A 57,671-nucleotide genomic window follows, 5' to 3' on the forward strand; every position below is an offset into this window, starting at 1 on the left:
TAACCATATATCCAAAGGGCACAGGTCTAAGAGACCCGTGGAAATGATGGAATTGTTAGGATTAAAGCACAGACCGTTATTTAGGGATAATTATTTATTTCTGGTACTGGAATATATTGAAATGAAAACACCTGATAATCCAAATAGTAGTAGGCAAAATAATTGCAGATATCAAAATTTGAAATTAAAGATAATATTGCTACCCCTATATTAGTCAGCAAAAGCCTGGTCAAAAGAACTCAACTTTGTTAGTTGGAATGATAAGGAACCAAAATGTGATTTTTAAGAAGTGCTTATGACAAAATTTACGGACGTCCCTGGGATGTTTTGATATTTTCTGTAAATAATAAAAAATTGCTACAATAACAGGTTTAAAAATAAACGGGAGAGATAATATGGGATTGAGAATGAGAAAAAGTTTTTCTGTTGGCAAAGGTTAGAGTCAATATAGGAATACCTGGTACAGGCATCTCTTACGTGGACGCATCTACGGGAAAATGTGAATTCAGTAGCGCCTAATGAAATCTACTGCAGATAAAAAAACATCAACAGCAGTTCCAACATTCTCGATAAATTTAACAAAAATAGCTGATTATGATTTAATACAGGCTTATGTTTGTAGCGGGTCTAATAGAGAAATAATCAAAGGCCAAAATTAAACACTTGTGCAAAATGATTATATGGTGTATAATAAGAATATAGTTTGTAATTTCAAGATATTCAGAAATATATTTAATTTTCGGATTCACGTCATATTAGAGATTATAAGCACACACTACGTGTAATCTGTAATATCATGTGAATTTTTTTCATGAAATAACAGAAACAGAATAAAAGGAGGTACCTCAATATGAATGGTACAGTAAAATGGTTTAACGCAGAAAAAGGTTTTGGATTTATTACAACAGAAAATGGTGAAGATGTTTTTGCTCACTTTTCACAGATTCAGTCTGATGGATACAAGTCATTAGACGAAGGTGATAGAGTAAGCTTTAATGTTGCAAAAGGCCCTCGTGGCGATCAAGCTGAAAATATAGTAAAGCTGTAATAATATATAGTAAAGCTATAACCAATCTAAATATTGTAATTTAAAAAATAAAACATTTTTAAAAATGTTTTATTTTTTTTTTAAAAAAAGGAGGAAACAATTATGAATATTTTTATAAATTTGACAATTATACTGTTATTAAATATATTAGGGTCTTGTTTAAAAAATCTAAAGACAGTTTTTCTGTCGCAAAATGCAATCAAACCTGTTTATATAACAACTTTTATAGATTCATTCAATTGTATTTTTTTATGCTTTTAAAATCACTACCACTTCATCTGGAATTGCTTTTGTTTCGGTGTTTGCACTTGGTAAGTTGATAGGTGTGTTTTTAGGGAATAAAATAGAAAACAAATTAGCTTATGGGCTTCTTGAAGTCGATGTGTATAAACATAAAGAACAAGGAAAGGCACTGGCTGATGAGCTACGTAATCAGGGATACTCAGTAACAACAACAGTTGGTTATGGGGTTAATGGTCTCGAAAGATTGATGCTTAAAATAATATTGCCTCGTAATTGTTTTTCTGATTTACATGAAATATTGAAAACAGATGGTAATGTGAATATGTCAATTAAAACTATTTCACAAATATACGGAAAAGTTGGTATAATAAACTAAAATCAGCCTTAAGGTACTAGTAGTTCGCCATGAACTGGCTAACGCATTAAACATGGAGAGAATTATGGATTATCAGTTAAAGCTGGTGAAATTTTCAGGGAATTTCTCTGACATGATGCTTGCGTACTCCTTTTTAATCTGGGTATATATATAATTGAGAAAGTTTTTTAAAAAAAACAATAATAATTCAAATACTGTAAATAATAAAAGAAGTGCCATTGATGTATTAAATGAAAGATATGCAAAAGGCGAAATAGATGAGGACGAATATAAGAGAAGAAAACAGATACTCAAAGATTAATGCCTAAGGAGGGACTATGAATAGATATTGGGGTGGCGGTTTAAACGATATGATGAATTTTGGGAGTCATGCTGCTGGATGGTTTATTGCATTTGAAATGATAAAATTATTAATAATAGTTGCATTAGTAATTTTTATAGCTAAAATGTTTATAAAAAATTCCAAAAATAATGTTGATTCAACTCCAAATACAAGCAGAGCAATTGAAATATTAAAGGAAAGATACGCTTCTGGGGAAATAACAGAAGAGGAATATAAAATCAAATTGAATAAACTGAGGGAGTGAAATATAATCACTACCCTCCCTTTATCATAAGCCTTATATAATTTTTCGATGCCTTGATTGCACCTGTTGCAATTCTAAACACATTGCTAGGTCCGTATTTTTTGAGCATATCGGTATTGCTGTTTATAAACAGATTAACATAAAGATAAGTTATCATCAGCTGATAGTAGTAGCTTCTGATGCTTATTTTTGATGGCCTTATTATCATCTGCCCAAAGCTCCATTTTTCGTAGTCATCGGCTTTATAAAGGAGTCTGTCTTTATACTCTTCATACAAAGGTAATCCGGGAAATGGGGTAAGGGGGTTTATGGTTGTTATCTGAGGCTTTAGTTTTTTGATATATTTTCTGAAATTGACAAAGTCTTCTTTGTCCCAATCTGGGTGCGCCATAAAGGAAGCCCACACATCTATATTGAGGCTTTTCAACAGTTTGGATGCCTTCAGATTGGAGAGGGTACTTATATTTTTATTATAGATTTCAAGTTCTTCGTCTTTAAAGGTTTCGTAGCCTATAAGTATGGCTTTTAATCCAAGGCTGGCAAATTCGCCGAGCAGGTCCTGATTTTCGAGGACTCCTTTTACTGAGCCATAGATTATATAGTTCTTTTTTAAATCAAGTTCTCTTATTATCTCAAGAAATCCTTCTAATTTTTGCCTGCTTGCCAAAAAATCATTATCTATAAACATAATGGTATCTTCTTCAATGTTTTCAAGGTCGGGGATGGTTATGTCTTTATCTATTTCGACTTCTTTATAGCCCTCGATTCTCCATCTGAGGCAGAAGCTGCACCTGTTTTCGCATCCCAGTCCATATTCCATTATTGCTGCAGGGCGATATCCAAAATAAGAATAGTAGGATCTGTATTTTTTTGTGCTCTTTCTGTCTGGCAGCAGGTATTGATTTTTGCCTTTTGGAAAAACGTCTTTGAATGCATTTTGTCTTTGATAGACTCCTTCTATGTTTTTTTCCATCTTCAGGAATTTCAAAAGATTATCCTCTGTAGTATAGTTAAATACATAATCTATACATGGATGAAAGAAGCTCTCTGGTGAGAGCAGCGCCTGGGTTCCGCCTGTAAAGGTAATGATTTTTTCGTCACATTTTTTGATTTTTTCGCACAGGTCTATTACCTTCAGCACGTCTATGCAAAGGCTTGTTATTCCAATCATATCTGGCTTAAAATCACTAATTTTATCCTCTATGGACATTTTTTCAATCATCATATCAAATATCTCTACGGTGTGATTTTTCGTAAAAACGCCATAGATCATTTCTAATCCTAGTGGCTCGGAAAACATGAAGTTGCTTACGGTTATTGCCTGTTTTATCCTGGGCGGTCTGACTAATAGTATTTTCATATGCTTCTCCCTAAAATATATTTGGCGTTATTCTTCTTTTTATCTGCTCTCTATAATAGAGGTTTACAAACATATTAAATATATACCTGAATGGGGTCTTTAAAATTTCTCTTCGCAGTATATTCCTTTTCAAGATGGATTTAATGGTGAAGAGGTCTCCATAAAGTTCCCAATATGCTTTTGTCAATTCTTCTGGCGTCATGTTTTTGGGTTTGTAAACGGCGCTTGTTCCGTCATATGAATAGATATCATTATTTACAAGTCTGCCTGATGCTTTTATCTGATCAAAAAACCTGGTTCCTGGAAAGGGCGTCAAAATATAGAAGCGTGGTACTGAAATTTTGTTTTTTTCAATAAAGTCCTTTGTTTTTTTGATTGATTCTAAAGTATCTCCTTCTCCGCCAACTACCATCTCTGTGGAGACATCTATTCCGTGGTTTCTGATATTTTGAATAAGCTTGTCGTATTCATCTGGCCTTGCCCATGCCTTATCCATGGAAAGAAGGCTTTCTCTTGAAGTGCTCTCTAACCCAAAGCTTAGGGTCTGACAGCCACTTTCATAAAGCTTGCGAAGAAGCTGATCGTCTTTTCCGATGGTGATTTCACACTGGCTCATCCAGTTGATTTTGAGCTTTATAAAGGTATCTAAAAGCTTGTTAAGATAGACTCTGTCTGAAAATATATTGTCGTCTAAGAGGAGGATTTTTTTGTAGCCAAGTGATTTGATTTGCTCAATATCTCTGATAACTTCATCGAGTGGCCTTTTAATGTACCTTCCTTTATAAAGGCATGAAACGGAACAGAAGCTGCATGAGTTGGGGCATCCTCTTCCGGCCTGAACTGGAAGGAAATCTCCAATGTTTTTGCCTTTCAGAAGGTCAAATCTTGGCAGAGGCGTCGAAAAATAACCGTTTGGAAGGGGCTTCTCGTAAGTTTTTTTGAGTTCTCCGCTTATAAAGTCAAGCAGAAGATCCTGCCATACGAGCTCTGCATCTCCAACAACAAGGCTGTCGCAGTACTTTACGGCTTCGCTTGGCATGATGCTTGCCATGTACCCTCCCATGATTACGGTTTTTCCTCTTTTTCGAAACTCTTTTGCTATATCTATGGATCTGATTATTCCGTGGCCCATCGTGCTGACTCCGATAAGGTCTGCATCTGTGTCAAATGGCACGTCTTCTATTACCTCATAGATCAGCTCAACTTCCCAGTCATCTGGCGTAAGTGCAGCGAGCAGTGGCAGGGATAATCCGACAAAATAAAGTTTTTTCTTTTTTACTACATTTCCGTCTTTCTGATATGGACTTGGTTGTATAAGCAGTAGTTTTTTCATATTAACCTCTTATTATTTTCTTTAAATATTGAAGACTGACTTTCTGGCTTCCCTTAAGCATTTTGATATTTTCTTTAAGGCCATATTTTTTTAAGAGTCTTATCGAATTTTTGGGCCTCATGACTACTTTGTAATAGCCCTTCAAAATTTCGATGTAAAACTGCCTTACGCTCATATGAGAAGGTTTAAGAATTACGTGAGCCATATCAAACATGGTATATTCCTGTCTTGGAACCAAAAGATGCTTTTCGTAGTCTTTGAATATATCGGTTCCCGGGATAGGGGTCAGGGGCTGAAGATTTACAAAGGTAACCTTCATAGCTGTCAGCCATTTCGCGAGATCTCTAAAATCTTTTTTGGTAAAATCCATGGGAAGAATCATCGTTGCGTATAACTCAATATCTAATTCTCTTAGAATTTGGATGCAGCTTTCGTTTATATCGACGGTGGTTTTTTTGTTGTAGGTTTTGAGATCTTCTTTCCTTATGGATTCTATACCCACGATTACCGCTCTGAGTCCTACTTGTTTAAGTTCGGCGAGGAGCTCTCTGTTTTCAGCAACAAAATCTGCACGACCATATACAAGATAGTTTTTCTCTATTTTCTTTTCCTTTAACAGGGCAATGAATTTTCTCAGTCTGTCTTCTCCAAATAGAAAATCGTCATCCACTATGTAAATTTCTTTCTCTTTTATTTTAGAAATTTCATCTACCACGTCTTCTATATCTCTTGTAAAATATTTGCCACCTGTGATTTCTTTGCAAAAGCAGAAGCTGCAGTCATAAGGACAGCCATAAGACGTCTTTATGAGAGAACAGGGGTTGTGGAACATGTAGTAGTAGTTTTTTCTGTATCTTTCTACCGCCTGCCTGTCAGGGTGATTGTAGTTATATTCAAAAGGCTTTTTTTCGATCAGCGAGATTGCTTCTTTTATTTGATTTTTATCAAGAATTTTTAAAATTCCGTCCAAGGTAGAATTAAAACCGTCTATGCCGTTTTTTCTGTATATAAAATCTATGTTGCTGTCTAAAAAATCATCTCCAACTACCTCTGCGTGAACTCCTCCAACGGCTGTAAAAATGTTTGGGTTAAACGATTTGACTTCTTTTGCCAGGTTTTTTACAGTTTCCACATGAGTAATGTATGCGGTAAATGCAACGAAATCAGGGTTTTCTTCTTTAAGCATATCTTTAAAAGATTTTGTTTCGAGAATGAAATCGTATATTTTTATATCAACATCACTTTTCAAGTTTTCAGGGATATTGGAAACCAGGTATTCAAGTTCCAAGGGTTCGCATATCATTACATGCTGAAGGCCTATAGTCTCTTTGTCTGGCCTTGGTCTTATCAGTAAAACCTTCATTTTTCCACCTTTCATATTTACACTTTTTTCAGAGAGTAAACCGCGATTGTCGGCATGTATGGCTTTATTTTTATTACTTCTCTTTTTTCGATTTGAAACAGGCCATCAATTAGTTTTTTAAAATCCTTGTCACTTGGATAAGAGGCAGGGCCTGTAGTAAGTTTTACAAACAGCAATATTATCTTATCAAACCAGTTGTTTCCACTGGCAAAGGCAAAAACAGCAAGTCCATCTTTTTCCAAAAGTGAGTGAATTTTTTTGATGATATCGCTTTGTGAAGGATAATAGGGAAGGGAGTGGGTGCAGGTTATAATATTGAACTTTCTCTCTATTTTATCCAGTTCTTGAACATCTAAGACATAATGCTTTATATCTTTGTTTTTTTTCTGGGATTCTTCTATCATTCCCTTGGAAAAATCCAGACCTGATCTTTGTAATCCTTTAACGCCTTGAAGCTCATACAGAAGTTCTCCAGTTCCGCAGCCTACGTCAAGCAGGCTCATTGCAGTTGATTCCTCAATGCTCAAGTAGCTTGATATTATGTGTTTTACTTTTGTTCTTGTTGGTCCCAGAGAATATTTTTGAACCCACAATTTACTGTAGTTTTTGGCCCAAAAATCCCAGATTTTTTTCTTCATAGTAATCCTCTTATCATTTTTCGTATTCTTTTAGATTTTAACAGCCTAAGGTGACCGATGTAAAATAAGGTATAAAAATACCATTTTGGAAGCTTTGATGGAATCACCAGATGGAGAAAATCGAATTTTGCAGGGTCTGTTGTTGTGAGGAGCTGTTTTTTGTTTTCATAGTCAAGAGTACCTTTTAGCGGAGTCATTATGGATAGGGTATAAACGCTTATATTAAGGGCTTCTATATATCTAAAAAGCCTCAAAAAATCTCCTGTATTATACTGTGGATCTACTATAAAAAGAGCAGTAAGCTCTATATTTTTTCTTTTTAATATTTCCGCAAGCCGTTTATAGATACTGGAGCTTTGCCCCTTATTATAGTCATTTAAAGTATCTGGATTTGGAGATTCAAATCCAACTATAACTTCATCAAGGCCGCAAGCTTTGAGCTCTGAGATCAGGTCTTCGTTTTCAACCAGGAAATCTGCTCTAAGGTATGCAATAAGGCTCTTTGCGCCGCCGCATTTTATAGGGGTTTTAGCGCCTGTTCCTGGGTCGCTGTATTTTTTGGAAGCTTTAATAAAGGAAAGGGCATCTTCTCTTGTGGTCAAAAAGCAATCGTCAATAAGCCATATGTACTCAGAATCTATATTATACACCTGACTCATCAGCTTGCCATAATCTGGTTTTATGTACTTGCCTTTGTTCAAAAGCCTGCAGTAACAAAAATTGCACTTATAGGGACAACCATGAGCTCCTTTTACAAGGGCCACTGATTTTTTGTCAATATATCTTGTTTTTTCTTTTATCAGATTGAAGAAACCCCTGCACGGAACTATATCCTCGCTGTTTTTAAGAAGGTCGTCTTCTCCTGTGGTCCAGGTTTTTGTATCTTTGTTGTAGATATCCATTCCTTTTGTAACCGTTTCTCCACCTAAAAAAATTTTGAAGGTTTCAAAGCCCTGAGAAAAATAGACAAAGTCAATGCCGCTCACTCTGAATGCTTGGCGGTTAATCTGTGCGTGGACTCCCGAGACCATGATTTTTGCAAGGGGGTATTTTCCTTTATAATCGTTTGCCCTTTTAATTATAAGATTTTCCGCCACATTATAGCCACTCAGGATGATGAGGTCAGGGATAATGCCGCCTGGTTTGTTCATTTTAAAGAGGGGATCTATTATATAGGACTCAATGCCTTCTTGTGACAACACTGTCTGTATGTAAATCAGCTCCAAAGGCTCGGTTATTATGGGGTCCAAAGCGGAAAAAAGCGTTTTTTCTCTTACTTTTTCTAAAAAAACTATCATGAGTTCACCTTGTATACCCTGTGTTTATTCGGATATCCTTTATATGAAAAATATGGAGTCAGTTTTTTGAGTGCCCATCCAAGTAAGGGGTTATTATGGTGAAGATACAAATACTTAGGTTCCTCAATGCATCCTATTTTAGACTTGGTTTCCTCTGATGTCTGTCCAAAATTTATAGTATCTGTGCCTCTTCTTATTCCTTCTTTCAGGATGAACTGCAGCATGTTGTAGTATATGTCATGATTTTTTACATCTTCTTCCTTAAATCCACAAAAAAGGAAAAGAAGCTCGTTTTTTCTTTCTAAAATCTGAACAAAAGCCAAAACCTCGTCCTTATGATCTTTAAATTCATACAAGTCTGCACTAAATTCTTTGAAGAATTCCAGTGGAAGAATCTCGAGTTTGTTTTCTGATCTGTCAAATACGTCTTTATAAAGATTGTAATGATTTGAGCTAAAATCCTTATTTTCAAGCCTTTTAATATTTAAATTCTTTCCCTTTTCCTGAGCGATTTTAATTCTTCTCCTGTAGCTGCTCCTGAGGGAGTTAAGGTATGTATCGTAGTCTGAAAACTGATTTTTGAATACGAAGCTAGAGAGGGTTTTTCCTCCATTGATGAACTTTTTATCACTGTTTAATATCAGGCTCAAACCACTTAAAGATTTTAGGATTTTAAGGGCCGGACTCATGTCTCCAAATATCCCTGGCATTGCTATTGAAACAGGCAGACCGACTATTCTTAAAGGAAGTGAAAATTTCAGCCCCTTTTTGAAATTAAACAGATTCAGGCGGTGAATATAAGTAACGATTACGGTGTCTTCTAATTTGTAATACATCTGTCCGCAGGGATTTATTCTTTCCAGCAGCAGAAGGAGCTTCTTGATGTCATCTTGTATCTGGCAGTTTTCAATATCTGCTATGCTCGAGTATTCCTTCATTTAAGCTCCTTTACATATGCCACATAGTTTTTTTCGACTCCATCTGCCCACTTGTAGCCAAAGTTGCCTGACATAATATTTTCTTTAAGAACCCAGCCGGATTCAAATGACTTGAACCTGCCCTTTGTTACATTGAAACAGTAGTCAAAAAGCGCGAGGATAGCTCCTTTTTTCTGTTCTTCTTTGATTATGCCCATCTCAACTATCTTAAACTTGGTAAGTTTCTTTTTCTTTATAAGAGTATTAATTACCGTTTTTAGACCGATAGTCTCTCGTTGATCCATGATTTGATGAAAGTCTGGATACCATAACATAAATCCAACTTCTTTTCCATCTCTTTCAACAAAGATGAGATTGTCTTTTTTCAAAAGCAGCTTAAAGTCTTTAAAAAGCTCAAGATCTTCTGCTTCCACCCTTTTGTAGTAGAAAGGATGATCTTTAAATGCATCATTGTTAATGCGTGTGTAGACTTTGGCCTCGTGCTCCATATTGTTGAAATCTGCAGGCCTTACCGTATATCTTTTGCTGATTCTTGCCCTGAGTCTTTCATCAAGCAGCGTAAATTCCTTTTCCATATTCTTATAAAAAGTTACCATGGGAATAGGCTGGAAATTGTACTCGTTAAAATAGCGGTGGATAAATTCATCGTTGTGAGCCATCCCAAAACTTTGGGGTTTGTCATATGAATCAGCCAAAAATCCCAGTCCGTAATTAACATGGATGTTTAATGAAGCGCATATCTTTTGGGTATTCCAGAGCTTGGAAATTTCAACCGCCTTACTGTATATTATATCAAATGCTTCTTTATTATATACTCTGGATTCAAAAAAACTTATCTGCAAATAATCTTCCATTCTAAGTGCCTTAGCAAGAATGCAACTCATTATGATTATTCCATCTTTTTTTACCATCAGCGGCAATATCTTTATAGACTGACTCATTACCGATGTTTCAAAGAGAATTCCTTTAAGGAGTCCAGATAATGAATCCCTTCTCAGTGGGTTATCAAGGTATTGTGACTTGTAAAACGTAAGTATTTCTATTTTTTCTTTCCTCGAATTTGCAATTATTAATTCCATAAGTTTACCTTCCTTTAAGTTCATTGAAACATAATGCCAAATAAGATGTCAAGATATTGTTTATTTTACAATGTAAGAACGCAAAGTCCGTTTTATTGGACACCTGATGTGATATGATTGAATTATTAGTTTACAAGAAGGAGGAAGACGATGAGAAATAAAGTTTTGCATGCGGTAATATGAAATTTGGAGTAAGAACACCAAGTCTTAGTAAGAGAGTAAAAGCAAGGACCAGCGTGAAAAGGCAAATTGTTCACAGAGCTGGAATAAAGATGCCAAGAGGATACGGCTGGATTAGAAATCCCGAAAAGTATGCATACAACAAAGTATATAACAAAACTTCAGTAGACATTTTATCACTTCTGAAAAAATTGTTTAAATAGATAGGGATGTGAATTCGGATTTTTCGTTTGAAAGATTAATAGTCCCAAAAAAGCTACCGGAGTTTTTCCAGTAGCTTTTTTTGCGATTATTTTTTAAGAGTTGTTGTATCTATCAGTACATTATTTACATCATATGCATTAACTACCAAGCTACTGTCACTTACAGTAACTGCAACAAACATCTGTGTACCGGGCTGCAAATCTATTAATTGCCAGTAACGTGATTTTGTTGGGTAAAACTTTGCGCCTCCAGAATTGGCAGTAATATAAACGGTTCCTTGTCCATTTTTGACTTTTGTTTTGTTTTTCATCGGATAAGTTCGCACATAATTGTGGTCATGACCCTGTAAAACAAGGTCTATCTTTAATTTATCAAAGACCGGTGTCAATTCATCTCTTATTGTAGAGGATTCGTGAACGGCGCCGTAAGGACCTCTGTGCAGGGCTACGATTTTCCACTGCTTATCTGTTTTAGCCATATCGGAACTCAGCCACTCGCCTTGTTTTTTAAGGTCGTATCGTTCAGATTCTGTATTCAGAACGGCTATATGTGCATTACCATAATCAAATGAATATACGGCTACAGGAAGTGATTCCGCGTCGATTTCTTTTGCAATATTAAATCTGTCAGTAAAATTTTTCATGTTTGAATTTGTTCCATTTTTATTCATCGCATCGTGATTTCCCACAGCCGGTACAATTGGAATATTGATAAGCTCAGGCTTTACAGCGTTTGCAAAGAGATCCCATTGCTTTATTTTTTGGCCATCGTCTACCATGTCTCCTGTGTGAACTAAGAATTTTGCATCCGGAAATTTTTCGAATGCTTTTATCAGAGTGTTTTTCCATAGTTTATAATCTTTTTCATCAGAACCCTGAGTGTCTGTTATTTGAATGAACGTAAATGGGTTCAATTTATTTTCTGCCGTTTTAAAGGTTCCTTGAGCGCTGATTATGTCAGGTTTATTAACAACACGATAAATATATGTTGTTCCTGGTTTTAGTTTACTCAAAGCCACTTTATGAATCATTCTGCTGTCTGTGTCAGTTTTTACTTTATAGCTTGTGGTCGTTACTTTGATAATGTTACTACTGTTAAAATTTTTGAATTCATTTTTTGGACAATACTGTATCATGCCTGTTTTATTTGATGGGGAAGTAATCCAAGTGAAATTACGATCGGTTGCAGGATCTTTGCCAAAATTATTGATAACACTAATGTCAGTGATTATCTGGGGTGGAGTTATTGGTGCAATGGCAGAAGCTGCAAATGCACCATCGCCTGTCGAAAAAGTAAATACCAGACAAAGGACCGCTATAAAACTGGTAAATATTTTCAATTGTTTTTTCATAATAGCCTCCTGAATCTATGGGTTAAATGTCTTATTTCATATATACATACTATTATATAATCAGATAATTGTATATGAGCAAAATTTATTAATAATATAAAAGTTTGTAACTACATATATGTAGGGTATATCTATGATATATGAAATTGTTATGAAAAGAGGAGATTGCCATATGAAAATATCAGTTATTGGAAGCATTAATATGGATATGACTGTTACAGCAGAGAGAATTCCATTAAAGGGTGAAACCTTGAGAGGGAGTGCTATTAATTATATACCGGGTGGAAAAGGGGCAAATCAGGCGGTATCTATGGCAAAACTGGGAGCCAGGGTGGAGATGTTTGGTTGCATTGGTGATGATGACTCAGGAATAAAGCTATTAGAGAATCTTAAATCAGTGGGGGTTGGGACGTCTTATATAAAGGTAATAAAAGGGGTTGCAACCGGAATTGCACTTATAACTATTGGTGAGAATGACAACACTATAGTAGTTGTACCAGGTGCCAATGCTATGGTGGACAAAACGTATGTTGATAATATAGCAGAGTCCTTGCTGGAATCAGATATTGTACTTTTGCAGCATGAGATCCCTGTTGAGACTGTTGAATATGTGATTGATTTATGTACAAAACATGGAGTAAAAGTCGTTCTAAATCCTGCTCCGGCATATCCGCTTAAAAAGGAAACTATTGAAAAAGTTACCTATCTGACACCGAATGAACATGAAGCGGTTATTTTATTTGGAAAAGAACTATCCATGGAAGAATTGTTAAAGAAATACCCTGAAAAGCTTATTATAACCTTGGGTTCTAAAGGGGTAACAACCTGTCTTGAAAGTGGAAAAGTATTACTTATTCCAGCTCGAAAAGCTGAAGTGGTAGACACTACTGGAGCTGGAGATACTTTAAATGGGGCATTTACACTACAAATAGCTAAGGGAGCAGATATAAAGTCGGCTTTGGAATATGCCAATGTAGCGGCCAGTCTCTCAACGGAGAAATTTGGGGCTCAAGGCGGCATGCCAACAGATGAGGAAGTAAGAAACGAAATGAAATAAAATAAAACAAAAAAAAGAAGGGTGGGTTACTGATGAAGATATCAGGGATACTGAACAGTGATATTTCAAGAGTATTATCTTATATGGGGCATACGGACACCATATGCATTGCAGATTGCGGTCTTCCGGTGCCAGATGGTGTGGAAAGAATAGATCTGGCTTTAAAGTTTGGGACCCCGACTTTTGTGGAAACATTAACAGAAGTTGCTAAGAACATGAAGGTAGAAAAAATTATATTGGCAGAAGAAATAAAGCTGGCTAATCCGGAAATTATTAAAGATGTAATAACTTTGTTTCCAAATCTTGAAATCAGTTTTGAACCACATGATGATTTAAAGAAACTCACAAAAGAGTGTAAAGCAGTTATTCGTACAGGTGAAAATACTCCATATGCCAATATTATTTTACAATCTGACTGCATTTTTTAGCAGATTTAGAAAGGAAGACTAAGATGCATATAGCTATGAAAGGAATCAATAAATCCTTTGGAGGAGTCCAAGTTCTTAACGATGCTGAATTTGAAATCACTGATGGAGAAGTTCACGCTCTTATGGGAGAAAACGGGGCAGGAAAATCCACTTTGATGAAGATTCTCACAGGAGTATATACAAGAGACTCAGGAACTGTAATTGTAGATGGGCGTGAGGTTAGATACAAAAGTCCTCAGGAGGCTGAAAAAGATGGAATAGTATTTATTTATCAGGAGTTGAATTCCTTAGAAGACTTGACTGTGGAAGCCAATGTGTTTTTAGGAAAAGAAATACGCAATTCATTTGGAGTATGTGACAAGAAAGCTATGGCAGAAAAAACAAGGGAAATACTTAATAAATTAGGTGTTAATATTGAGCCTTCTGAGGTGATGTCTGACTTATCGGTAGGACAGCAGCAGATGATAGAGATTGCCAAGGCTCTCATGGTAGATGCCAAGGTAATAATAATGGATGAACCTACAGCAGCGTTGACCCAGGGGGAGACTGTTATTCTCTTTGATGTAATTAAATCCTTGCGTGAAAAGGGCGTATCGATTGTATATATTTCTCACAGGATGGAAGAGATTTTTCAGTTGTGTGATCGCATTACCATACTTCGAGATGGTAATTATATAGGAACTGAAAAGATAACAGATATTGATATAAACGAAGTTGTAAAGATGATGATTGGCAGAGAAATAGGAGAAAGGTATCCAAAGAGAAATACTCCTATTGGGGAAGAAATATTGAAAGTGGAAGCTTTGACTAAGAAGGGCAAATTTGAGAATATAAGTTTTTCTGTAAGAAAAGGTGAGGTGCTTGGAATTTCTGGACTCATGGGGTCGGGCAGGACAGAAATAATGCAGGCGATTTTTGGAAATCTGCCTTTTGAAAGTGGAAAGATTGAGATTGAGGGAAAGCCGGCAATAATAAGTTCGCCTGAACATGCAATTCGTTATGGTATTGGATTTATAACAGAGGATAGAAAAGAAGAAGGACTCATGCTCGAGGAAAGTATTGAGAAAAATGTATCTCTTACGAATCTTGACAAGATATCTCGAAAAAATGTGGTAATAGAGAAGAAAAAAGAAGATGAACTTGTGGAAAGGGCTATCAAAGACCTTAATATCAAATGTTTTGGACCATCACATGAATGCAATAAATTAAGTGGTGGAAATCAGCAAAAGGTAGTATTTGCAAAATGGATTTATTCTAATCCCAAAATACTACTATTGGATGAACCGACAAGGGGTGTGGATGTAGGAGCAAAAAAAGAAATCTACACAATAATGAATGAACTTGCCAGTAAAGGCCTGGCCATTGTAATGGCATCTTCTGATTTACCCGAGATTTTGGGCATGAGTGATAGAATTATGGTCGTCAGAGAAGGTTTGATTCAAGGGATACTGGAGCAAAAAGAAGCGGATCAGGAAAAAATAATGATATTAGCAACTGGAGGTGTAATCTGATGGAAGAAAAAAACAGAAAAATAGTCAATTATATACAAGACTTTGGAGGTCTTATTGCATTGTTAATTCTGGTAATCGGAATAAGTATAGTAAGTTCGGATTTTCGTACTACAAACAACTTCCTTTCGTTGTTAAGACAATCCTCCATTAATGGCCTGATTGCATTTGGTATGACTGGAGTTATTTTGACAGGGGCCATTGATTTGTCAGTGGGTTCTGTACTGGCACTTACAACCGCGCTTTGTGCCGGGATGATTACACTTGGCATACCTGCAGGGTTGGCTATGATTCTGGCACTTATTTTGGGGACTATATTTGGTGGAGTAAGTGGGGTTTTGGTTGCAAAAGGCAGACTTCAGCCATTTATTGCGACTTTGATAACTATGACGATTTTTCGCGGATTCACCTTAATTTATACTAATGGAAGTCCAATATCTAACCTTGGGAATAGTTTTATCTTAAGGTTTTTTGGAAAAGGTCATATTTTTGGGATTCCAGTCCCGGTGTGGATACTGATTATTGTATTTTGTTTATTCTTTTTTATGTTAAACAAAACCACATTTGGGCGTCGTATATATGCTACAGGGAGCAACCCCAGAGCTGCCAAATTAGCTGGGGTCAATATTCAGAAAACACAAATAGCAGTTTATGCAATTTCAGGACTTATGGCCTCGCTTGCCGGTCTGATACTTTTGTCAAGACTTGGATCAGCTCAGCCAACCCTGGGAGTAGGATATGAATTAGATGCAATTGCCGCAGTTGCCCTTGGTGGTACCAGTATGAGTGGTGGGCGTGGAAGAATTTATGGGACCTTGATCGGTGTTTTAATAATTGCTGTCTTGAATAATGGACTCAACATCCTTGGTGTATCTTCATATTATCAGGATGTAATAAAAGGGCTTGTTATTCTTGCGGCAGTATTATCAGACCGAAAAAGATAAAACATCATTTTTTAATTTGTGGACAAAGGAGAAAAGTTATGAAAATGCAAAGAAAAAGAATTTTAGCGATTATTTTAGCATTAGTGACAGCAGTATCTATGAGTGCATGTAGTACCGAAGAACCAACCGGTGAAGAGGGAATGGAGGCAGGGAGTTCTATTGGATTTTCTGTATCTACTCTAAATAATCCATTTTTTGTAACTCTTGTAGATGGGGCCAAGGCAGCAGCTGCAGAAAACAATGTGGAGATTATAGTTTTAGATGCAGGGGATGATGCAGCAAAGCAAGCGAGTGACGTGGAAGATTTAATTTCTAAGAATATCGGTGTTTTAATCATTAACCCGGTTGACTCTGATGCAGCTGCACCGGCTGTTAACGATGCTATTGCAGCAGGTATCAAAGTGGTTGCAGTTGACCGAATAGTAAATGGGGTAGACGTAGACTCTTCAATTGCATCCGATAATATGGCAGGTGCAAAAATGGCAACTGAATATTTGGTAGAGCTTGTTGGAAAAGGATCGAAAGTAGCAGAGCTTCAAGGTGTTCCAGGGGCTTCAGCAACTATTGACAGAGGTGCAGGATTCCATGAAATCGCAGACGTGGATTTAGACGTTGTAGCAAGTCAGACAGCGAATTTTAACCGCGCTGAAGGCTTGAATGTAATGGAAAATATTTTACAGGCTTCAGGCGACATAAAAGGTGTCTTTGCACACAATGATGAAATGGCACTAGGAGCAGTAGAAGCGGCAAGTGCTTCTAATAAAGATATCAAGATTATAGGCTTTGATGCAACTGATGACGCAATAGCTGCGGTAAAAGAAGGCAAGTTGGCCGCAACAGTAGCTCAGCAACCAGATAAAATGGGTATGACTGCAGTTGAAACAGCTGTAAAGCTTATGGCTGGAGAAATGGTAGAAAAATCAATACCTGTAGAAGTTAAACTTATAAAAGAATAAATAATTTGTAATTCTGATTTCAGGATAAAGTAAAGTGGAGAATCTCGAGCCGAGACCTCCGCTTTATTTTGTTTTACTGTAACCTCAATCAAATGTAAATAAATCTGTTATCAATCCATAATTATTGGTATAATAAGATACGCAAAGATTATTATGAAAGGGTTGATTTAATATGGTAGAAAAAACAAATAAATTGAGAAAGATTTCGGGTACTTTGTCTCTTATCTTTGTAATCATACTCAGTCTACTTATAGCCTTTCCTCCTGACTTTGTTGAGAGGGTTGAAACATATCTTCTTGGAAGCAGTCATATAAATCTAATGGAAATTTCTGACAAAAAAACCGGAAGAGGATGGAGAAGCTTTGATTTGAGCGACATGGAAAAAGATGACTGGAGCAAAAATGTTGTATATGTTGATTTTCCTAATGACGAGGGAATAAGAGTATATCAACCGATAGTGGGAGAGAACCTTCACAAGGAGATAAGAGCATCAAGAAATATCCTAAAGACTTACTACATGCTCTCTGACGATTTTGACCCTGAGAGAAGCCTCTTCATATTTGTAGACAATCCGGGAGAGGACATTGAGATAAATTTTTCTAATTATGATGATTTTTCCAGGATACAGAATCTGGAAATTATTTTTATTGCAGTTATACTCGGGTTCATATGTGCATTTTTTATTATAAATCTCATACTGTACAAGTCTAATGGGGAAACTATCTATGTTTGGCATGCAATCTATGTAGCTATAATAATGGTCACTTTGTATTATTACTCTGGAATGAAGTTTTTTCTTACTGGAATGAGGACAAGTTACACTTTACTGAGCCTAATGAAAATCTTAACAGTGCTTTTTTCTCTTAATTTTACCTATAGATATCTTACATTTGGAAAAAAATCAGAAACGATAGAAAAAATTTATACGTTTGCTTCTTTTTTCTTTGTGATTATTTCTGTAATAATGGTTGTTTCCATGGACAGGAATATATCTATGGAACTAGAAACATTATTTATGGCAGCTTATATTCTAATCATAGTGAGTGCACTTGTTTTTTACTACAAGTATGATCATGTATCGATATATTACCTGGCAGGAACTCTTCTTCTGGAGTTTGGAGCTATATTAAATGGGGCATCTGATTTTAACTGGATTAAAAGCAGCGTCATTATAAGAATGTTCTTTTATCTTTCAATAGGACTGGAAGGGCTTCTTTTTACTATGGGTATAATTGAGAATGCTAAAATGCAAAAGATACTACATCAAGATCTTGAGGATAAGGTAGCAACAGATGCCCTTACTGGATTAAAAAACAGATATTACTGTGATACCCATATTAAGGATGAATTTTTTGGAAAAGATTCTGAAGAAAAGATAATCTCGATGCTAATTATTGATATAGATTATTTCAAGAATGTAAATGACAAATATGGTCATGATGTAGGAGATAGCGTTTTATCTGAAATGTCTGATATATTTGCTTCTTCGGTAAGAAGCAGTGATATTGTAATGAGATGGGGCGGGGAGGAGTTTGTTATCCTTCTTCCGGATGTAAGACTTTCTGATGCAAATTCAATTGCGAATAAGATAAATAAAAGAGTAAGAGCCAATGTTTTTAAGACGGTAAATAAGATTACAGTCAGTATAGGCGTTGCACAAAAACAAAGCAAAGAAAGCTTTGAATCCTTATTTAAGAGATGTGACAGTGCGCTTTATGTTGCAAAGGAAAACGGTAGAAATACGGTTGTAAGTTCGCGTGGGGTTTCGGATAAAGCTATCCCTCTTGCGCTGGAATGGTCGGAATCGCTTGAATGTGGGAATGAACTGATTGATATGCAGCACCGCAAAATGCATTCAATGATGAATGATTTGTTAGAGAACTATTTTGAGTATGGTTTGGATGACAAATTTGAGAAGAAGTTTAATGAGGCTATGAATTTTATTCAGGAGCATTTTAATGATGAAGAAAACCTGCTTCGAGAATGGGGATATCCCAAACTGGCAGAGCATAGTAAAATGCATGCAGAGCTTCTTGATCATACTGTTATTCTCAGAAAAAAAGTCGAGAAAAAAACCATGAGCGAAGGTGAACTCGTGTCATATGTAGTCAATGAAGTGGTTTTTGGACACCTTGTAAATGAGGATAGGGATTTTTACAAGTACGTTAAATAAGTTGACAAAAGGATTAGATGATGAAAAACAAAATTATATCAATATCGGTAGCTACAATAGTTGTTTTTGCCCTTATATGGAACTTTAGCGTCCTCAATGGCGAACAAATAGATTCGCTTTCAAGAAAGAACCGGTTGCTTGCAATGCAGGAACTTACATTTTTCAGTGACAGGATTCAGATGAAACTTAATACTAATATACAGTATGCAGATTTTTTTGCTGTGCTTCTTTCTAGAAATCCAGATCTTTCAAAAGAGGAACTTAAGGAATACGCTGATCTTTTTCTTGAGGAAAACGGTGTAATAAAAAATGTTGCATTTGCTCCAGACGGAATAGTTGAGACTGTATTTCCACTGGAAGGAAATGAGGCTGCTCTTGGACATGATCTATTTAATGACGTCAAAAGGAGCTCTTTTGTTAAGGATGCACTCGAAAACAGGAAATCCGTAACGCAAGGACCTGTTGAGGCTATGCAGGGCGGGCATATGGTTTTCAACAGAAAGGCAGTTTTCATAAATGACAATGGTACAGAGAAATTCTGGGGCCTCACTGTAATTACAATAGACTTTGAAGAGCTCGTAAGTGAAATTGAGATAACAAGCAAGAAAGATGGATATCTAATTGCTCTTAGAGCTCCCAAAACTGATGGTACAAATGATTTTTTATGGGGAAGCACGCAGATTTTTGAAAATAAATATATAAGCAAGATGATAAACCTTCCAGACCAGCAGTGGGAGCTGGCGATATATCCAGAAAAAGGCTGGACTTATGGAGCTGATACTTTGACAAGGGTAAATTGGCTTTTTATTGCACTTATTGTAGGGGCTTTTTACACTGTATACAGGCATGCACAAAATTATCAGGATAATGTGATGACATCTAGGAAAGATCCATTAACGGGAACGCTCAACAAGACTGCTTTTAGAGCATTTGCAAAAAAACAGCTATCTCACAAAGAGAAAAAACATGGGATATGTGTAATGGATTTTAATGGATTTAAAATGATAAATGATACCTACGGCCATCCAGTAGGTGATAAGGTTCTTATAGAAATAGCTCAAAGAATTCAGAGTGTTTTACGAGAAGCTGACAGGGTATCGAGGTTTGGTGGAGACGAATATATCGTTTTCTTGTCTGACATTGAAGGAGAAAATGATATAAAAAGCATATTGGAAAGAATATCTGATGTTATATCAGAACCTTTGGTATATGATGATATTAAAATAAATATAAGCATTGCCTGGGGATATGCACTATCCCCAGATGACTCAAATGCTTATGAGGAGCTTTATGAAACGGCAGACCGTAGAATGTATGAAAACAAATCGCGTTTAAAGGCGCTTTAGTATGGCCAGTCGATTATTCCGCCAAAGTCATAGACTTTAGTATATCCCATACTTATGAGCTCGGCTGCTGCCATCTGGCTGCGGTTTCCGCTTCGGCAGTATACCAGGATTTTCTGGTCTTTGTCTTTGAGGACGTCTTTTGCTTTGTCTCTGATTTCTGTATTAGGAATCAGAACCGCTCCTTCAATATGGCCGGTGTCAAATTCTTCCTGCGTTCTTACGTCAAGGATTATTATATCATCTTCTGTGTCCATAATTTCCTTGGCTTGTTCAGGGGTGAGTTTTATATAAGTTGAGCTTTCTGTTTCCGATGGAGCCTGTTCCTGTGATTCTGGTGATGAATCTGGATCGGATTCATTTGTAGCTTTGCATCCTGAGAGCATGAATACTGAAAGAAGTGCTATCAAAACAGTTATTATTATTTTTCTCATGTGAGTCTCCTTTTCTAAAACAATTAATATTATTTGATTTATACCCAATTTCATACGATTTTATGGGTATAAAATAAATATAAAACTTGAAGGGAGGTTTTGCAAATGTTTGAAAAAATTATAATTGCATCAGAGTTACCCAAAGATATGGAGGTTTTTATCAGATCTTTAGGTGACCTGAAGAGGATTGGTACAAGAGAATGTATTGTTTTACAATGCATCGAATCTGATGATATGATCAGTCAGCTCATACAGATGTTAAAAGAAGCTTACCAGGGAAACCTGGACCGCGAAATTGAAATACTTCAGGAGATGGGATTTGAAGCATCTGGAAGACTCATCGAGGGCGAATTGAAACATGTAGTCAATAGAATTGCAACTGAAGAGAACATGGAGCTGATAGTTGTCGGATCTCGAAATACCAATAAATTTGGTGACGCGATTTGGGGAGGTGCTGCGCATGAGGTAATTCATCGTCCCAGTAAGCCAGTACTGCAAATTAGAATCCATGACAAGAATGAGGTAGATAAAGATGCTCAGGAAAAAGAGGATCTTTTGAGCCACATTTTATTTCCAACAGATTTTTCAGATAATGCTGACATTGCATATGACTTATTGCTCAAGATGGCTAGCTTTGGTCTTAAAAAAATAACGCTTGCTCATGTTTGTGAAAGTGAAGATCAGATGAAAGAGGCAGAAGAAAAACTAATTTCTTTAAAATTAAAGCTGGAGCATGCAGGCGCAAAAGATGTAAGCTACAAATTATTAGAAGGCCATCCAACTAAATCACTCATAAATCTGATGGAGACAGATAAAATATCATTGGTGATCATGGGAAGCCAGGGAAGAGGCCGGATTGAAGGTGTTTTTCTTGGAAGCTTGAGCCACAATATTGCAAGGCATTCGGATGCATCGGTTCTGCTTGTTCCTTCCAGGTAATTGAATAAAATGACTTATATTTTGCTTAACAAATTAAAAGAGTCATATGGGCTCTTTTAATTTGTTTTTAAGAACGAGGTAAAGTATGAAACGCTGTAATTGGTGCAAAGATGATCCGCTTTATGTTAAATATCATGATGAAGAATGGGGTGTACCTGTTCACGATGACAGGACGCTGTTTGAATTTCTCTTGCTTGAAGGTGCTCAGGCCGGACTGAGCTGGATAACTATACTTAGAAAAAGAGAAGGCTACAAAAAGGCTTATGACGACTTTGACTTTCAGAAAGTTGCTGATTATGATGAAGAAAAAATAGACGAGCTTCTTTTGAATCCAGGTATTGTAAGAAATAAACTAAAAGTAAGATCGTCTATTAACAATGCAAGGTTATTTATGGATATACAAAAAGAGTTTGGTAGTTTTGACAGCTATATTTGGGGATTTACGGACAATCTCCAAGTTGAAAACAACTGGGATGATGTGTCTCAAATGCCTGCTACATCGGAGCTATCGGATAAAGTAAGTAAAGACCTCAAAAAGCGGGGCTTCAAGTTTACTGGCTCGACAATAATGTATTCATATCTTCAGGCGGTGGGGATAATAAATGATCACATGGTTTGGTGCGGCTTCAGATAATGGAGTCGTCGAGAATTGTGATGCTGGTTGAATCAAATTCTATAAGGTTTTCGCTGCGCATTCTGGCGAGCTCTCTGCTAAGGGAGGTCCTTTGCACTCCAAAGTTTTCAGCAAGGTCTTTTTTGGACATGCCAAGAAGGATTTTGCCAGTTCCCTGGAGTTTGGCCTGATAACTTAGATAGTCTGTGATTCTCTCACGTACGGTTTTTAGAGATATAGAATCGATTTTGTCTGTGAGTACAAGGGTCTTGTCTGATATAACGCTGAGGAGTTCTGTTATAAAATGGGTATTAAGTTTGCTGAGCTCGAGCACCAGCTCTTTTTTTATGTGCATTACCGTTGCAGGGGTCTCTGCTAAAACGGTCATGGGATAGGTATTCCTGCTTGAGAACATTAGATTTACTCCAAATATGTTTCCTTTGGAAAATACAGCTATTTTGAATGTATTTCCTTCTATATCGATTTTTTGAACTGATACCCTGCCCTCGAGTATTATATCCATGGTCGAACAAGCTTCGCCCTGGAGATTGATTACCTGTCCTTTGGAGTATTTGGTGATTTTATATTTTGGATATGTGAACAGATCTATTATCTGTTCTTTTTTTATTTCTCTAAATAAGTTTATGCTGATAAGCTGGGGTATATATTTTTCTATGTTTATAATAATTCACTCCTTATTAGTTACCCTGGTAACTTTCTAATTTTGATTCTTAGAGTATACTATAAGAAAACAGTAAATGAAAGGGGTTTTAGAAATGGATATTTTCACTAAGGTATTTTGGGCAATTACTCTGTTGTGGTTTGCAGGGTCTATGATTAAGGACAGAAAGAAAACACTGGATTCTGTAAAAATGTCTACAGGGATGATGAAAGGTATGGGGAGCGAAATTGTGGCCATATTGTTTCTTATAGGTCTGATACTCACATTCATACCGCCAGAGACAATTAAGCAATTTATGGGAGGCAGCAATGTTCTTTTGTCCACTGTGGTATTTGCATTTGTGGGGTCCATTACTTTGATACCAGCATTTGTAGCTTTTCCACTTGCTGGATCTTTAATGGATTCAGGAGCAAGCATAGTTCCTGTTGTGGCCTTTATTACTACTCTTACTATGGTAGGGGTGGTTACATTTCCTCTTGAGAAGAAGGAGTTTGGTGTGAAATTCACGATAACAAGAAATCTTCTCAGTTTTGCTTTTGCAATAATTATTGCGCTTGTTATGGGGGTGTTGATATGATAAGGATTAGACGTAAAATAAAAGATAATAAGATGCTGGCCTTTGTTTTTATGGCATATGTGCTGCTTTTCATATTTATGCCAGAAAAAGCTTCTGCATCCTTTGAAAACAGTATGTATTATGTTAAAGAAATGCTTATGATAATGCCTGTTATACTCCTGCTGACCTCTTTGATAAATGCATGGGTTCCAAGAAAGACAATAGAGAACAGTTTTGGGAAACAATCGGGAGCTAAAGGGGCGATACTGTCATTTCTGCTTGGAAGTTTTTCAGCTGGACCTATATATGCAGCTTTTCCTGTGTGCAAGATGCTGCTTGGAAAGGGCGCAAGTATTTCGAATATAGTTATTATTCTTAGTACTTGGGCAGTAGTAAAAATCCCCATGCTTATAAATGAGGCAAAATTTCTCAGCCCAAGGTTCATGGTTTTAAGATGGATACTGACAACTATATCAATATTTATAATTGGCTATTTGACGTCTTTAATTGTAAAAGAAAAGGATTTGCCAGCTTCTGAAAAAAGTGACTCAGAGGCCTTGGCAGAACTTTCAATTGATACTGATTATTGCATTGGTTGTGGCCTTTGCAACAAGATAGCTCCGGAAAATTTTGCCATGGCTGACAAAAAGGCTTATGTTATAGGCGATGAGATAAAAGCTAAGCAAAGAGATGCAGTAAAAAAAGCTTCAGAAAAATGTCCGGCATCGGTCATAAAATATTCAGATTTTTCACAAAATCTTCCAAAAAATCATAAAATGTAGTACAATTATACTATAGGGCGCACAGCGGGGATTTTATTTAGGATTTGTGAAAGAAAGGTATAGAATTTATGATTGCAGAAAACATATCTTTGGTCAACAAACACTCTAAAACAAAGAAAAATATGGATTTTTATGCAAAGTATGTTGAGATTTCCGAGCTTGACAATGTACTGGCACTTCAAGATTATATATATGAAAGAATTCAAAATAAAGAAATATTTGTAAGAGATACTATGGAGGATTTTCTCGAAGCCTTTGAAAATAATGGACGAATATTTGGGATATACACAAATGAAGGGAGACTTATCGCATACAGGTTTATAGCTGTGCCTGGAGAAAGCGAAAAGAACATGGGAAATGATGTATATCTTCCACACCGTGAATTTCATAAGGTGGTGCATTTGGAGACTACAGTAGTTCACCCTGATTTTCGTGGAATGGGCCTTCAGCGGCTGACTCTTGATTATGCTATAAAATGGACTATAGCAAATGGATACAGATATCTTTTTTGTACAGTATCTCCATACAACCCAGTGAGTCTTAGCAACATAATGTCTGGCGGTCTCAAGATAAAAGATCTGAAAATGAAATATGGAGATGATGAGCATCCCGGATATCTGAGGTATGTGCTTTTCAGGGATCTGAGCATTTCGTGTTCGGAGTGCTGGCCAACATTTACAATGCTTCCTGTATTGGACATAGAAGGACAACAGAGACTAATCGAAAAGGGATACACAGGACATCATTATCTAAAGACTTCACAAAGCATTGCTTATGCAAAATGTATCTGCTGAATATAGATTAAAAAGGAATTTGACATGAAAAAATTAATGCATATATTAAAACATGAGCATACACTGGATCAATATCAGTCTTCTGATGATCTGGTGTATGTTTTGAATAAATATAATTTTGATGGCTTTGAAATAATATGCTGTGGAGATGAAAACAGCAATAAAATTCCCGAGGACAAAATTACGGGATATCACATGAGTTTTTATTCATACTGGATAGATATGTGGAATTACAACCCAAAAAGGCTTATCTTGGAGTACGGGGATTTAGAGACCTGCATGGAATTCTATCAAATGGACTACAGCGAATTTGAGTGTGCGGATAATAGGCAAGAATATATAAGACATAAGATGGTAGACAGTTTTAGGAATGACTGTGATCATGCGGATCTTCTTGGAGCTTCGTATGTTGTTTTTCATGTCTCTAATGTAAATTCGAAAGAGACTTTTAACTACGAACTTGAGAATGAGAATAAAGTAATAATTGACGCAGCTGCAGAGATTATAAACCAGATACTTGACGGCCGCAGCTATGATTTTGAGTTTCTGCTGGAGAATCTCTGGTGGAGTGGACTGGATTTTTTAGATCCAGAAGATACTGTGCATCTTTTTGATTTGGTTAATTATGAAAAGAAAGGATTTATGCTTGATATAGGCCACCTACTTAATTCAAATCCTAATCTTGGGGATGAAAAAGAAGCCTTGATTTATATAAATGAGGTTATTGAAAGATATGATGGAAAATTTGACATAAAAAAACATATTCGGGGTATACACCTGCATCAGTCTCTAACGGGAAAGTATGTGCTTGATTTTTTAAAAAATTTTCCGGACGAAATATATGGAATGAGTTATTATGAAAAGTTTGCAAAGTTATATGATCATGTGCTTCAAATAGATACACATTCACCTATGGTTTTTGATGGTACTAGGGATTTTATTAATATGATAGATCCAGAGTATCTTGTTTACGAGATAACAGAAAGTAACAGAAGCCAGCTGATGCAGCTGCTTGATCTTCAAGATTCGATCTTTGTATAAAAAAGTCTATCTTAAATACAATAAACCGTATTTAAGATAGACTTTTATAAATGTGTTCATATTTTATTTAGTAAACATCTGAGTTATATAGAATTTGTATTGAGATGAGGAATTGTTTACATATCCATTACCCATAGTGCCGTGTTTTCCAAGCATGTTGTCTCTGTGTGGCTTGGAGTTTACCCAGTCGTTGAATGCTTCGACGCCGATCATTCTTCCGGCTGAAAGGTTTTCTCCAGAGAAAGAACCATAAGTATTTGTTTTACTTGCAACTTTTCGGTATCTGTCAACTGGTGAAGATCCCTTAGGGCTTATGTGAGAAAAATAGTTATTATTTGCCATGTCAGAACTATGTTTTTTTGCTGCGATTGATGTAAGGTAGTTATACTTCAGGATATTTAGACCGCTGTTTGCCCTGAATGCATTGGTTGCATCAAAGGCTTCAAGCTCCTGAGCTTTGCAGAAGGCCGGGGAATAACTGGACATATTTTTTTCTTTAGAAGTAGTAACCAAAATAGCATGCACCTTGTTTCCGTTGTTTGAGTCAGAATAGATTCGCACGTTAGGGTTAGACGATTTTTTGCCTATGTCTCCATAAGATGCTATGTCAGATTTGAAACCCTTAGCGCTTGTGTATATTCCCTTTACGACGCCGTTACTTATTCCTACCATGACAAAGCGATTGTAGTTTGAGCTGTATACATGCCAGTCAAAGTCAAAAGGGCTTGGATCAATTCTTTTTGGATTTCCAAGTTTTGCAATGACTTGTTGTGTACTGTCTCCAATAGATATATTTGTTTCGCCGATAGATAGGGTGAAATCTTTTACAGAATCATCTGCAAAAGCTGTATTTAATGGAAAAAGTAGCAATGCCATAATAATCTGAGTGATTATAAGTGATTTTAATTTCATGATTTAAATCCTTCCTTGCCTTTACATTGTTAAGATTGCTTTACTTCAAATTCGCAGTGAACTACTGCTGTAATCTCTTTTTCTATGGAAGAGGTGTCGTTCATTCCCTCATTATAGATATAAAAGTTTGACATATGTACTTTAACATATTTTTACCCATGAAACAAGGGTCTAACGCATTAATCCTTAATTAGTGGTTCAAGGCAGTACCAACATTCTACTCTCTGATCCATTCTGGAATAAATCACTGGAAACTGTTCGCCACACGCTGGACATTTCCAGTATTTAAAACTAAGATGAAGATATATAAGAAAGAACATTACTCCTGTAACTGCGCACAAGATCATTACCAGTTCGAGTTTAAAAGTCGCTATAGAAAGCGATATAAGCGCCATACTCGCATAAAGGCATTTTATAGCCTGTTTTCTTTTTTCTATTATATTCATGGTTTATCTCCTTTGTACCATTATACCATTTGAAAAAGTCGGAATATATAGTAAAATGTATATTAGGTGATATTTATTATCAAAATCATGATTTTGTACGCAATCATTTTTATCAGAAAGGATAAGGACTCGATTTGAATATACTTAGCGAAAAACTGAGGGAAGTATTTTTCTCTGTGCTTCCTGTTACTTTCATAGTTATCTTGCTCAAATTTACGCTCATACCGCTGGACGGTATCCAGATAGTAAAGTTTCTTGCAGGGACTGTTTTTGTTGTATTTGGGCTGACACTTTTTCTTACTGGGGTGGACCTTGGAATAACTCCCCTTGGAGAACATCTGGGTCCGGCCATAACTAAAAGAAACAAGCTCTGGATTGTTATTTTTGCCGGATTTGTACTTGGATTTTTTATATCTTTTGCAGAACCAGGCCTGCTTATTTTGTCCAGTCAGATAGACACCATAACAAGCGGGGCGGTTTCCAGCCTTAAGATACTTGTTGTTGTTTCACTTGGAATCGCAGTAATGATGGTACTTGGATTTTTGAGAATGCTTTTTAACCTTCCTCTTTATATAATATTAAACATATGTTACTTTATAATACTTCTACTTGGAATAAAGACTTCTCCTGAGTTTCTTGGAATTGCATTTGATGCATCGGGGTCCACGACGGGAGTACTGGCGGTGCCTTTTATACTTGCACTTTCTCTTGGTATAACTTCCCGGAAAAAAGATAGCAAATCTTCAGAAAAGGACAGTTTTGGATTGGTTTCTATAGTTTCGGTAGGGGCGGTTATGTCAGTAATGCTGATTAACGTATTTGGTTCAAATCACAATTTCACTGGTGAGCTTAAGGCTGGTGCTGCATCTAACATGCCTGTTATAGAAACTTTTGCAAAGATGGCGCCCGATGCCTTTAAAGACAGCATAGTCGCATTCTTTCCTCTGGTTGTTATATTTATTGTAATGAACGTATTCGCATTTTCTCTGAGTTCAAGAGAAAGAAGAAAAATGTCATTTGGTTTCATATATGGTTTTATTGGATTGTTTCTTTTCTTCATAGGTGTCAATGCTGGTTTTATGGAGATTGGAACTGTTTCAGGAAGTTACCTTGCAACCATGGACAATGGATTTTTTCTGGTCGCAACGGGTTTTGTTTTAGGAGTAGTGACTATACTTGCCGAACCTGCTGTACACGTGCTTACCCATCAAATAGAGACGGTAACCGCTGGATATGTAAGAAAAAAATCAGTGCTTTTTGCTCTTTCATCTGGGGTAGGACTTGCAGTTGCTCTTTCCATGATAAGAATACTCGTGCCTCAGATTCAGCTTTGGCATTATCTTTTACCTGGTTACGCACTTGCACTGGCCCTTACTTTTATTGTACCAAAGTTGTTTGTCGGTATAGCATTTGATGCGGGAGGAGTAGCTACAGGCCCTATAACGGCTACTTTTATACTGGCATTTACCCATGGAGCTGCAAATGCAAGGGTGGGTGCGGATCTTCTTGTGGATGGGTTTGGGATGATAGCAATGGTAGCTCTCATGCCTATAATTACTCTTCAAATCCTGGGTCTGGTTTTTAAGATGAAGACTAAGAAAAATAAAAAGAAAAAGGATGTGTCATGATATGGAGCTAAATAGATTTGATTTTGATATGAATGTTGTGATAGTCAAATGTGGCATGGGAAGCAAGGTGCTCTCTATAGCGAGGAGTAGCGGCATTTGCGGAGGGACTATAATCATAGGTAGAGGGACTGTAAAAAATGCTTTTCTTAAGTTTTTTGAACTTGATCAGAGCCGGAAGGAAATAGTTATGGTTATTTCCAACCGTAAATCTGGATGTTCTTTTTTGGAAAAAATATATAAAGAATTAAAACTTGATAAACAGGGGAATGGAATTGCCTTTTCAATTCCTGTAATTAATGTAATAGGGACCAAACATTGTATGGGAGATGAAGAACAGGATTGCAAAGGAGATAATAAAATGTTTTTATATAATTCGATTTTCGTAATAGTTGAAAGAGGAAACGCACAGACTGTGGTTGATGTGGCAAATGATGCCGGAGCAAGAGGTGCGACTATAATAAATGCAAGAGGTGCCGGGGTACATGAGACACAAAAAATATTTGCCATTGAAATAGAACCAGAAAAAGAGATAGTGCTTCTTCTAGTGGACAGCGCAAAAACAGAAAAAGTATGCGAGCATATTTCTAACCAGTTGGAATTAGAAGAACCAGGTAAAGGAATAATGTTTGTACAAGGAGTAAATAAGGTATATGGACTTTACTAAACTGATATAGTTTTGTTTCTTTGGGTATACTAAAAGCATAACAAAACATACAAAAGGGGATAAAATTATGAAAAGAATAAGACTTGTTCTGGGAGACATAAGCAGACAAAATACGGATGCCATAGTAAATTCTGCCCACGAATCACTTGCGCCTGGAGGAGGAGTGTCTGGGGCGATTCACGCGGCTGCAGGACGCGAACTTGCAAAAGAGTGCCAGGAATTTGAGGGACTAAGTGCAGGGGAGGCTGTAATGACAAAGGGTTATAATCTTCTTGCAAGGCATGTTATACACACGGTAGCCCCAAGATGGTACGAAGGAGCTGCTGACAGAGAACAAAAACTTGGCAGTTGCTACATCAATAGCCTCAAGCTTGCTGATGAATATGGTATTGAGACGATATCATTTCCATCAATTGGTACTGGTATATTCAAAACTCCTGTGGAAACGGGTGCAAGAATAGCAGTAAGCGCTGTAAAAGATTTTCTTAAAGACAACGATTCTATAGATTATGTAGTTTTTGTGCTGTATTCCGATAAAGTTATGAAAATATATCAGGAGCTGATTTATCAGTAGAGGAGAACATGATGAACAAGATAACCTATAACAGGCTTGTAAGAAACAAAATTCCACATATAATTGAAGCTGATGACAAAGAAGTAGTATATGAGGTGCTGTCAACTGATGATTATATGACTATGCTTGATGAAAAGCTGATCGAAGAGATGATGGAATATCAGGACAGCAAGGATTCAGAAAAGCTTGCAGATATATTAGAGGTTGTATACACCATTGCAAGGCTTAAGGGAGTGTCTTCATCAGAACTTGAAGATATGCGTAAGCAAAAAGCAGAGCAAAAAGGAGATTTTTCAGAAAAAATATTTTTGAAAGAAGTCATAATAAAATAGATATAAAATCACATTTCAAAAATGTATTTCATGAGGGGGTGTAAATACATGCAAATATGTTGCACAAAAAAGCTCACCAATGTATCTGGGGTAGAAGTAGATGATACTTACAGTGAAAAAAACAAATTTTTTATATGGAGTGCAAACATAACCTGTGTAAGATGCAGGAAAATGCTTGTAGCAGTAAACGATTGTACAGATTTTTGTTTTGTGAAATATGGAATAGAAATTGAGGATTTTAAAAATCTTGAAAATTATCTAAGGTCAGGAATAAGAAAAGCATTTTTAGACGAACTTATTGAAGCAAAAGTTATAGATGATTATCTTGATAATGCCGGTAAAATAGTTTTTTCATGCACAAAGGGACCGTCTCATGTGTCAAAACTCAATATGGCAGTAATGAGGGCTGAGTCATACTGCAGATGTTTTGATGCCAGCCAGATATATCAATTAGAGGCAACAAGGATGACCAACGGACATGTAGATTATTATTATGGTGAAGGGAAAAAGCCATACGAAAACCTTAGAAGGCAGATAAGGCTTATGAAATAAAGGAGCTGCAATATGAAGATAGGAGACACAAAAAGGCTGTATATAGTGGAAGCGAAAGAATCAGACATAGATATGATAATGGAGATAGAAAATCATAAAGACAACAGGGATTTCATATGGCAGGGGACAGTCGAACAGCATATAAATGAGATAAATAGCGATGACAGTATGCTTCTTAAATTTGAAGCAAAAAAAGATAAACATTGCATCGGATATTGTCTTGTAGCCTTGGACAGGAAGTCTGAAAGATTTGAACTAAGACGAATAGCCATAACTGAAAAAGGAAAAGGTTATGGAAGAGAAGCAATCAGCGCTTTGATAAAATATGCATTTAAAGAGCTGGGAATGAATAAATTTTGGCTCGATGTTTATCCGGACAACAAAGTTGGAATTGTATTATATGAAAGCCTTGGCCTTAAAAAAGAAGGAGTACTTAGACAAAATTATAAATCAGACAGAGGTTATCTTGATCAGATTGTATATTCCATGCTCAGGTCAGAGTATAAGGAATTTTAAATAAGAAAGGCAGGTTTATAATGTCTTACAGTCCAAATTTAGGAAGCAGTATAACTAACACAAAGATGAGGACTCCGAATAATATTTCGGATTTTTCGGGGATGTGCGCGGTATGTTCGATGAACTGTACAGGAAGCTGTGAAATAGGGCTTTCTGCACTCAGGGGTTCGGAGGCTATATATCCATATGAACTCAACAACAACCAGTTTGCATCCGAAAAAACTTATCCTCTGGATTTTTCACACTTCAGCATCAATGGCAGAGTTTTTGGAGCAAAGGGATGCCCGGAGAATTCATATTCGGTGACTTTTCCAAATGCAGATATAAGCTGCGATTTTGGAGTCAGGGCCAAGATAAAGCTCAAGGCTCCAATAATACTTCCGGCAATGGCAAAGCTCAACTGGAAGGACTATTTTGCAGGGGCTGCACTTGCGGGTGTGCTTGTAGTGATTGGTGAAGATGTAGCTGGAAAAGACAAAAACCTCGTACTTGAAAATGGCAGAGTGGTTTCATCGCCTCTTATAGAGGAGATGCTAGGCGCATTTCGTGATTATGACAGAGGATTTGGCGATATAATTCTTCAGGCAAACTATGACGACGAAAATTTAGGCGTGCTTGATTATGGTATTACAAAGCTTGGCGTTAAGTCTGTAGAGCTAAAATTCGGACAAGCAGCCAAGGGGATTCAGGGAATGGGAAGAGTAAAGACTATAGAAGAAGCTCTTGCACTTCAGGAAAAAGGCTACATAGTTCATCCGGATCCTTCGGATCCTGTGGTAGCCAGTGACTATATAGATGGTAAAGGACCAGTATTTGAAAAGATAGGAAAACTTCCTGTATGGAATGAAGAGATTCTCTCTAGCCGAATTGCGCAGTTAAGAAAGCTTGGAGCAGAAAGAATCTGTTTTAAAACAGGGCCTTTTGCTACGGAAGATATTATTAGGATACTAAAGATAGCTTCTGTAAATGACATTGACCTTGTGACAATAGATACCGCCGGAGGGGGATCTGGAAACAGTCCTGTGAAAATGATGAACGAGTGGGGAATACCCGCGGTTTATCAGGAGAGCATAGTTTATAATATACTCAAAAAAATGGAAAGCCGTAATTACAGAATTCCTGCAGTAGCTATTGCAGGAGGCTTTGCTATGGAAGATCATGTGCTTAAGAGTCTTGCTCTTGGAGCTCCTTATGTCAAGCTTATAGGTATAGGCCGCGCTGCTATGGCAGCTGCACTTTCGGGTAAAAAAGTGGGTGAGCTTATTGAAGAGGGAAATGTTCCTAAGGAATATCAGAGATTTGGGAATACAAAAGAAGCGATATTTGGAGAATTGCCACAACTGAGAAAGTTGTATGGCGAAAGAGCCAATCAAATGTCCACTGGGGCTGTAGGTCTTTATTCATATATCAACAGAATTTCAGATGGAGTGAAACAGCTTATGGCACTCAACAGAAAGTTTGCTCTTGAGTATATAGACAGATCGGATATAGTCCCTCTTACAGATATTGCAGCGAGAGTCTCTGGAATAGATGATCCTATGAAATCTGCAGAAAAAGCCATTGACTTATTCATATAAAATATGGTATTTTTAAATCGGTTAGTCAAAACTAACCGATTTTTTAATGACATTTTCTAATTATTGTATTAAAATAGAGAGAGAAGTGGAGGATTGATTTTATGAAAAAAAGGATATTGATGATAATTCTTGCATCTGTACTTGGTCTTACTGCATGCAGCAGTGAAACGCTAGAAAGCCAGACAGAGAATAATGAAGGAAAATTTAAAATTGTTTCTACGGTTTTCCCAGGTTATGATTTTGCAAAAAATATAGCTGGTGAAAATGCTCAAATCTCGCTTCTTCTTCCGCCTGGGTCAGAGAGCCATTCCTATGAGCCTTCTCCACAGGACATAATAAAAATTCAAAATGCGGATCTTTTTATATATGTTGGAGGAGAATCTGAAGACTGGGTTTCGAGAATACTTGACACCATGGAGACTAAGGTGAAGACTCTTAGTATGATGGAAGTGGTAGAGGTATATGAAGAAGAGACAGTAGAAGGTATGCAGCACGACCATGATGAATCTGATCACGATGAATCGGGCCACGATGAAGTTGCTTATGATGAACATGTGTGGACTTCTCCTGTCAATGCAATAAAGATAAGCAGGGCTATTTCTGACATGCTTGTAGAGACGGATCCTGAAAATGCTCAGCTTTATTCTGAAAATGCAGAGGTCTACATCCAAAAACTGGATAAGCTGGATAAAGATTTTAAAGAGTTTTTTGATACTGTGGACAATAAGCTCCTTATTTTTGGAGACCGTTTCCCGCTAAGGTATTTTGTTGAAGAATATGGTCTGGATTATTATGCAGCATTTCCAGGCTGCAGTTCGGAGTCTGAACCAAGTGCGGCTACTATAGCTTTTTTGATTGATAAGGCAAAAGAAGAAAATATTAGTACTATATTTAATATAGAGTTTTCAAATCACAGGATTTCTGACAGTATAGCTGAGGCTACGGGAAGCGAGACAGCACTTTTTCATACGTGTCACAACGTATCTAAAGAAGAAATGGATGCTGGAGAGGATTATATATCTCTCATGACTCAGAATCTTGAAAGGCTGAAAGGGGCAATGAAGTAATGGCACTTATTGACTGCAGAAACATTAGCCTTTCTTATGAAAATAATGTGGTTATCTCGGATCTTTCATTCAAGGTTTGTCAGGGCGACTATATATGTATAGCGGGCGAAAATGGGTCTGGAAAGAGCACTATGTTAAAGTCCATGCTTTCTCTCAAGGATCTTTCGGATGGAGAGATTATTTTTGGAGATGGACTTCAAAAAAATGAAGTAGGGTATCTTCCCCAGCAGACAGATATACAAAAAGACTTTCCTGCAAGTGTATGGGAAATAGTACTATCTGGTTGCCTGAATTCAAGAGGACTGAGACCTTTTTATTCGAAATCAGATAAGGCAAAAGCTAAGAATAATATTGAGAAATTAAGCATAGGCCACCTTATATCTGCTCCATATAATGAACTTTCGGGAGGCCAGCAGCAGAGGGTCTTACTTGCAAGGGCGCTTTGTGCTACTAAAAAGATACTTCTGCTGGATGAACCTGTATCTGGGCTGGATCCCCTTGTTACAGCTGAGCTTTATCAGATAATAAAAGGCATAAATGATGAGGGAATAACGATAGTAATGGTTTCTCATGACGTAAAAACGGCAGTAAAATTTGCTTCTCATATACTTCATCTTAGGAACAAGTCTGGATTTTTTGGGACTAAAGAGGATTATATAAAAAGCAGGGAATACAAGATTTTCATGGGAGGTGCAGAGATTGATTGATATTTTCATGGAGATGCTTTCTTATCCTTTCATGATGAGGGCTATAATAGTTGGAGTCCTGGTTGCTCTTTGCAGTGCGCTTCTTGGAGTGAGCCTTGTACTCAAGCGATATTCTATGATCGGGGACGGCCTTTCTCATGTGGGGTTTGGGGCACTTGCAATAGCAACAGCCACAAGATGGGCCCCTCTTGCGGTTTCTATACCACTCGTGCTTGCTGCTGCATTTTTTCTGCTCAGGATAAGTGAGAACAGCAAGATAAAGGGAGATTCGGCTATAGCCCTTATTTCGACGGGTTCGCTTGCTATAGGGGTAATGGTCATATCTATGACATCTGGCATGAATATAGACGTGTACAACTACATGTTTGGAAGTATATTGGCAATAAACAAAAGCGATGTAGTACTAAGCGTGATACTCTCTTTAATAGTCTTGGTGCTCTACCTGTTTTTCTACTCCAGGATATTTGCAGTAACATTTGACGAGAGTTTTGCAAAGGCTACGGGTATAAATGCGGGTATGTATAACATGCTTATTGCACTGCTTACGGCGGTTACCATAGTGCTTGGGATGAGGCTTGTCGGAGCGCTTCTTATTTCGAGCCTTATAGTATTTCCGGCTGTAACTTCGATGAGGCTCTTTAAGAGTTTCAGATCTGTAGTAATATCTTCTGCAATTATTTCGGTGGTGTCATTTCTTGTAGGAATAATGGCCTCATATATTTATGCAACACCAGCTGGAGCAAGTGTTGTAACTTTTAATATAATGTTATTTTTTATCTTTTCATTTACTGGATTTGTTACAAGAAGGAACCGAGTTTAGGTGTTGACATATGAGTTAATCGGAGTATAATTAAAATGTATGGGGCATATGCCTGAAACTCGGAAATTTTAAAATTCAAGAATAGAGGAGATAATAATATGAGTGATAGCTGTACACAAAACTGCGGAAGTTGTTCAACTGAATGTGGGGACAGAACGGAAAAATTTAATGATTTTGCAGAAACACCTCACGATCTGAGCAATATAAAGAAGGTAATTGGTATAGTAAGTGGCAAGGGCGGAGTTGGAAAATCGCTTGTGACTTCTATGATGGCTGTAACTATGCAAAGAAGAGGACATAATGCGGCAATACTGGATGCGGACATAACTGGACCTTCTATACCTAAGGCATTTGGGATAAAGGAAAAAGCTCATGCAACTGAGGTGGGACTTTATCCTATAAAGACAAAAACTGGTATAGATGTAATGTCTGTGAATTTGCTGCTTGAAAATGATACTGACCCAGTTGTATGGAGAGGGCCTATAATTGCAAATGCAGTAAAGCAGTTTTGGACTGATGTTATATGGGAAGATGTGGATTATATGTTCATAGACATGCCTCCTGGAACAGGCGATGTTCCTCTTACTGTATTTCAGTCAATAAGAGTGGATGGTATAATAATAGTTACTTCTCCCCAGGAACTTGTTTCTATGATTGTGACAAAGGCAGTAAAGATGGCAGAAATGATGAATATTCCTATAGTTGGGCTTGTGGAGAATATGTCATATTTCAAATGTCCTGATTGCGAAGTAGAGCACAGGATTTTTGGAGATTCCAACATAGATAAGATAGCGCAGGATCACAACTTGAAAGTGCTTGCAAAACTTCCTATGAATCCTCAATTTGCAGCTGGATGTGACAGAGGTATGATAGAGCTTTTTGGTGGAAACTGGTTTGACAATCTGGCTCAAAATCTGGAAGACAATTATTAAAGACGATTATTAAAAATTAAAGCCTCTCATATAGGGAGGCTTTTTTAGAATCTGAGCATATAATAAAGGAGAAATGATAATGGCTATTGAAAGAGCAAAAACATATCTTGAAAAATGGGGTATGGATAAAAAGGTAATGGAATTTGATGTTTCAAGTGCAACTGTGGAGCTTGCAGCTCGGGCGCTTGGATGTGAAATGGCAAGGATTGCAAAGACTCTTTCTTTTAGAAAAGATGAAGGGTGCATGCTGGTTGTATGTGCAGGCGATGCAAGAATAGATAATTCGAAATACAAAAAGAAGTTTGAGAAAAAAGCAAAGATGCTGACGCCAGATGAAGTCTGTGAAATGGTGGGTCATGATGTGGGAGGAGTTTGTCCGTTTGGGGTTAAGGAAGGTGTGGAAATTTTTTTGGACGAATCCCTAAAGCGCTTTGATACTGTGTTTCCGGCATGTGGAAGCTCTAACAGTGCTATAGAGTTAACTATTGCTGAACTTGAAATTATGTCAGGATCTTATGGATGGGTAGATGTCTGCAAAGCCTGGGAAAGCGGGGAATAATGATAGAGACAGAGCGCATTAGATTTTTGAATTCACAAGATATAAAAGACAGACCCTATGTGGTTTACTGGATGCAGAGCGCACAAAGAGTCGAGTACAATCATGCCTTAATCTATGCGATAAATGAGGCTAACAGGTTAAAAAAAGACTTGCTTGTTTATCTGGGGATAACAGATTCTTATCCAGAGGCAAATTTGAGGCATTATAGATTTATGTTAGAGGGTATAAATGAAGTGAAAAGCAGGCTTGAAACGCTGGGCATAAGGATGATTGTATGCAGGTGTTCTCCTGAAGAGGGAATGATTGTCCTGAGTAAAAAAGCGGCACTTGCTGTTGTAGATATGGGCTACATGAAACATGAAAGAGCCTGGAGAAGCAGGTGTGCATCTTTGATTGACTCCAGGTTTGCTCAAATAGAGACCAATGTTATAGTGCCTGTGGAAACAGCATCTGTTAAGGAAGAATATTCTGCGGCTACTCTAAGAAGAAAGCTGGACAAGATAAAAGATCCTTTTATAGTTCTGCCCGAGGAAGAAGATTATCTGGGTGCCTATGTAAGCAAGGAACTGATCCCTGAGTTTGATATTTCTGATATTGACAGTGCACTCAGTAAGCTTGAAATTGACCATTCAGTAGGAGCAGTTGATGAATTCAAAGGGGGGACAGCAAAAGCCAAAGAGCTCCTTGATTATTTTCTTGAGGAGAGTTTTCTTTATTATAGTTCCAAAAGAAATGATCCGTCTTATGACTATTGTTCAAACCTAAGCCCCTATCTTCATTTTGGACAAATTTCACCAATATATGTATACATAAGAGCGCTCAATTATGAAACTGCAGACCCTGATTTTTCTGATTCTAGAAAATCTTTTTTAGAAGAGCTGTTTGTAAGACGAGAGCTGGCTATAAATTTTGTCTATTACAATCCGCTTTATGACTCTTATGAATGCCTTCCTGACTGGGCGAAAAAGACGCTTGCAAAGCACAGCGCTGATTTAAGGCCTTACATTTATTCTAAAGAAGATTTGGAAAGAGGCCTGACCCATGATGAATACTGGAATGCAGCTCAGTTGCAAATGGTAAAAAATGGCAAAATGCATGGATACATGAGGATGTATTGGGGCAAGAAGGTTCTTGAATGGAGGCCTTCTCCAATGGATGCATATAATACTCTCTTATATCTAAATAATAAATATGAGCTTGATGGAAGGGATCCAAACGGATTTGCAGGAGTGGCATGGTGTTTTGGAAAGCACGACAGGCCGTGGGGAGAGAGGGATGTATTTGGAAATGTCAGATACATGGTATACTCAGGACTCAAGCGTAAATTTTCTATGGAAAAATACCTGGACAAAGTAAAGTGATAAGAATCAATTCTTGACAAAAAGCGTCCTTATCATTTATATTAAACTGTAAAGAAAAAATATTGTAAAGAAAAAGCAATGTATGAAATAGAAATTGAGAGGAAGTCGACAATGAGTAACAAACCGTTTAACACTAAGGAAGGTAATTTTGATTTTACTGTCTATAGAATGCTTTCTGAGAAAAACGTAACCACCCTTAGAAAAATTGCTAAGCATCACAAGTTAAAGGGATACAGCAAAATGAAAAAAGATGAGCTGCAAAGCTGTCTTGGAGGCGTGATTTGTGAAAAAGAAAGACTGCCGGAATCGTTGTATTTATTAGATAATAAAAAATGGACATTTTTTAAAGAACTTATTTGCGAAGATTATATGGAGCTTGACCAAAAGCTTGATGAGACAGCGACATATCTTGAAAACCTTGGTATAGCATTCAGGTTTTCTGATAAGAAGCTCAACTATGCCACAATCCCTGCTGAAATTAAAACAATATTTGCAGAGATATGTGACTCAAAGTTTTTGGAAAAAAGAGAGAGGTTTTCTCTTTACGATGATTATGCAAATGCATCTATGGCTCTTTATGGTCTCGTAAGGACTGATGAGCTTGTTGAGATTTTTGAAAGTCTAAACAAAAGAGTAAAAGAATCTGGAGACATAATCGAGGCAATAGAAGGTTTTTCCAAAAATGGAGCGGACTACTGCATATTTGAGGATTATATAGTAAGCAGGGCTTTTGAAGATAATGATTTTGAAGATGTCCCAACATTCGCAGACATAATATACGCCAATCCAAGATATGCTCCTGCTGAAAAGGAGTTTTTGAAATATAGATCTTATGAATATTATGAAATAACACCTCAGATAAGAGCACTAAAAAAGTATCTTTTAACTAACACTAAAACAGAAAATTTTGTTGCAAATATTATTGTGGATGAAATTCATCATCTGAGTGCTGTTAAGGGTAGTCCTCAGGAATTTGTGGATGTTTTTAATAAGTATAAGATAATTACAAAAGAAGAACAGGTTTATGATTTGATGAATCTAGTCCATGAGGTGAGCCTGAATACCAGACTGGTAGGAAATCACGGTCATACCCAACTGGAGATAATGGAAATAAACGGAGTAGTCCCTGAAAAGAAAACTCCTGAGAAAAAAATGCCTGTAATCTCAGAAAAGACTGGAAGAAATGAGCCGTGCATCTGCGGAAGCGGAAAGAAATACAAAAAATGCTGCGGAGTATAAATAAAGACACGAAGAAAGCTTTGTTAAGAGCTTTCTTTTAGTTTGCAAAAACAGTAAAATGATTATATAATAGACAGATACGATTAAAATTTAATTTAGGCAAGGACAGTGAAAAGACATGGTGGTACTTGGAATAGATCCAGGGCTTGCAATAGTAGGTTATGGAATAATTGAACATATTGGAAACAGCTACAAGGTACTTGATTATGGAGTTATAAATACTCCGGCAAAAACGAGTTATGCTATAAGAATAAAGATGATATATGATGCTATGAACAAACTTCTTGCTACATATGAAATTGATGAGGTAGCCATCGAAGAACTGTTTTTTAACAAGAATACAAAAACGGCTATGGACGTGGCTCAGGCCAGGGGAGCGATTGTACTGTCTTGTATGAACAGCAATCTTAAAATATTTGAATATACTCCACTGCAGGTAAAGCAGGGTATATGCGGATACGGAAGGGCTGACAAAAAACAGGTTCAGAGCATGGTCAAGAGTCTGCTCAACCTAAAAGAAATACCAAAGCCGGACGATGCGGCAGATGCACTCGCTATTGCTATTGGCCACTTGAGCACAAGACGATTTTCAAGTATGTTTCAAGTTTAAAAACATTATTAAGGAGAAAAAATGTTTGGATATATAAAAGGTATTGTAACTGAGATTTTCCTCAATTATGTTATAATTGAAAACTCAGATATTGGTTTCAAGCTTTCTACGTCTCAGTTCACCAACCGAAAGCTGGAGATTGGCAAAGAGGCAAAGCTGTACACAAAGCTAAATGTAAGAGAAGATGATATATCACTTTTGGGATTTGCTGACAGAAGAGAGCTCAAGATGTATGAACTGTTGAACAGTGTTTCTAAGGTGGGGCCAAAGGTCGCATTTTCAGTACTTTCGACATATGATACAGATTCGCTGCAAGCTATAATAAACAACTCAGATGCTACACTTCTTGCAAAATCACCCGGAGTGGGCAAAAAAACTGCGGAGAGGATTATACTCGAACTCAGGGACAAGGTAGACAAAAAGGCCGTGGGAATGCAGCCAAGCATATATAATATATTTGAGGCTGATTACGATGAAGCTATAGAGGTTTTAATCAGTCTTGGATTTAGCAAGATGGAATCATCAAAGGCAGTAGAAGCTGCAAAGGCTGAAAATCTGGCGTCTGATACAAGTGAAATCATAAAGATCTCACTGGGGAAATTAAGCAAGATTTAGATAGTTTGGAGGAGCAATGTTTGGAGGAGCAATATTTGATGAAGACAGACTGATAAGTTCTTCTTATCAGAAAGATGATAATGAGATTGAAAATTCGCTAAGGCCCAAGAGTCTGGATGAATATATAGGGCAGACTCAGGTAAAAGAGCAACTGGATATTTTTATAAAAGCGGCAAGGTTAAGAGGGGAGCAGCTTGACCACGTGCTTCTTTATGGACCTCCAGGACTTGGAAAAACTACGCTCTCAGCAATAATTGCCAATGAGATGGGTGCCAATTTCAAGATAACTTCGGGGCCGGCTATTGGTCACTCTGGAGATTTGGCTGCAATACTTACTAATCTTATGGATAATGACGTGCTTTTCATAGACGAGATACACAGACTAAACAGAACTGTAGAAGAAATACTCTACCCTGCCATGGAGGACGGCTGCCTGGATATAATAATTGGAAAGGGGCCTTCTGCAAGATCGATAAGACTAGATCTTCCAAAGTTTACTCTAGTTGGCGCTACTACAAGGAGCGGAATGCTGACTTCTCCACTGCGAGACAGGTTTGGGGTAATACTCAATTTGGATCTTTATGATCCTGAGGATCTGTTTAAGATAATAAACAGGTCTGCTGGAATTCTTGGAGTCGAAATAGATGATGAGTCTGGAGTAGAGCTTGCAAGAAGGTCCAGAGGAACACCAAGGATTGCAAACAGGTTGCTTAAAAGGGTAAGAGATTATGCCCAGGTAAGAGGCGATGGCTCTATAACCCTTGGCACTGCCAGGGATGCCCTTACTATGTTTCAGGTTGACGAAGAAGGACTGGACATGGTGGATAAGAGGCTTATGCTTGCTATAATAAATAAGTTTTCTGGTGGTCCTGTGGGAGTTGAAACTCTTGCGGCATCAGTTGGAGAAGATAGAGAGACTATCGAAGAAGTATATGAGCCATATTTGATACAAAAGGGTTTTCTCGATAGAACCCCAAGAGGCAGAGTGGCTACAGAAACTGCTTATGAACATTTTGGGATAAAGAGAGCGAGGGATTAAGATGATGGCTAAGAATAATTCTCATATTATTTCTGTTCTTATCATTTCAGTATTTATGTTTATGCTAAATCCGTATGTTTCATATTCGCAAAGTCGCTATGACAACAGTTTTCCTGTGAGAGTGGGAATTTTTTATGGATCTGTTTCAAAGGCTTCATATGCTGTGTCTGGGACCAATATACAAATATATGATTCTTCTAAAAAAGCTATAGAAACGGGAGCCGCTTCTTTAAAGGTTTCGCTCAGTTCCAATATATATGTAAGTTCTATGTCGGAAAACTCATATGAAGATGCTGTGCAGTCAGCAAAAAAATATTCAGACAAGGCTCTCGTTTATTACAACAATGGGGAGTTTTATGCAGGGAGCACAGTTCCAAATGCAGATTTAATTCCTGCACTTGGATCTAAGGCCATTTTTACGCTCGATGATGGAAGATTGATTGCTTGTGAGGGGAGTAAAGTCATAGGCCTTTCTTCGGAGGATTCTGTAACGGCTCTGGAGAATGTAAAATATAGAGGCAAGTTAAATTTTTATATAAAAGGATCTAGTTTGTATGCCATAAATGAGGTTGGGATGCAGGACTATCTATATGGGGTGGTTCCTAAGGAAATGGTGTCAAGCTGGGAAATAGAAGCCCTCAAAGCTCAGGCGATTGTGGCAAAAAACCATACTATAACAAACTATAACAAACATGCGGCTGATGGATTTAATGTATGCAAGAGTACTCACTGCCAAGTTTATGGTGGTTACAGCGCTGAGCAGGAAAAAACCAATCAGAGTGTGGATAAAACTGAGGGCATTGTTATGATGTATAAGGGGGCTCCGGCTGAGGCTTATTTTCATTCCAGCAGTGGAGGACGCACTGAATCCATAGGTAACATGTGGAATTATGGACTTGATTATATGTCTGGGGTAAAGGATCCATATTCTACTGGAACGCCTTATGACAACTGGGAGGCTATTCTTTCTGCTTCTGAAATTGAGCAGGCCCTGCTCAGATACAACTACGATGTGGGCACGGTAGTTGGCATAAAGATACTTGAGATTTCGGAAAATGACAGAGTAATGAAGCTTGGGGTGCTTGGAACAAAGGGAATGAAAATCCTTGAAAAAGATGGGATAAGAACTGTACTGGGATCTTCAAAATTCAAGAGCACTTATTTTACATTAACAGATACAGGTGTTCGGAGCAGCTCAGCATTAGAGCGAAATAGATCAGACATTAATATACAAGACAATGGACTCAAGAATGCATTTGACAAACTGGATAGTTTTGTAAGTACGAGAATTTCGGATGAAGCGCAGAACTTCGTTTCGGGAAGCTCATTTGTATTCAGTGGAAGAGGATTTGGACATGGGATAGGCCTTAGTCAGTATGGTGCCAACAACATGGCCAAAGAAGGAAATGATTTTAAGGATATAATAAATTATTATTTTAAAGGTGTTACAATAGGATAATCTAAATATATAATTAAGGAATGGGAATATACAGTGAATACAAAAGATTTTTATTACGATCTGCCACAAGAAAGGATCGCACAGACTCCTCTCAAGGACAGGAGCAAGTCAAAGCTGATGGATTTTGACAAAAACACAGGAAGTGTCAGTCACAGGATTTTTGAAGATATTGTAAATGATTTTGGTGAAAACGATCTACTGGTTTTAAATAATACGAGAGTGCTTCCTGCAAGAATGTATGGAATAAAAGAGGAAACCGGGGCAAAGATAGAAATACTGCTTACAAAGAGGATAGCTCTTAAAACGTGGGAAGTAATGGCAAAACCTGCAAAAAGGCTGCGTCATGGCGCTAAGGTAAAATTTTCAGATGAGCTTTCAGCAAGGGTAACTGAAGAACTTGAAGAAGGGATGAGAATTCTCGAGTTTGAATATGAGGGTGTGTTTGAAGAGATTATAGAAAAAATAGGAACTATGCCCCTGCCTCCATATATAAAAGAAAAACTTACAGACCAGGAGAGATACCAAACTGTATATTCTAAAATAAAAGGCTCATCGGCCGCTCCTACAGCAGGGCTTCACTTTACTGAGGAAATTCTTGATATACTTGAAAAAAAAGGAGTACAGATAGAGTACGTGACTCTGCATGTGGGCCTTGGAACCTTTAAGACGGTTTCTGTGGAAGATGTGGAGAACCATGTTATGCACAGTGAGTATTACAAGATTGACGAAGAAACTGCAAATAGAATAAATCTTGCGAAGGCTAAGGGTAAAAAGATTACATGTGTTGGTACTACTAGTGTGAGGACTATTGAGTCTGCTGCAGTTGATGGAAAACTGAAAAATCTTGAAGGAGAGACTCAGATATTTATCTATCCTCCTTATAAATTCAAGATGGTGGACGCGCTTGTTACTAATTTTCATCTTCCTGAGTCTACTCTGATAATGCTTATATCAGCTTTTTCTGACAGAGAAAAGATTCTAAATGCATATGATACAGCGGTAGAGGAAAAATACAGGTTCTTCAGTTTTGGGGATGCCATGTATATTCATTAGATAAAAACGATTTAAATTAAGGAGAAAAAATGCCAGCTATTAGATACGAATTGATTAAAACATGTAAACAATCTGGAGCAAGGTTGGGAAAGCTCTATACTCCACATGGAGTAATTGATACGCCTATATTCATGCCAGTTGGGACACAAGCTACTGTAAAGGCTATGACCCCTGAAGAGCTCAAGGAGATGGATGCGAGAATTATACTTTCAAATACCTACCATCTTTATATGAGGCCGGGACATAAGCTTATTGAAAAAGCGGGCGGTCTTCACAAGTTTATGAACTGGGACAGAGCAATACTGACGGACAGTGGTGGTTTTCAGGTATTTAGTCTGGGGAACCTGAGAAAGATAAAAGAAGAAGGCGTGGAGTTCAGATCACATATAGATGGATCAAAGCACTTCATAAGTCCTGAAAAAGCTATAGAGATACAAAATTCTCTTGGTGCAGATATAATAATGAGCTTTGACGAATGCGCGCCATATCCAGCAGAATATGATTATGTAAAAAAATCTATGGAAAGAACTTCGAGATGGGCAAAGAGAGGGCTTGATGCCCACCAGAGGCCTCATGATCAGGCTCTGTTTGGGATAATACAAGGCGGTATGTATAATGATTTGAGATATGAATCAGCAATGCAGCTCATCGACATGGATTTTCCTGGATATTCAATAGGCGGACTTTCTGTAGGGGAGCCCAAAGATATAATGAATGAAGTGCTCGAAAACCTTACACCACACATGCCTGTCAACAAGCCCAGGTACCTTATGGGGGTTGGAAGTCCAGATGATCTTATAGAAGGCGTTATAAGAGGTGTGGACATGTTTGACTGTGTACTTCCTACAAGGATTGCCAGAAATGGAACGGCGCTTACTTCAAGAGGCAAGCTGGTTGTAAGAAATGCGACATATCAGGAAGATTTTACACCTATGGACCCTGAATGTAACTGCTATGCATGTCGAAATTATACAAGAGCATATATAAGGCATCTTGTTAAGGCGGATGAGATATTAGCTTCGAGACTCATAACTACCCACAATCTTCATTTTCTTCTTAATTTGATGAAAAACGTAAGAGAAGCCATCATGCAAGACCGTCTGCTTGATTTTAGAACAGAATTCTTTGAAAAGTATGGCTATAAACTATAGATTTATAATCTAAAATGTAGTATTATCTAATAAGACGTACATTTTAAGGAGGATGAAATGGGAGCACAACAAATTGTAAATCTTGTAATACCTGTAGGTTTTCTTGCAGTTTTTTATTTTTTACTTATCAGGCCTCAGCAAAAAAGAGACAAATCGATAAAGTCTATGAGGGAAACTCTTAAGCCAGGTGACGATGTTGTCACGATTGGTGGTATAGTTGGAAAAATAACTAAAGTAACTGATGAAAGCGTGACTATTGAGGTTGGAGCCGACAAGACTCGAATTATAGTAGAAAAGTGGGCGATTGGAAAATTGCTTGAATCAAAGTAGAATAGTTTAAAAATTTGATTAATTTCTAAAAATCTTCTGCTTATGCAAGTGGAAGATTTTTTTGGATATAATCTGATGGTTTTTATAAAAAAGGAGAAATTGTAATGAATATAGAATTTATGGGAAACAGCCCAAACATTTCAAAAAACGCTTTTTGTGCACCAAATGCCGCAATAATTGGGTCTGCAGAAATAAGTGATGATGCAAGCATATGGTTTGGAGCATGTATAAGGGCCGACAACAATAAAATATTCATAGGAAAAGGAACCAACATACAAGATCTTACCATTATACATGTCGACGATGATACTCCTGTACATATAGGAGAAAATGTGACTGTGGGCCATAGCTGTATAATACATGGGGCTAACATTGAAGACAATGTGCTTGTTGGTATGGGTTCACTTATTATGGACAGAGCAAAGGTTGGCAGAGACACTATAATTGGAGCAGGGTCTTTAATTCCATCTGGCAAAGAAATTCCTTCTGGAGTTCTTGTTATGGGTAGACCGGCAAAAGTAGTTAGAGAACTTACACAAGAAGAGATTTTAAGTATTACAAAATCTGCGGTAGATTATGCTGCAAATTCAAAAAAATATATATTATAAGGAGTATTTATGAAAAACTCGAGGAGCAAATCAGCTTTTTTTCTTGTTGTGATTTTAATTGCAACTTTTGCATATACTGCTTTTGCAGGAATAAGTGCTGGAAATTTTGAAATTAGCAGTGCGGTTTCGAAAATAAAGCAGGGTCTGGATCTCAAAGGTGGAGTTTTTGTACTTTATGAGGCAGAAACAGAACTAAAAGGTAGTGAACTTAGTGATATAATGGATCAGACTATAGCGGTTTTCAGAAAGAGAATTGACTCTATGGGACTGACGGAACCATTTATAGTTAGAGAGGGAGAAAAAAGAATACGTATTGAGCTTCCTGGGGTGGAAAATGCTCAACAGGCACTTGACACCATAGGAAAGACTGCTCAGCTCCAGTTTATGACTATAAGAGAAGAAGTGGTTGTAACAGGAGCAGATGTAAAAAATGCCAAGGTTGTGATAGACACGCAAGATAATAAACCTATAGTGTCACTGGAGTTCACTCCTGAAGGAGTAAAGAAGTTTGCAGATGCTACGGCCAAACTTGCTGTTAATCAGGAACCTCTTTTGATAGTGCTTGATAAGGAAGTAATATCAAGTCCTACAGTTAATGTTGCCATACCTGATGGAAATGCAACTATTTCTGGTAATTTTACAATAGAAAGTGCATCTGAACTGGCAAATCTCATACGTGGAGGCGCGCTTCCTGTCAATTTCACGGAGGTACAAAGCTCTATAGTAACAGCGACCCTTGGAGAGGATGCTCTTGCAAGGAGCATTACAGGTGCCCTTATTGGTATAGCCCTTGTTATGATTTTTATGATAGTTTACTATAAAATACTAGGACTTTCTGCAGCTATTGCGCTTACTGGATATATGGTAATAGTAGCATATATATATCAGCTTATAGGAGTGACACTTACTCTTCCTGGAATTGCGGCACTTATTCTTTCGATTGGTATGGCAGTAGATGCGAATGTAATAATATTTGAGAGAATAAAAGAAGAAATAAGAGACGGTAAATCTGTAAGGGTTTCCATAGATACTGGATTCAAAAAAGCCATGTCAACAATACTTGATTCTCAGATAACAACCTTTATAGCAGGAACAGTACTCTACTATTTTGGAACGGGCCAGATAAAAGGATTTGCAATAACTCTTATGATAGGTATTGTTGCTTCTATGTTTACGGCACTCTTAGTAACAAAATTAATTCTCAGAAACATGGTAAATGGATTTTCAATTAAAGACAAAAAATTTTTTGGCGTTAAGGAGGATTAATTTATGAAACTAAAAAAAGACCTTAAAGTAATTGCAAATTACAAAAAATATTTCACTGTTTCTCTTGTTATAATCCTAATTGGAATGGCTCTTGCAGGTATTAGGGGCTTTAACTACGGGATAGACTTTACTGGAGGTACTCTGATAGAGATAAATATGAGACAGTACGTAACTACAGAAGAGATAAAAGAAATAACAGATAAATTTGACCCTGGCATGCAGATAAACTACATTGGTGAAGAAAAAGATGGAGTACAGCTAAAGACTACAATTGATCTCAATAATAAAAACAGGTCTGAGCTTTTTGGAGAATTTGCTTCGAAATACGATCTTAGCCAAAAAGACCTTGTAAAGTCTGAGCAATTTGGACCATCTATTGGAAAAGAGATAAAGACGAAGGCTATTGTTTCGGTTCTTATTGCAACAATTGCTATGCTTGTATATATTTCTTTCAGATTCAAATTGAATTTTGGAATAGCAGCTATAGCAGCGCTTATACACGATGTATTGTTTGTGCTTGCCCTATATTCTATATTTCAGATTCCGCTTAACAGTCCCTTTGTAGCAGCTATGCTTACTGTGGTTGGATATTCAATAAATGATACTATTGTTGTATTTGACAGGATAAGAGAAAATATGATAGGTGCAAAAAGAGATTCTTTTGGAGAAGTCGCAGATTTATCCATAAATCAGACAATTTCAAGATCTGTAAATACATCGCTTACTACACTTCTTGCAATAATAGCGCTTTATGTTATGGGTGTGGAATCCATTAAGGAATTTACTCTGCCCCTTATAGCAGGAATATCTGTAGGAGTATATTCTTCTATTTTTATTGCGAGTCCAATCTGGGTGCTTATAAACAGAGCCAGTCGAAAGAATCAGATAAAGAATCTGGGGTCAGCAAGCTATAAATAAAATGATACTAATTGATAAATAATTTTTATGTTTTTATACTTTTATATGTTTTATTTGTGTGTCAAATGGCTATATAAATATTGTGGGCTATTTTATTCAATTATTTATATAAGGAGGATTTGATATGGGATCAAGAGCTATAGAAATTGCTAATCTGGATGTAGAAAAACTTATTGAGATTTTGAATTCGGCGCTTGCTGAGGAATGGCTGGCTTATTATCAGTACTGGATAGGTGCAAGGCTTATGGAAGGCCCAATGAGATCTGAAGTAGAACCTGAACTTTTGCTTCATGCTGATCAGGAGCTTAATCATGCGGTATTGGTTGTAGGAAGGATAATTCAGCTTGGAGGAACTCCTGTAATAGACCCTAAAGACTGGTTAAAGCATGCAGGATGTGCATATGAGGCGCCGTCTGATCCATATATTGAAGAGATACTTAAACAAAACCTCAATGGAGAAAGATGCGCTATATCTCGTTATCAGCAGATTGCAGAGATGACAAACGGGAAAGACTATGCAACTTATCAGATGGCAGTTACCATACTCAATGAAGAACTGGAACACGAAGAAGACATTGAGGCTTGGCTGAAAGACATAGAAAGATTGAGAGATGATATAAGAAAATTAAGACTTTAATAAATAAAATATGCTTAAAAACAAATAACCACGACTCCAGAAATTTTACTGGGGCCTTGGTTATTTCCAGGTTATAAAATCTTATTTAAAATTTTCCTGAATGAAATCCATGAACCTGGTTTCTATAGGGGTGAGGATCGCTTTTTTTTGAACTACAAAATAAAAAGCTCTATGAGTGTCAAAATCAGAAATGTCATATATGCATGTGCTGGTGTCATTTGAGATGCAGTTTGCGGAGCTTGCAGGTATAAAGGCATATCCAACACCATTTGAGACAAGGCTTTTTGCAACATTAAAGCTCTCCGTTATTACTACTGTATTGAGGTCGGATATGCTTTTGTTGTATTTTTTGAGTTCTTTTGAAAAAATTTTGCCACTGCCCGAACCTTCTTCTCTCATGATAAGAGGAAGGGTAAGTATTTCTTCAAATGTTATAGAAGCGCGGCAGCTTTCATCTTTCTTTGGACCAATTAGCACCATATGATCTTCAAATACTTTGATGGCCTCAAATTCGCTTCCGGGCTTTGAACCTGTGAAACCCATAGAATACTTATTGTCAGCAATTGATTCCAGGACATCTTGTGAATCTAGATGGTATATTTTAAATTTAATTCCAGGGAATTTTTTTGAAAATCCTGAAATAATGTCTGGAACTACAAATTCTTCGGGAACAGAGCTGGATGGAAGTTCGAGCAAACCGTCAAAATTTCCGATTATATCATTTATTACAAATATGGCGCTGTCTCTTTTCTTTATTATTTCTATCGCATGATTTTTAAAGGTTCTACCGGCATCTGTGAGTTGGATTGTTTTTCCTTTGCGGTCAAAGAGCAGTATGCCAAGCTCACTTTCCAGGTTCTGTATATGATTGGAAAGTGTAGGTTGCGTAAGGTAAAGTTCACGGGCAGCCTTGGAGAAACTGTTATATTTAGCTATTGTTACAAAACTTTCTAATTGCCTGAAGTCCATATATTTACTCCTTAATTTTTAGTATGCTTTATTATAGCATCAAAAACAGGCTATTTGTAAAAATAAGGATAGATATAGATTATGGTAATTTATAATACTTATAGAAAATGTTTATATGTGAAAACAAAATATATATAATTTAGTAAAAATTGATATTGAAATGTTTTTTGTGATATATTATAATAATATACGGATAAATACGAATTTTATATGGAAGGATATACAATGAAGTTAAGAAAAAGCGAAAGAATAGGGGCTATTGTTAAGGTGCTTTCGGATAATCCGAACAAAATCTTTACTTTAGGTTATTTTACTGAGAAATTTGATACGGCAAAATCTACTCTCAGTGAAGATATATCGGTAGTCAAAAATGTTTTTGAAAAACTCGAACTTGGAAAGGTTATAACTATTTCCGGAGCTTCTGGTGGTATAAAATTCATACCAATGTTTACTAAGAATCAGGCAATCGCAAAAATAGAAGAAATGTGCGAAAAAATTGTAAATCCAGACAGAAAACTAGTCGGGGGCTTTTTATATATGAATGACATTATTTCAAGCCCTGATATTGCTGAGGCGGTAGGGGAAATTTTTGCTTCTGTCATTGATTACAAAGATGCAGATTATGTAGTTACTATTGAGGCTAAAGGCATTCCGATTGCCATGATGACAGCTAAGGCCATGAATCTTCCTCTTATAATAGTCAGAAAAAATGCAATGATAACAGAGGGGCCTTCTCTTGCCATAAATTATCTTTCAAGTACCAGCGGAAAAATACAGAGCATGAATCTTCCAAGAAGAGCAATAAAACAAGGATCCAAGGTTATTTTGGTGGATGATTTTATGAGGGCTGGGGGAACACTTAAAGGAATGGAAGACCTTATGAGGGAGTTTGATGCTAAGGTACTTGATCGGGCCGTGCTTATAGAGCTTGAATGTGAAAAAAATGCTTCGGATTATTTTTCGCTCATGACACTTAAAGATAGCAAGGATGATACACAGATAGAGATAAGCAAAAACTTTTTTGAACGATTTAAATAAAATATTCAGAAAATTACTTTATTTATTATTGCATATGTTAAAAATATATAGTAAACTAACTATAATAAGTTGTGGAAACTATATTACATAGCAAAAGGAGAGTAATGACTATGCAAATTACAGACGTTCGAGTAAGAAAGTTATCAGAAGAAGGTAAAATGAGAGGTATTGTATCAGTAACTTTCGATAATGCATTTGTTGTTCATGACATCAAAATCATTGAGGGGCAAAATGGGTTATTTATTGCAATGCCAAGCAGAAAAGTTTCTGAGGGGGAATTCAGAGACATAGCGCATCCTATTAACGCAGAAATGAGACATGAATTACAAGATGAAATTCTCAGAGCTTATGAAGAAGCCAGAGACAAAGCTGTAGATATGGATATTGACGGAAGTGATAGTGATTATATAACTCAGGAATAATAACTTGTAATATAATTTTTAAATTTTGAAGTTTTCAACTGTCTTGCTGGATGAACTTGTTCATTTAATAAGACAGTTTTTTGTTTTTTTATAAATATTTTTACATAATTTACAATACAATTACAAAAGATTATAACAATTGAAAAATAACGGATTTAATGATAAGCTATAGGGGAGACTAGGAGGTACTTATGAGAAGAAATTGTACTATAAGGAGAATTTTTGCAATTACGGCTGCAATTACGCTTTTTGCATCAGGTTCTGCTTATGCAGAAAATATAGGTAAAATTGACAATGAAGTTTACAAGGGATTGGGTGAAGTGCTTGAAAACAGGCAGCCGGAGGAAGCTGTACCAGTTAATTCTAACTTTATGGACAGGATTGATTATAAAAAAGACAGAGTTACTGCCAGGTTTTTGATAAAGCTTCCAGGAGCAGAAGAAGTAAAGGCTGATAGTTCTGAACTCAATTCTGTAAGAGTAGAAATACCGTCTGGAATAATGAGGACATCAGATCTATCTAAAGATGTAAATGACAGGTACATAAAGTCTTATAATCTTTACAGCAGTGGTGACACATATGTTTTTGAGATGAAGCTTCAAGATAATGTGAAAGCTGACAGTTTTGTAAATGAAGCAACAGGGGAGATTTCAATTTCACTCGAAAAACAGGTGAATAGCCCACCAATAATAGTAGTCGATGCAGGTCACGGGGGAACGGATCCGGGCGCTGTGAACAGCTCGGCGGGAATTGATGAGAAAACTCTGAATTTAAAGGTTTCAGAGCTTCTGGGCGACATGCTTTCTCAGAGAGGATATGAAGTGGTAATGAACAGAGATTCGGACTATTTTGTTCCACTTAAGGACAGATATAATAATGCAAACACTATAGATGCGGACTTGTTCGTAAGCGTACATCACAATTCTGCTGGAAGTGCTGCAGTTTCAGGGATAGAGACACTTCGTCCAAATTCTGCGGAAAATAAGATTGTAGCAGACTATATACAAGAGGAACTTATAAAAAATACAGGAGCAGTGAATAGAGGAACAAAGATCAGAACTGACCTTGCGGTATTAAATGGTACCAGAATGCCTGCTGTTTTATTAGAACTTGGATTTATGTCAAATGCAAATGAAGTAACGCGCCTTAAAGACAGTTCATACCAGAACATACTGGCAAACTCAGTAGCAGATGGTATAGATAAATATTTTGGAAGATAAGAAGGAGTAATCGTGCAAAAGGAAAATAAGGGACTTAGAGATATAAAATTTACAAAAGCTTATACAAAGCATGCAGAAGGCTCTGTCCTTGTTGAATTTGGGGACACTAAGGTTATATGCACAGCTTCTATAGAGGACAAAGTGCCACCTTTTTTAAAGAATTCAGGAACCGGGTGGATTACGGCGGAGTATTCAATGCTTCCCAGATCTACACATCAGAGAAAGATAAGAGAATCATCAAGGGGTAAAGTGGATGGCAGAACTCATGAGATTCAAAGGCTCATTGGACGTTCGCTCAGATCAGTAATAGACCTTAAAAGTCTTGGAGAAAAAACCATATGGATAGATTGTGATGTAATACAGGCAGATGGTGGAACAAGGACAGCTTCGATAAGTGGAGCTTTTGTAGCACTTGCGCTGGCATGTGAAAAACTTTACAAATCCAAACATCTAAAAAAATTCCCAATCAAGGAATTTATAAGTGCGGTAAGTGTAGGCATAGTTAAGGACCAGTGCGTACTGGATTTGTGTTATGAGCAAGACTCTGGTGCTCATGTGGATATGAATGTAGTCATGACTGGTAAAGGCGAGTTTGTTGAAATACAGTCCACTGGAGAAGAAAAACCATTTACGAGGACTCAGTTCAACGATCTTTTGGAGCTTGCGGAAAATGGCTGTGCCCAGATTATAGACATACAAAAAGAGGTACTTGGTCAGGAAATTACAAACCGCATATCAGGTATAGTTCCAAAACCTCAGGTAGTAAAAAAAGAGAGAATAAAACATGATAATACAGCATATATAAATTCTGAAGGTAAAATAGAATTTGTAATAGCATCATCCAACGAACATAAAATCGAAGAAATAAATGCTATACTTTTTGAGCATGACATAAAATTGCTTTCTCTTGAAGATGTAGGGCTTAAAGGAATTGAAATAGAAGAAACTGGATCCACATTTGAAGAAAATGCTATGATCAAAGCAAAAAAGATAATGGAGCTCACAGGAAAAATTGCTATAGCTGATGATTCTGGACTTGTAGTTGATGTGCTGGGTGGAGAACCTGGAGTTTATTCTGCAAGGTATGCAGGCGAAGATGCAAATGATGACAAAAACAATCAGTTGCTTAAGAAAAAACTTGCAGATGTAAACTGGAATGACAGAACGGCGAGATTTGTAAGTGTAATAGCACTTGCTTTGCCTGATGGAAGAGAAGGTGTTTTTAAAGGTATATGTGAGGGAATTATAGGATTTGCGGAATCTGGAAAAAATGGATTTGGTTATGATCCTCTCTTTATTCCTGATACAAATTATGAAAGCGACAAAACCTTTGCTGAGCTTACATCAGAAGAGAAAAACAAGATAAGTCACAGATCAAGAGCACTTAAGATAATGAGTAAAAAACTGCAAGATATACTATACTAAAAAGTGGAGCAGGGTGACTATATGAAAAGCAGATACAAGAATATGGTGGTGGCGCTTATAATAACAGGTATTTCGAGTACAAATATTTCATATGCTGAAAATGGCATGGACAGTGTGTTCAAAAGACTTAATAATTTTATGGGAACAACTCACTTTGATTTGGTCAATACACAAAAGACCAATCCTGTTTTGGACCTTGCTATAAGCAGTATAATTGTAAGATACGCACTGGAAGAATTAGATAAGCCTTATGTTTACGGAAGTACAGGACCTCAGTCATATGATTGTTCGGGTCTTACTTATTCTGTCTTTGCAAAAGCAGATATAAGCATTCCCAGAGTATCATCTGATCAGGGCATATCGGGAGAATCAGTTGAAAGAGACCGTCTTATGCCAGGAGATCTTATATTTTTTGACACGAGAAACAGTAACGATGAAACTGATATAAGTGTGGACACGAGTGATATAATTTCACTGTTTCCATCAGATGAACCAGTAGGAGTTGCGGAGTTTGTCCCTAGAAAAGTTACTCATGTGGGTATATATGTAGCTGAAGGTAAGTTTATCCATGCTTCTTCTGGAAATGAGATGAAAGTGGTCATAGCGGATCTTAGCAACAAGTATTATAATCAAAGATATCTTTTTGCAAAGCGATATATATAGATGCATTTTAAGAAGCAAAGAAAGGTAATTTATGAAAATACTCCTTACTACTTTAAACTCAAAGTTTATCCACTCAAATCTTGCGATAAAATATTTGGATGCGATGATAAGAGACAAGGTAGACTCGGTTGTAGAGGAATTTACTATAAATGAAGATATAGAAGATATATTGAGCAAAATAATGATTGGTGGCTACGATATGGTAGCCTTTTCGTGTTATATATGGAACATTGAAAGAACCATGAAAATTGCTGAGAACATAAAAAAAATATCACCGGAGACACTTATACTAATTGGAGGTCCCGAGGTAACATATGATGCAGAGTCTACTTTACAAAGACACGACTTTATTGACTTTATAATAGCTGGAGAAGGAGAAAAAGCGCTTTCGGATCTGGTGGATATCATAAAGGAACCAGAAAGATTTAAGGAAATAACCAATCTGTACTCAAGGTATTCTTCGGAGGATATGGACTTTGAGTCAAGAAGTCTCGTGGTGACCGATCTTTCTATAATCCCGCCCGTTTATCTGGATACAAAAAAAGAAGACATAGAAAACAAAATAGTATACTATGAGACCTCAAGGGGGTGTACTTTCAGCTGCTCTTATTGCCTTTCTTCAACGACAAAAGGCGTGAGATTTTTTGATTACGAGAGAATAAAAGCAGAACTCAGTCATCTTGTTAAGCTGGGGGCCAGGCAGGTTAAATTTGTTGACAGGACTTTTAATTCGGACGAAAAAAAAGCTATTGAAATCATAAGCTTTTTAATGGAAATAGATGATGGTAATATTAACTTTCATTTCGAAATAACGGCGCATCTGCTTCAAAAACCTGTACTTGACCTTATAAAAAAAGCAAGAAGAGGGCTCTTTCAGTTTGAGATAGGAGTTCAGTCTACTAACGACGAAACGCTAAATGAAGTAAGAAGGGCTAATAAATTTGAAGAAGTCAGCAAAAATGTACTCGAAATAAAGTCTTACGCAAATATACATCAGCATCTGGACCTTATAGCGGGACTTCCATACGAAGGACTGACGCGTTTCAAAAAATCCTTTAATGATGTTTTTTCGCTAAAGCCTGATGCCCTGCAGCTGGGTTTTTTAAAGATTTTAAAAGGCAGCCCTATTGAAAACACTATTGAAAAGCATGGATATAAATACAGGTCTTATCCTCCTTATGAGGTTCTAAGCAATAAATATATGACTTACAAAGACATGGATAAACTTAAAACTGTGGAAAACGTACTGGATCGATTTTATAACACAGGAAGATTTAAATATAGCATAGAATATCTTTATGACAGGGTTTATGAAAATACAGGATATAATCTTTTTGAAGATCTGGCAGCAGTAATATCTGATAATAATATAAATACTATAAAAAAAGAAGAAGAATTTCGAGCTATGAAGATACTGGGAATGAACCGGGTCTCTAAGGAAAATTCAAATCCGGATTTCAATATTGACTTTTTTGTGGAGCTGTTGAGATTGGATTATATCAATATGGGTAGAAATCCCAATATTCCGGCCTTTCTTACTAAGAAAAATGAAGATGAAACTGAACGCGAACTTAAGGAGTTTATATTTGAATTTACCAGAAATCAGGAAAATCTCATACAGCTTGGCTTTAAAGAAGATGTTCACTATAAAGATGCATATAAGAAAATAAACTGGTCAATATTTGAATATGATATGGTACAATATATATCAGAGATCAGAAAACCTGGTGTCGTGAATATAAAAAAAGAAAAAAATGTACTGATAGTAAACTATGATTCAAAGAAGGGTCATAATGGTGATTACAAAATGTTAAGGAGACTTTATGAGATCTAATTTAGATAACTTTTTTTTATCGCTTACAGACAAGCTTGTATTTATTGAAATTGAGGATAAGAATATACTAAGGAGATTTGGAGATACTGACAGTGAATTTATGGTTCCCGTATTTTCCAAAGATATAGTAAAGATGGCTACAGATGATGATGCAGGAGTATCCACACTTCAGATAGCAGAGGCTATACTCTATCTTTTGGGAGCAGACAGCCAGTTTAAGTACAACCCTCAATATGTTAATTTTATAAATACAAATATAGAAAAACCAGAAATTCTGGTT

At 36.9% G+C, this 57,671-nt stretch carries 65 protein-coding genes (1 of these 65 cut by a window edge); 52 read left to right on the top strand and 13 right to left on the bottom strand.

Translation table 11 applies throughout. From position 1 onward, the window contains the following. The 6 genes from G558_RS14215 to G558_RS0111395 all read left to right on the top strand — a co-directional run. A partial coding sequence (locus tag G558_RS14215) for a Fic family protein (protein ID WP_330363859.1) occupies positions 1 to 214 on the top strand: 214 nt, incomplete at its 5' end. Positions 215 to 518: 304 nt separating this feature from the next. Then, entirely contained in the window at positions 519 to 659 is a 141-nt protein-coding gene (locus G558_RS14075; protein ID WP_156888565.1) for a hypothetical protein, read from the top strand. 191 nt (positions 660 to 850) lie between these two features. Continuing rightward, positions 851 to 1,048, top strand: a complete 198-nt coding sequence (locus G558_RS0111375; protein ID WP_028830243.1) for a cold-shock protein — start codon at positions 851 to 853, stop codon at positions 1,046 to 1,048. A 298-nt stretch (positions 1,049 to 1,346) separates the two neighbouring features. Next, a complete protein-coding gene (locus G558_RS13200) occupies positions 1,347 to 1,667 on the top strand; it encodes a hypothetical protein (protein ID WP_028830244.1) in 321 nt (106 codons plus the stop codon). 154 nt (positions 1,668 to 1,821) lie between these two features. Then, positions 1,822 to 1,968, top strand: a complete 147-nt coding sequence (locus G558_RS13895) for an SHOCT domain-containing protein (protein WP_084502896.1) — start codon at positions 1,822 to 1,824, stop codon at positions 1,966 to 1,968. Positions 1,969 to 1,984: 16 nt separating this feature from the next. After that, a complete protein-coding gene (locus G558_RS0111395; protein WP_036931944.1) occupies positions 1,985 to 2,254 on the top strand; it encodes an SHOCT domain-containing protein in 270 nt (89 codons plus the stop codon). Between the two features lie 10 nt (positions 2,255 to 2,264). Here the strand turns inward: G558_RS0111395 and G558_RS0111400 are convergent, their stop codons facing one another. The 7 genes from G558_RS0111400 to G558_RS0111430 are packed head-to-tail and all read right to left on the bottom strand — an operon-like array spanning position 2,265 to position 10,263. Beyond that, positions 2,265 to 3,614 carry a B12-binding domain-containing radical SAM protein gene (locus tag G558_RS0111400; RefSeq protein ID WP_028830246.1) on the bottom strand — a complete coding sequence of 450 codons (1,350 nt, stop codon included), beginning with the start codon at positions 3,612 to 3,614 and terminating at the stop codon, positions 2,265 to 2,267. Between the two features lie 10 nt (positions 3,615 to 3,624). Further along, positions 3,625 to 4,947: a B12-binding domain-containing radical SAM protein gene (locus G558_RS0111405; RefSeq protein WP_028830247.1), complete on the bottom strand. Its 1,323-nt coding sequence runs from the start codon at positions 4,945 to 4,947 to the stop codon at positions 3,625 to 3,627. A gap of 1 nt (position 4,948) precedes the next feature. Further along, complete coding sequence (locus G558_RS0111410; RefSeq protein WP_028830248.1) at positions 4,949 to 6,310, bottom strand: B12-binding domain-containing radical SAM protein; 1,362 nt, start codon at positions 6,308 to 6,310, stop codon at positions 4,949 to 4,951. Between the two features lie 17 nt (positions 6,311 to 6,327). Further along, complete coding sequence (locus tag G558_RS13205) at positions 6,328 to 6,948, bottom strand: class I SAM-dependent methyltransferase (RefSeq protein ID WP_051188668.1); 621 nt, start codon at positions 6,946 to 6,948, stop codon at positions 6,328 to 6,330. Continuing rightward, a complete protein-coding gene (locus tag G558_RS0111420) occupies positions 6,945 to 8,246 on the bottom strand; it encodes a B12-binding domain-containing radical SAM protein (RefSeq protein WP_028830249.1) in 1,302 nt (433 codons plus the stop codon). The genes G558_RS13205 and G558_RS0111420 overlap by 4 nt, the downstream gene beginning before the upstream one ends. Further along, positions 8,243 to 9,184, bottom strand: coding sequence for a GNAT family N-acetyltransferase (locus G558_RS13210; protein ID WP_051188669.1), 942 nt, complete (start codon positions 9,182 to 9,184; stop codon positions 8,243 to 8,245). Before G558_RS13210 ends, G558_RS0111420 begins: the two co-directional genes overlap by 4 nt. Continuing rightward, positions 9,181 to 10,263: a hypothetical protein gene (locus G558_RS0111430; RefSeq protein WP_028830250.1), complete on the bottom strand. Its 1,083-nt coding sequence runs from the start codon at positions 10,261 to 10,263 to the stop codon at positions 9,181 to 9,183. The genes G558_RS13210 and G558_RS0111430 overlap by 4 nt, the downstream gene beginning before the upstream one ends. 179 nt (positions 10,264 to 10,442) lie before the next feature. Between G558_RS0111430 and G558_RS0111435 the strand changes: the two genes are divergently transcribed. Next, a complete protein-coding gene (locus G558_RS0111435; RefSeq protein ID WP_028830251.1) occupies positions 10,443 to 10,646 on the top strand; it encodes a hypothetical protein in 204 nt (67 codons plus the stop codon). 86 nt (positions 10,647 to 10,732) lie between these two features. Here G558_RS0111435 and G558_RS0111440 read toward each other — a convergent pair whose 3' ends face one another. Next, positions 10,733 to 11,998 carry a purple acid phosphatase family protein gene (locus G558_RS0111440; RefSeq protein WP_028830252.1) on the bottom strand — a complete coding sequence of 422 codons (1,266 nt, stop codon included), beginning with the start codon at positions 11,996 to 11,998 and terminating at the stop codon, positions 10,733 to 10,735. Between the two features lie 172 nt (positions 11,999 to 12,170). On the opposite strand from G558_RS0111440, the gene rbsK reads away from it, so the two are divergent. The 7 genes from rbsK (at position 12,171) to G558_RS0111475 (ending at position 20,410) form a co-directional block, all read left to right on the top strand. Beyond that, positions 12,171 to 13,055, top strand: a complete 885-nt coding sequence (gene rbsK / locus G558_RS0111445) for a ribokinase (protein ID WP_028830253.1) — start codon at positions 12,171 to 12,173, stop codon at positions 13,053 to 13,055. A gap of 32 nt (positions 13,056 to 13,087) precedes the next feature. Next, the gene (gene rbsD, locus G558_RS0111450) at positions 13,088 to 13,483 is read left to right on the top strand and encodes a D-ribose pyranase (RefSeq protein WP_028830254.1); all 396 of its coding nucleotides are present in this window, start codon (positions 13,088 to 13,090) and stop codon (positions 13,481 to 13,483) included. Between the two features lie 23 nt (positions 13,484 to 13,506). Next, entirely contained in the window at positions 13,507 to 14,994 is a 1,488-nt protein-coding gene (locus G558_RS0111455) for a sugar ABC transporter ATP-binding protein (RefSeq protein ID WP_028830255.1), read from the top strand. Next, positions 14,994 to 15,935: an ABC transporter permease subunit gene (locus G558_RS0111460; RefSeq protein ID WP_028830256.1), complete on the top strand. Its 942-nt coding sequence runs from the start codon at positions 14,994 to 14,996 to the stop codon at positions 15,933 to 15,935. Before G558_RS0111455 ends, G558_RS0111460 begins: the two co-directional genes overlap by 1 nt. A 38-nt stretch (positions 15,936 to 15,973) precedes the next feature. After that, the gene (locus G558_RS0111465) at positions 15,974 to 16,891 is read left to right on the top strand and encodes a substrate-binding domain-containing protein (protein WP_330363860.1); all 918 of its coding nucleotides are present in this window, start codon (positions 15,974 to 15,976) and stop codon (positions 16,889 to 16,891) included. A gap of 172 nt (positions 16,892 to 17,063) precedes the next feature. Continuing rightward, entirely contained in the window at positions 17,064 to 19,064 is a 2,001-nt protein-coding gene (locus tag G558_RS0111470) for a diguanylate cyclase (RefSeq protein ID WP_028830258.1), read from the top strand. Positions 19,065 to 19,084: 20 nt separating this feature from the next. Continuing rightward, on the top strand, positions 19,085 to 20,410 hold the full coding sequence (locus tag G558_RS0111475; protein ID WP_169337728.1) for a diguanylate cyclase domain-containing protein: 1,326 nt from the start codon (positions 19,085 to 19,087) through the stop codon (positions 20,408 to 20,410). Here G558_RS0111475 and G558_RS0111480 read toward each other — a convergent pair. Continuing rightward, positions 20,407 to 20,841, bottom strand: a complete 435-nt coding sequence (locus G558_RS0111480; protein WP_028830260.1) for a rhodanese-like domain-containing protein — start codon at positions 20,839 to 20,841, stop codon at positions 20,407 to 20,409. The genes G558_RS0111475 and G558_RS0111480 overlap by 4 nt on opposite strands. Positions 20,842 to 20,946: 105 nt before the next feature. Between G558_RS0111480 and G558_RS0111485 the strand changes: the two genes are divergently transcribed. Then, entirely contained in the window at positions 20,947 to 21,780 is an 834-nt protein-coding gene (locus tag G558_RS0111485; protein WP_028830261.1) for a universal stress protein, read from the top strand. Positions 21,781 to 21,865: 85 nt separating this feature from the next. Then, on the top strand, positions 21,866 to 22,414 hold the full coding sequence (locus tag G558_RS0111490; protein WP_028830262.1) for a DNA-3-methyladenine glycosylase I: 549 nt from the start codon (positions 21,866 to 21,868) through the stop codon (positions 22,412 to 22,414). Here the strand turns inward: G558_RS0111490 and G558_RS0111495 are convergent. Continuing rightward, positions 22,407 to 23,081 (bottom strand): Crp/Fnr family transcriptional regulator, encoded by a 675-nt coding sequence (locus G558_RS0111495; RefSeq protein ID WP_084502897.1) that lies wholly within the window; start codon positions 23,079 to 23,081, stop codon positions 22,407 to 22,409. The genes G558_RS0111490 and G558_RS0111495 overlap by 8 nt on opposite strands. Before the next feature lie 88 nt (positions 23,082 to 23,169). Between G558_RS0111495 and G558_RS0111500 the strand changes: the two genes are divergently transcribed. From G558_RS0111500 to G558_RS0111515, 4 genes are all read left to right on the top strand, one after another. Further along, on the top strand, positions 23,170 to 23,652 hold the full coding sequence (locus G558_RS0111500; RefSeq protein WP_028830264.1) for a permease: 483 nt from the start codon (positions 23,170 to 23,172) through the stop codon (positions 23,650 to 23,652). Then, positions 23,649 to 24,413, top strand: a complete 765-nt coding sequence (locus G558_RS13215; RefSeq protein ID WP_036931947.1) for a permease — start codon at positions 23,649 to 23,651, stop codon at positions 24,411 to 24,413. The genes G558_RS0111500 and G558_RS13215 overlap by 4 nt, the downstream gene beginning before the upstream one ends. Before the next feature lie 68 nt (positions 24,414 to 24,481). Continuing rightward, positions 24,482 to 25,207, top strand: a complete 726-nt coding sequence (locus tag G558_RS0111510) for a GNAT family N-acetyltransferase (protein WP_028830265.1) — start codon at positions 24,482 to 24,484, stop codon at positions 25,205 to 25,207. Positions 25,208 to 25,231: 24 nt separating this feature from the next. Further along, the gene (locus tag G558_RS0111515; protein WP_028830266.1) at positions 25,232 to 26,248 is read left to right on the top strand and encodes a TIM barrel protein; all 1,017 of its coding nucleotides are present in this window, start codon (positions 25,232 to 25,234) and stop codon (positions 26,246 to 26,248) included. Between the two features lie 63 nt (positions 26,249 to 26,311). Here the strand turns inward: G558_RS0111515 and G558_RS0111520 are convergent, their stop codons facing one another. After that, on the bottom strand, positions 26,312 to 27,160 hold the full coding sequence (locus G558_RS0111520) for a CAP domain-containing protein (RefSeq protein WP_028830267.1): 849 nt from the start codon (positions 27,158 to 27,160) through the stop codon (positions 26,312 to 26,314). Positions 27,161 to 27,339: 179 nt separating this feature from the next. Continuing rightward, complete coding sequence (locus G558_RS0111525; protein WP_028830268.1) at positions 27,340 to 27,606, bottom strand: hypothetical protein; 267 nt, start codon at positions 27,604 to 27,606, stop codon at positions 27,340 to 27,342. A gap of 134 nt (positions 27,607 to 27,740) precedes the next feature. Between G558_RS0111525 and G558_RS0111530 the strand changes: the two genes are divergently transcribed. From G558_RS0111530 to G558_RS0111650, 25 genes are all read left to right on the top strand, one after another. Next, complete coding sequence (locus G558_RS0111530; protein ID WP_028830269.1) at positions 27,741 to 29,234, top strand: DUF1538 domain-containing protein; 1,494 nt, start codon at positions 27,741 to 27,743, stop codon at positions 29,232 to 29,234. Position 29,235: 1 nt separating this feature from the next. Continuing rightward, positions 29,236 to 29,898 carry a P-II family nitrogen regulator gene (locus G558_RS0111535; RefSeq protein ID WP_028830270.1) on the top strand — a complete coding sequence of 221 codons (663 nt, stop codon included), beginning with the start codon at positions 29,236 to 29,238 and terminating at the stop codon, positions 29,896 to 29,898. 67 nt (positions 29,899 to 29,965) lie between these two features. Next, positions 29,966 to 30,472 (top strand): macro domain-containing protein, encoded by a 507-nt coding sequence (locus G558_RS0111540; protein WP_028830271.1) that lies wholly within the window; start codon positions 29,966 to 29,968, stop codon positions 30,470 to 30,472. An 11-nt stretch (positions 30,473 to 30,483) separates the two neighbouring features. Continuing rightward, positions 30,484 to 30,804, top strand: coding sequence for a nucleoside triphosphate pyrophosphohydrolase (locus tag G558_RS0111545; protein ID WP_028830272.1), 321 nt, complete (start codon positions 30,484 to 30,486; stop codon positions 30,802 to 30,804). A 48-nt stretch (positions 30,805 to 30,852) separates the two neighbouring features. Further along, positions 30,853 to 31,356, top strand: coding sequence for a DUF6933 domain-containing protein (locus G558_RS13220; protein ID WP_028830273.1), 504 nt, complete (start codon positions 30,853 to 30,855; stop codon positions 31,354 to 31,356). A 12-nt stretch (positions 31,357 to 31,368) separates the two neighbouring features. Then, on the top strand, positions 31,369 to 31,872 hold the full coding sequence (locus G558_RS0111555; protein ID WP_028830274.1) for a GNAT family N-acetyltransferase: 504 nt from the start codon (positions 31,369 to 31,371) through the stop codon (positions 31,870 to 31,872). Positions 31,873 to 31,892: 20 nt separating this feature from the next. Then, positions 31,893 to 33,449, top strand: coding sequence for a glutamate synthase-related protein (locus G558_RS13225; protein ID WP_051188671.1), 1,557 nt, complete (start codon positions 31,893 to 31,895; stop codon positions 33,447 to 33,449). A 101-nt stretch (positions 33,450 to 33,550) separates the two neighbouring features. Then, the gene (locus tag G558_RS0111565; RefSeq protein ID WP_028830275.1) at positions 33,551 to 34,516 is read left to right on the top strand and encodes a metal ABC transporter substrate-binding protein; all 966 of its coding nucleotides are present in this window, start codon (positions 33,551 to 33,553) and stop codon (positions 34,514 to 34,516) included. After that, positions 34,516 to 35,223 carry a metal ABC transporter ATP-binding protein gene (locus G558_RS0111570; protein ID WP_028830276.1) on the top strand — a complete coding sequence of 236 codons (708 nt, stop codon included), beginning with the start codon at positions 34,516 to 34,518 and terminating at the stop codon, positions 35,221 to 35,223. The genes G558_RS0111565 and G558_RS0111570 overlap by 1 nt, the downstream gene beginning before the upstream one ends. Continuing rightward, the gene (locus tag G558_RS0111575) at positions 35,216 to 36,043 is read left to right on the top strand and encodes a metal ABC transporter permease (RefSeq protein WP_028830277.1); all 828 of its coding nucleotides are present in this window, start codon (positions 35,216 to 35,218) and stop codon (positions 36,041 to 36,043) included. The genes G558_RS0111570 and G558_RS0111575 overlap by 8 nt, the downstream gene beginning before the upstream one ends. A gap of 98 nt (positions 36,044 to 36,141) precedes the next feature. Continuing rightward, positions 36,142 to 36,975 (top strand): Mrp/NBP35 family ATP-binding protein, encoded by an 834-nt coding sequence (locus G558_RS0111580; RefSeq protein ID WP_028830278.1) that lies wholly within the window; start codon positions 36,142 to 36,144, stop codon positions 36,973 to 36,975. A gap of 79 nt (positions 36,976 to 37,054) precedes the next feature. Further along, positions 37,055 to 37,534: a YbaK/EbsC family protein gene (locus tag G558_RS0111585; protein WP_028830279.1), complete on the top strand. Its 480-nt coding sequence runs from the start codon at positions 37,055 to 37,057 to the stop codon at positions 37,532 to 37,534. Further along, positions 37,495 to 38,895, top strand: a complete 1,401-nt coding sequence (locus G558_RS0111590) for a deoxyribodipyrimidine photo-lyase (protein WP_242825243.1) — start codon at positions 37,495 to 37,497, stop codon at positions 38,893 to 38,895. Before G558_RS0111585 ends, G558_RS0111590 begins: the two co-directional genes overlap by 40 nt. Before the next feature lie 111 nt (positions 38,896 to 39,006). After that, positions 39,007 to 40,134 carry an SEC-C metal-binding domain-containing protein gene (locus tag G558_RS14445; RefSeq protein ID WP_036931949.1) on the top strand — a complete coding sequence of 376 codons (1,128 nt, stop codon included), beginning with the start codon at positions 39,007 to 39,009 and terminating at the stop codon, positions 40,132 to 40,134. A 118-nt stretch (positions 40,135 to 40,252) separates the two neighbouring features. Further along, entirely contained in the window at positions 40,253 to 40,744 is a 492-nt protein-coding gene (ruvC, locus tag G558_RS0111600) for a crossover junction endodeoxyribonuclease RuvC (protein ID WP_028830281.1), read from the top strand. Between the two features lie 21 nt (positions 40,745 to 40,765). Beyond that, complete coding sequence (gene ruvA, locus G558_RS0111605) at positions 40,766 to 41,359, top strand: Holliday junction branch migration protein RuvA (RefSeq protein ID WP_028830282.1); 594 nt, start codon at positions 40,766 to 40,768, stop codon at positions 41,357 to 41,359. Positions 41,360 to 41,375: 16 nt separating this feature from the next. Next, on the top strand, positions 41,376 to 42,398 hold the full coding sequence (gene ruvB / locus G558_RS0111610) for a Holliday junction branch migration DNA helicase RuvB (protein WP_028830283.1): 1,023 nt from the start codon (positions 41,376 to 41,378) through the stop codon (positions 42,396 to 42,398). 1 nt (position 42,399) lies between these two features. Next, positions 42,400 to 43,857, top strand: a complete 1,458-nt coding sequence (locus G558_RS0111615) for a SpoIID/LytB domain-containing protein (RefSeq protein ID WP_028830284.1) — start codon at positions 42,400 to 42,402, stop codon at positions 43,855 to 43,857. A 33-nt stretch (positions 43,858 to 43,890) separates the two neighbouring features. Then, positions 43,891 to 44,910 carry a tRNA preQ1(34) S-adenosylmethionine ribosyltransferase-isomerase QueA gene (gene queA, locus G558_RS0111620; RefSeq protein WP_028830285.1) on the top strand — a complete coding sequence of 340 codons (1,020 nt, stop codon included), beginning with the start codon at positions 43,891 to 43,893 and terminating at the stop codon, positions 44,908 to 44,910. A gap of 29 nt (positions 44,911 to 44,939) precedes the next feature. Continuing rightward, positions 44,940 to 46,061: a tRNA guanosine(34) transglycosylase Tgt gene (gene tgt, locus G558_RS0111625; protein ID WP_028830286.1), complete on the top strand. Its 1,122-nt coding sequence runs from the start codon at positions 44,940 to 44,942 to the stop codon at positions 46,059 to 46,061. A 57-nt stretch (positions 46,062 to 46,118) separates the two neighbouring features. Then, a complete protein-coding gene (gene yajC, locus G558_RS0111630) occupies positions 46,119 to 46,391 on the top strand; it encodes a preprotein translocase subunit YajC (RefSeq protein ID WP_028830287.1) in 273 nt (90 codons plus the stop codon). 104 nt (positions 46,392 to 46,495) lie between these two features. Further along, positions 46,496 to 46,999, top strand: a complete 504-nt coding sequence (locus G558_RS0111635) for a gamma carbonic anhydrase family protein (protein ID WP_028830288.1) — start codon at positions 46,496 to 46,498, stop codon at positions 46,997 to 46,999. 9 nt (positions 47,000 to 47,008) lie between these two features. After that, complete coding sequence (gene secD, locus G558_RS14080) at positions 47,009 to 48,265, top strand: protein translocase subunit SecD (RefSeq protein WP_028830289.1); 1,257 nt, start codon at positions 47,009 to 47,011, stop codon at positions 48,263 to 48,265. Positions 48,266 to 48,268: 3 nt separating this feature from the next. Then, complete coding sequence (gene secF / locus G558_RS14085) at positions 48,269 to 49,183, top strand: protein translocase subunit SecF (protein WP_051188672.1); 915 nt, start codon at positions 48,269 to 48,271, stop codon at positions 49,181 to 49,183. Positions 49,184 to 49,307: 124 nt separating this feature from the next. Next, positions 49,308 to 49,820, top strand: coding sequence for a ferritin-like domain-containing protein (locus G558_RS0111650; RefSeq protein WP_028830290.1), 513 nt, complete (start codon positions 49,308 to 49,310; stop codon positions 49,818 to 49,820). An 81-nt stretch (positions 49,821 to 49,901) separates the two neighbouring features. On the opposite strand, the gene G558_RS13240 is transcribed toward G558_RS0111650, so the two are convergent. After that, positions 49,902 to 50,789, bottom strand: coding sequence for a selenium metabolism-associated LysR family transcriptional regulator (locus G558_RS13240; protein WP_051188673.1), 888 nt, complete (start codon positions 50,787 to 50,789; stop codon positions 49,902 to 49,904). A 225-nt stretch (positions 50,790 to 51,014) separates the two neighbouring features. Between G558_RS13240 and purR the strand changes: the two genes are divergently transcribed. From purR to G558_RS0111690, 7 genes are all read left to right on the top strand, one after another. Further along, positions 51,015 to 51,827 carry a pur operon repressor gene (gene purR / locus G558_RS0111660; RefSeq protein WP_028830291.1) on the top strand — a complete coding sequence of 271 codons (813 nt, stop codon included), beginning with the start codon at positions 51,015 to 51,017 and terminating at the stop codon, positions 51,825 to 51,827. Positions 51,828 to 51,937: 110 nt separating this feature from the next. Then, positions 51,938 to 52,249: a septation regulator SpoVG gene (gene spoVG / locus G558_RS0111665; RefSeq protein WP_028830292.1), complete on the top strand. Its 312-nt coding sequence runs from the start codon at positions 51,938 to 51,940 to the stop codon at positions 52,247 to 52,249. A gap of 191 nt (positions 52,250 to 52,440) precedes the next feature. Beyond that, positions 52,441 to 53,469, top strand: a complete 1,029-nt coding sequence (locus G558_RS13550) for an N-acetylmuramoyl-L-alanine amidase family protein (RefSeq protein ID WP_051188674.1) — start codon at positions 52,441 to 52,443, stop codon at positions 53,467 to 53,469. A gap of 12 nt (positions 53,470 to 53,481) precedes the next feature. Then, positions 53,482 to 54,894 carry a ribonuclease PH gene (gene rph / locus G558_RS0111675; RefSeq protein ID WP_028830293.1) on the top strand — a complete coding sequence of 471 codons (1,413 nt, stop codon included), beginning with the start codon at positions 53,482 to 53,484 and terminating at the stop codon, positions 54,892 to 54,894. Positions 54,895 to 54,915: 21 nt separating this feature from the next. Continuing rightward, positions 54,916 to 55,557, top strand: a complete 642-nt coding sequence (locus G558_RS13250) for a C40 family peptidase (protein ID WP_051188675.1) — start codon at positions 54,916 to 54,918, stop codon at positions 55,555 to 55,557. A gap of 31 nt (positions 55,558 to 55,588) precedes the next feature. Next, positions 55,589 to 57,391: a B12-binding domain-containing radical SAM protein gene (locus tag G558_RS13255; protein ID WP_051188676.1), complete on the top strand. Its 1,803-nt coding sequence runs from the start codon at positions 55,589 to 55,591 to the stop codon at positions 57,389 to 57,391. Next, positions 57,381 to 57,671, top strand: partial view of a tetratricopeptide repeat protein gene (locus tag G558_RS0111690; protein ID WP_028830294.1) — the start only. The gene runs 843 nt beyond the window's last position; only the first 291 of its 1,134 coding nucleotides appear in the window; it begins with the start codon at positions 57,381 to 57,383; its stop codon lies off the right edge, out of view. Before G558_RS13255 ends, G558_RS0111690 begins: the two co-directional genes overlap by 11 nt.

It is taken from the genome of Proteocatella sphenisci DSM 23131 (assembly GCF_000423525.1).
Taxonomy (GTDB): Bacteria; Bacillota; Clostridia; order Peptostreptococcales; family Filifactoraceae; genus Proteocatella; species Proteocatella sphenisci.

Coding starts and splice junctions, on each gene's coding strand:
- G558_RS13240 (WP_051188673.1), bottom strand. CDS start 50,789: ATGGACTTCAGGCAATTAGAAAGTTTTGTAACAATAGCTAAATATAAC.
- G558_RS0111485 (WP_028830261.1), top strand. CDS start 20,947: ATGTTTGAAAAAATTATAATTGCATCAGAGTTACCCAAAGATATGGAG.
- ruvA (WP_028830282.1), top strand. CDS start 40,766: ATGTTTGGATATATAAAAGGTATTGTAACTGAGATTTTCCTCAATTAT.
- G558_RS13215 (WP_036931947.1), top strand. CDS start 23,649: ATGATAAGGATTAGACGTAAAATAAAAGATAATAAGATGCTGGCCTTT.
- G558_RS0111410 (WP_028830248.1), bottom strand. CDS start 6,310: ATGAAGGTTTTACTGATAAGACCAAGGCCAGACAAAGAGACTATAGGC.
- G558_RS0111490 (WP_028830262.1), top strand. CDS start 21,866: ATGAAACGCTGTAATTGGTGCAAAGATGATCCGCTTTATGTTAAATAT.
- secF (WP_051188672.1), top strand. CDS start 48,269: ATGAAACTAAAAAAAGACCTTAAAGTAATTGCAAATTACAAAAAATAT.
- G558_RS0111400 (WP_028830246.1), bottom strand. CDS start 3,614: ATGAAAATACTATTAGTCAGACCGCCCAGGATAAAACAGGCAATAACC.
- rbsD (WP_028830254.1), top strand. CDS start 13,088: ATGAAGATATCAGGGATACTGAACAGTGATATTTCAAGAGTATTATCT.
- G558_RS0111615 (WP_028830284.1), top strand. CDS start 42,400: ATGATGGCTAAGAATAATTCTCATATTATTTCTGTTCTTATCATTTCA.
- rbsK (WP_028830253.1), top strand. CDS start 12,171: ATGAAAATATCAGTTATTGGAAGCATTAATATGGATATGACTGTTACA.
- secD (WP_028830289.1), top strand. CDS start 47,009: ATGAAAAACTCGAGGAGCAAATCAGCTTTTTTTCTTGTTGTGATTTTA.
- G558_RS0111650 (WP_028830290.1), top strand. CDS start 49,308: ATGGGATCAAGAGCTATAGAAATTGCTAATCTGGATGTAGAAAAACTT.
- G558_RS0111545 (WP_028830272.1), top strand. CDS start 30,484: ATGAACAAGATAACCTATAACAGGCTTGTAAGAAACAAAATTCCACAT.
- G558_RS0111420 (WP_028830249.1), bottom strand. CDS start 8,246: ATGATAGTTTTTTTAGAAAAAGTAAGAGAAAAAACGCTTTTTTCCGCT.
- purR (WP_028830291.1), top strand. CDS start 51,015: ATGAAGTTAAGAAAAAGCGAAAGAATAGGGGCTATTGTTAAGGTGCTT.
- G558_RS0111510 (WP_028830265.1), top strand. CDS start 24,482: ATGATTGCAGAAAACATATCTTTGGTCAACAAACACTCTAAAACAAAG.
- G558_RS14445 (WP_036931949.1), top strand. CDS start 39,007: ATGAGTAACAAACCGTTTAACACTAAGGAAGGTAATTTTGATTTTACT.
- G558_RS0111375 (WP_028830243.1), top strand. CDS start 851: ATGAATGGTACAGTAAAATGGTTTAACGCAGAAAAAGGTTTTGGATTT.
- G558_RS13255 (WP_051188676.1), top strand. CDS start 55,589: ATGAAAATACTCCTTACTACTTTAAACTCAAAGTTTATCCACTCAAAT.
- G558_RS0111555 (WP_028830274.1), top strand. CDS start 31,369: ATGAAGATAGGAGACACAAAAAGGCTGTATATAGTGGAAGCGAAAGAA.
- G558_RS0111525 (WP_028830268.1), bottom strand. CDS start 27,606: ATGAATATAATAGAAAAAAGAAAACAGGCTATAAAATGCCTTTATGCG.
- G558_RS13210 (WP_051188669.1), bottom strand. CDS start 9,184: ATGAAGGAATACTCGAGCATAGCAGATATTGAAAACTGCCAGATACAA.
- G558_RS0111520 (WP_028830267.1), bottom strand. CDS start 27,160: ATGAAATTAAAATCACTTATAATCACTCAGATTATTATGGCATTGCTA.
- G558_RS13205 (WP_051188668.1), bottom strand. CDS start 6,948: ATGAAGAAAAAAATCTGGGATTTTTGGGCCAAAAACTACAGTAAATTG.
- G558_RS0111580 (WP_028830278.1), top strand. CDS start 36,142: ATGAGTGATAGCTGTACACAAAACTGCGGAAGTTGTTCAACTGAATGT.
- G558_RS0111570 (WP_028830276.1), top strand. CDS start 34,516: ATGGCACTTATTGACTGCAGAAACATTAGCCTTTCTTATGAAAATAAT.
- G558_RS0111405 (WP_028830247.1), bottom strand. CDS start 4,947: ATGAAAAAACTACTGCTTATACAACCAAGTCCATATCAGAAAGACGGA.
- G558_RS0111435 (WP_028830251.1), top strand. CDS start 10,443: ATGAAATTTGGAGTAAGAACACCAAGTCTTAGTAAGAGAGTAAAAGCA.
- tgt (WP_028830286.1), top strand. CDS start 44,940: ATGCCAGCTATTAGATACGAATTGATTAAAACATGTAAACAATCTGGA.
- G558_RS0111475 (WP_169337728.1), top strand. CDS start 19,085: ATGAAAAACAAAATTATATCAATATCGGTAGCTACAATAGTTGTTTTT.
- G558_RS13250 (WP_051188675.1), top strand. CDS start 54,916: ATGAAAAGCAGATACAAGAATATGGTGGTGGCGCTTATAATAACAGGT.
- G558_RS0111460 (WP_028830256.1), top strand. CDS start 14,994: ATGGAAGAAAAAAACAGAAAAATAGTCAATTATATACAAGACTTTGGA.
- G558_RS0111455 (WP_028830255.1), top strand. CDS start 13,507: ATGCATATAGCTATGAAAGGAATCAATAAATCCTTTGGAGGAGTCCAA.
- G558_RS0111515 (WP_028830266.1), top strand. CDS start 25,232: ATGAAAAAATTAATGCATATATTAAAACATGAGCATACACTGGATCAA.
- G558_RS0111635 (WP_028830288.1), top strand. CDS start 46,496: ATGAATATAGAATTTATGGGAAACAGCCCAAACATTTCAAAAAACGCT.
- G558_RS0111470 (WP_028830258.1), top strand. CDS start 17,064: ATGGTAGAAAAAACAAATAAATTGAGAAAGATTTCGGGTACTTTGTCT.
- G558_RS0111535 (WP_028830270.1), top strand. CDS start 29,236: ATGGAGCTAAATAGATTTGATTTTGATATGAATGTTGTGATAGTCAAA.
- G558_RS0111540 (WP_028830271.1), top strand. CDS start 29,966: ATGAAAAGAATAAGACTTGTTCTGGGAGACATAAGCAGACAAAATACG.
- yajC (WP_028830287.1), top strand. CDS start 46,119: ATGGGAGCACAACAAATTGTAAATCTTGTAATACCTGTAGGTTTTCTT.
- G558_RS0111565 (WP_028830275.1), top strand. CDS start 33,551: ATGAAAAAAAGGATATTGATGATAATTCTTGCATCTGTACTTGGTCTT.
- G558_RS0111585 (WP_028830279.1), top strand. CDS start 37,055: ATGGCTATTGAAAGAGCAAAAACATATCTTGAAAAATGGGGTATGGAT.
- ruvC (WP_028830281.1), top strand. CDS start 40,253: ATGGTGGTACTTGGAATAGATCCAGGGCTTGCAATAGTAGGTTATGGA.
- G558_RS0111500 (WP_028830264.1), top strand. CDS start 23,170: ATGGATATTTTCACTAAGGTATTTTGGGCAATTACTCTGTTGTGGTTT.
- G558_RS13550 (WP_051188674.1), top strand. CDS start 52,441: ATGAGAAGAAATTGTACTATAAGGAGAATTTTTGCAATTACGGCTGCA.
- ruvB (WP_028830283.1), top strand. CDS start 41,376: ATGTTTGGAGGAGCAATATTTGATGAAGACAGACTGATAAGTTCTTCT.
- G558_RS13220 (WP_028830273.1), top strand. CDS start 30,853: ATGCAAATATGTTGCACAAAAAAGCTCACCAATGTATCTGGGGTAGAA.
- G558_RS0111465 (WP_330363860.1), top strand. CDS start 15,974: ATGAAAATGCAAAGAAAAAGAATTTTAGCGATTATTTTAGCATTAGTG.
- G558_RS14075 (WP_156888565.1), top strand. CDS start 519: ATGAAATCTACTGCAGATAAAAAAACATCAACAGCAGTTCCAACATTC.
- spoVG (WP_028830292.1), top strand. CDS start 51,938: ATGCAAATTACAGACGTTCGAGTAAGAAAGTTATCAGAAGAAGGTAAA.
- G558_RS0111480 (WP_028830260.1), bottom strand. CDS start 20,841: ATGAGAAAAATAATAATAACTGTTTTGATAGCACTTCTTTCAGTATTC.
- G558_RS0111590 (WP_242825243.1), top strand. CDS start 37,495: ATGGGTAGATGTCTGCAAAGCCTGGGAAAGCGGGGAATAATGATAGAG.
- G558_RS0111430 (WP_028830250.1), bottom strand. CDS start 10,263: ATGGAATTAATAATTGCAAATTCGAGGAAAGAAAAAATAGAAATACTT.
- G558_RS13225 (WP_051188671.1), top strand. CDS start 31,893: ATGTCTTACAGTCCAAATTTAGGAAGCAGTATAACTAACACAAAGATG.
- G558_RS0111395 (WP_036931944.1), top strand. CDS start 1,985: ATGAATAGATATTGGGGTGGCGGTTTAAACGATATGATGAATTTTGGG.
- G558_RS0111440 (WP_028830252.1), bottom strand. CDS start 11,998: ATGAAAAAACAATTGAAAATATTTACCAGTTTTATAGCGGTCCTTTGT.